Origin of the sequence: Streptomyces venetus (assembly GCF_039540295.1) — a bacterium.
GTDB lineage: Bacteria > Actinomycetota > Actinomycetes > Streptomycetales > Streptomycetaceae > Streptomyces > Streptomyces venetus.
Genome location: NZ_BAABET010000001.1, coordinates 171188 through 228709 on the forward strand (window position 1 = coordinate 171188; position 57522 = coordinate 228709).

Sequence of the window (57522 nt, forward strand, 5' to 3'; positions counted from 1 at the left end):
CCGCCAGGAGGAAGACCGCCGCGAGTGCCGCCCAGCCGGCTGTTCCGTTGCCGATGACGCCCACCGTCATCAGGACCGGCCCCACCGCCACCTGGACGCTGGATCCGAGGTGGAAGGTGGCGAGGTATTCGACTCGGGACCGGTTGGGCGCCAGCCCGAAGGACAGGCTCCACTGGCCCGCGGACTGGAGCAGTTCGCCGCCGGTGAGCAGGATCATGGCCACGAGCAGGATCGCGATCGCGAGCACCGTCGACTCCGCGTACGCGGCGGTGGCGAAGCAGGCGCAGCACAGGGCCAGGACGACACTGGCTCTGCGCAGGGCCGCGGCGCCCTCGGCGACCTTCTCCGTGCCGCGTGCCACGCGGACCTGGAAGAGGACGGCCAGCACGGTGTTGACGACCAGCAGGACGGCGACCAGGGAGTCCGGTGCCCGGGTGTGCAGGGTGATCCACAGGGGGACGCCCACGCTGAGCAGCGCCATGTGGAGCATCAGCAGGGCGTTGACCCCCGCGGCGGCCGTGTACCAGCGGTCCCGGACGGCCGGGAACAGCAGGCGCGGCCCGCTGCCCTTGCGCTGGGTGCGCACATGAGGCCGGAACTTCAGGAAGGCCAGGAGCGTGGCGGACAGGGCGAACGAGAGCGCGTCGCCGAGCATCATGGCCAGGAACGAGGTGCGCGTCCCGATCTGGAGGGCCACCGCGGCGAGCAGGGCCCCGACCGTGTACCCGACGTTGTAGACGACGCGCATTCTCGCGGCCATCTCGGCACGCCGTTCCGTGCCGACCGCCAGTTCCACGAGCGCCTGGCCCATGGGCCGTGCCGCCTGCTCGGCGACGCCCAGCAGGCCGACGACGCAGAGGAACGACACGAAGCCGTCGACGAAGAAGTAGGCGGCGAACCCCACCGCACAACACGCGTGCAGCAGCATCAGCACCAGCCGTGGACCCCACCGGTCGGCCAGTCTGCCGAACGGAATGGGCCCGAGGATTCCGAGAATGCCGGCCAGGGACAGTCCGAAACCCACCTGGGCGGGGCTGAGACCCACGATCTTGGTGAAGAACAATGCCGAACCGGCCAGATAAAGGCCCGTTCCGGTGGCGTCGATGAATCCGACGAGGAGCAGCCCGGCACCGCTTCGATTGACCGCGAACTTGTCTACGAACGACCCGATCACGTCGCTACCACCAGGCGCGGCCGGTCGCCTCCGGAATACTGGTGGGTCTTGGACTTGAACGCATGCTGACCATCGAGAACTTCCCCCGTTCCCCGTTCACGTTTCAACCAGCTCCTCGGGCCTCCGGAGCCCACCGAGGATTTCGGTCCGTGATCGGTCCGACTCTAGCCCTAAGTAGCTGACCTGCACAAGCCTGATTACATTCTGTGTCCGAATGTAATGCATGGCCGGGGGTTCGCGGCGGGAACATCGAAAAGGGAATCCGGATGCCGGACCTCGAATTTCCTCCCACAGGATCGAACACTTCTGCAATGATCGAGCATCCGGCCGATGGGGAGGAGTCCGGTGGCGGGGGTGGACCGGCGGTTCTGGGCCTTGGTGGCCGCGCACGGGGTGTCGGCGTACGGGACGTATCTGAACCTGATCGCGCTCAGCCTGTTCTCGTACGAACTCACCGGTACGGCCCTGGGTGTGGGCGCGGTGATGGCCGTACGGCTGCTGGCGGGTGTCACGGCGGGGCTCGCCGCCGGGGCGCTGACCGCGAGGGCCGGACGCCGGACCGTCATGGTGGCGACGGACGTCGCCCAGACCCTCGCCATGGTCGTGCTCGCGCTCGGGACGTCGGGCACCGCGCTGTGGGTGCTGCTCGGGGCGGGGGCCGTGCTGGGCGCGGGGAACACCTTGTTCAACGTCGCCCTGCGCAGCGCGATCCCGGTCATGGTCGGACAGCAGAACCGGGCCCGGGCGAACGGCGTGCTGGTCACGGCCCGTTCCGTCGCCACGGTGCTGGGCTTCGCGTCGGCCGCGCCGGTCATCGCTCTCGGCGGTTTCGGTGTCGCCTTCGGCGTCAACGCGGCGAGCTTCGCGGTGTCCGCGGCGGCGGTGCTGGTGCTCCGGCCGCGCACGGACTCCGACCAGGCGGACGACGCGGGCACCGGGGAGCAGGCCGAGCCCCCTCCGGTCCGTGGCGGGTGGCTGCGGCGCCGTGTGGCGGGCCTCGCCGGGCCGTTGCTCGGCATGATCGCGCTGCGGGGTCTGGACGCGCTGGCGTCCGCGTCGCACAACGTCGCCCTCCCGCTGGCGGCGCACGAGGCCCACCCGTCCTCCCCCGCGGTGTTCATGACCTGGTTCTGGTCGGCGTGGGCCGTCGGCACCATGCTGGCCCACCAGATCCTCAAACGCCGGTCGCACGCAGCGTCCTGGGGCGAGCGCGCCTTCGCGGTCGGCACCTGCGCGATGTCGTTCTGCTTCGTGGCCGCGTTCACCGGACCGCCCGCCCCGGCCTTGATGGCGGCCGCCGTGGCGGCGGGGTTCGCCGACGGCTGGACCGAGATCGTCTACACCTCACGCCTCCAGGCGGCCCCCGACCGGCAGCGCGGCCGTCTCTTCGGACTGTCCGCCACGGCCGAGCAGTCCGGCTTCGCCCTCGGCACGGTGACCGCGGCGGCGGCCCTGGAGGCCCTGCCCGCACTGGCCGTCGTGGGCGCCTTCCACGGGGCGGCGGTGTGCGGGGCGCTGGTCCTGCTGCTGCTCACCGTACGACGGCGCGACGCGCGTCATGGCACCGACCGTTCGTCCACCAGCGGAGAAAAGGGAGAGCGCACACATGGAACGTCTACGGGGGCAGGCCAGCTGCCGGGGTCCTGAACCGGAGCGCACCGAGGGCGATCCGGTCGACGCCGTGCGGGCGCTGCTGGGCGCCGCCCGGTCCGCTCCCGGAGCCGTCGTCACCGTCGCCGCCGACGGCACGACGAGCTCACGGTCGTATCCCGAGCTGCTGGACGCGGCACGCCGCATGCTCACCGGCCTGCGGGCCCACGGGCTGCGGCGCGGCGACGCGGTCGTGCTGTGCGGGCTGCCGCCGGCCGAGTTCTTCCCCGCTTTCTGGGCGTGTGTGCTCGGCGGTGCCTTACCGGTGGCCATCGCCGAGCACCCCGCGCCCGGTTCTCCCGCCGCGGAACGCCTCCGGCAGGCCTGCGCGTTGTGGGAGAACCCGCTGGTCCTGACCGACGAGCCCGGTGCGGGGGCCCTCGGCCGCGCGACGCCCGCCCCGCGGGTCGCCCTCGCCCGGGAGTGCCTGGAGGCCCCGCCCGCCGAGGACCACACCGAGCCGGACCCGTCCGACACGGCCTTGCTGATGCTGTCCTCCGGCAGTACCGGCGTCCCGAAGGCGGCGCGGCTCACCCACGCGGGGCTCGCGGACTTCGCGGCGAGCAGCCGGCGGATCCTCGACGTGCGCCCGGGCGACACGATGGTGAACTGGCTTCCCCTCGACCACAGCGGCGCGTTCCTGCTCTACCACCTGCTCGCGGTCTTCACCGGCTGCACCAACGTCCACGCCCCCACCGACCGGGTGCTCGCCGACCCGCTGCGCTGGCTCGACCTCCTCCACGACCACCGCGCGCAGCACGGCTGGGCACCGACCTTCGCCTACCGGCTGGTCGCGGACGCGCTCGCCGAGCGGCCCGTCGGCCGCTGGGACCTGGGCGGCCTCAAGTCGCTGCTGTGCGGGGGCGAGCGGGTCGTGCTGCCGGTGCTGCGCCGCTTCCTCGACGCGACGGCCCGGTACGGCGTGCGCGAGGACCACATCGCCCCGGTGTGGGGCATGGCCGAGACGGTCACGGCCGTCACCCACGGCCGACTCGACCGGCCGGGCACCGTGCACCGCCTGCTCAAGAGCAGTCTGGGCGGCGACCTGGTCCGGGCCGGCGAGGACACCCCGGACGCCGACTGCGTCACCTTCGTCGCCTCCGGATCGCCCGCGCACGGCGTCACGCTCCGCATCGTCGACGACCACGGCGACCTCGCCCCGCCGGGCCGCATCGGCCGCCTCCAGGTCCACTCGCCCGCGCGGCTCACCCCCGGCTACGTCGGCAACCCCGAGGCGGACGCCGCCGCCTACCCGGCCGGACGGGACTGGCTCGACACGGGCGATCTGGCCTTCCTCGACGGCGGCCAGGTCGTCATCACGGGCCGGCGCAAGGACCTGATCATCCTCAACGGCCACAACGTCTACTGCCACGAGGTGGAGGAGACCGCCACCGCCGTCGACGGGGTCCGGCAGGGCGAGGTGGCCGCGTGCGGGATCCCGTCCGCGGAGCGGGGCACGGAGGAAATCGCGGTGTTCTTCGTCAGCCGCGGCGCCGTCGAGGACACGCGGATCGCGGCCGAGGTGAAGGCGGCGCTGTACACCCGTCTCAGGCTCACCGCCGCGTACGTGCTGCCCGTGCCGCCGGACGAGTTCCCGCGCACACCGGCGGGCAAGGTACGCCGCGCGGAGCTCCAGAGCCGGCTGGTGGCCGGGGGCTTCCGCACGGACCTGGACCCGGGCTCGGATCCGGGCTCGGACTCGGACTCGGGCTCGGGCTCGGGCTCGGGCTCGGAGACGGGCTCGGAGACGGGCTCGGGCTCGGGCTCGGAGACGGGCTCGGGCTCGGGCTCGGAGACGGGCTCGGGCTCGGGCTCGGAGACAGGCTCGGAGACGGTGACGCGGGTGCTGCGGGAGGAACTGGGCGCCGTACTGGGCCGCCCGGCCGACCTGGGCACGGACGTGGACGTGGACGTGCCGTTCTACGAACTCGGCCTGACATCCGTCCTGTTGGTGCGGTTACGGAGCCGGGTGTCGGAACGCCTCGGGACGCCGGTAGCCCAGACGGCCTTCTTCGAGCACCCGACGGTCACCGCGCTCGCCGCACACCTCGCCGACCGACCCGCGACGACCGCCGCCGCCCCTGAGACACGGCGCGACGACGGCTCCCCCGACCGCCGCGTCGCCGTCATCGGACTGTCGTTGCGCTTCCCCGGCGCACAGTCGGTGGACGAGTTCTGGGCGAATCTGCGGGACGGCGTGGACAGCGTCCGGGTGTTCGACGAGGAGGAGCTCGCGGCGGCGGGCCTCACCCCGGAGCAGCGCCGCGCACCCGGCCGCGTGCCCGCGGCCGGAATCCTCGACGGTGTCGAGGAGTTCGACCCGGACTTCTTCCGGATGAGCCCCAAGGAGGCCGGACTCACGCATCCCGCGCACCGGCTGTTCCTGGAGTGCTGTCACCAGGCCCTGGAGGACGGCGGCCACGCGGCGACCGCGCCCGGGGTCCGGATCGGGGTCTTCGCGGGTTCGGGCATGAACCTCTACGACCACCAGCAGCCGTCCGGAGCCGGGACGGGGGCCGGAACCGAGCCCGGGGCAGGGTACGACGCGGCGGACCCGGCCGCCGCCATGCAGACGGCCATCGGTCAGGAGCCCGACTTCCTCGCCACGCGCGTCGCCTACCGGCTGGGGCTCACCGGCCCGGCGATCGGAGTGCAGACGGCCTGCTCCACGTCCCTGGTCGCCGTGCACCTCGCGGCCCAGGCGCTGCTCACCGGCGAGGCGGACCTGGCCCTGGCGGGTGCCGCCGCCGTACACCTGCCTCAGCGGACCGGCTACCTCACCCACCCCGGATCGATCCTCTCCCCCACCGGGCGCTGTCGCGCCTTCGACGCGGAGGCCGACGGCACCGTCGGCGGCAACGGGGTGGCCGCCGTGCTGCTCAAACGCCTGGACCGGGCCCTCGCCGACGGCGACACCGTGCACGCGGTGATCCTGGGCTCGGCCGTCAACAACGACGGCGCCGCCAAGGTCGGCTTCAGCGCGCCCGGCGTCGAAGGGCAGGTGGACGTCGTACGCCAGGCACTGCGCCGGGCGGAGGTGCCCGCGGAGACGATCTCGTACGTGGAGGCGCACGGTACCGGGACCCGGCTCGGGGATCCGGTGGAGCTCACGGCGCTGGCACGGGCGCTGGGCGAGGGCGGCGGCGGTTCGTGTGCGGTGGGCTCGGTGAAGCCGAACATCGGGCATCTCGACAGCTGCGCGGGAATGGCCGGGCTCATCAAGACGATCCTCATGCTGCGCAATCGCACGCTGGTGCCGACGCCGCATCTGACCAGCCCGAATCCCGAACTTCCGCTGTCGGGTGGCCGGTTGACGCTCGCCACGGAGCTGCGACCGTGGCAGGTGCCGGCCGGCGTGCCGCGCCGGGCCGGGGTCAGCGCGCTCGGTGTCGGCGGCACCAACGCCCATGTCGTCCTGGAGGAGGCCCCGCCCGCACCCGTGCGCCCGGCGCCGCGACTGCCCGTCCTGGCCCCGGTGTCGGCCCACGACACCGAGGCCCTCGACGAGCTCACGGCCGCGCTCCGCGACCGGCTGCTGTCCCGGCCGGACCTCCCGGCCGGGGACGTGGCGGCCACCCTGGCCCTCGGCAGGCCGCACCGTGCGGTACGCCTCGCGGCGGTCGGCCGTACGGCGGGCGAACTCGCCCGCGCGCTCAAGGAGTCGGCGGAGGGCCAGCGCCCGGAACCCGTCCCTCTCGGCCCCGTCGCCTTCGCGTTCGCGGGGCAGGGCAGCGCCCGGCGCGGCATGGCGAACGGCCTGTACGCCGCGCATCCGGCCGCCCGGGCCACGCTGGACCGGTGCGAGGAGCTCTACGCCCGGGAGTTCGGGGGGAGTCTGCTCGGACGACTGCTCACCACGCCTGACCTCACCGTGCCTGATCTCACCGTGCCTGACCTCACCGCGGAGGAGGGCATCTGGCCCACCGAGACGGCACAGGCCGCCCTCTTCGCCCATCAGGCGGCACTGTCCGACGTCTGGCGGTCGGCCGGGATACGACCGGGCCTGCTGCTCGGCCACAGCGTCGGCGAGTACGCGGCCCTGTACGCGGCCGGTGCCCTGTCACTGGAGGACGGACTGCGGCTCACCGCCTGGCGGGGGCGGCTGATGCAGGACCACTGCCCGGCCGGAGGCATGCTCGCCCTCCGGACCGACCGGACCACGGCGAACCGCGTGGCGCTGGCCGCCGGTGCGGAACTCGCCGCGCTCAACGGCCCCCGCGCCCAGGTGCTCTCGGGCCCGCCGCAGGCCTTGAAGGAGGCCGCACGGCTGCTCGACCAGGAGGGCGTGCGCTGGCGTGCGCTGCCCGTCGACCGGGCGTTCCACTCCGCGGAGATCGACAGCGCGCTGGACGGGTTCCGTGCCCGCGCGGATGAGGTGACGTACCGCCCGCTGCACACCCCCGTGGTGACCGCGGCCGACGGTGAACTGCGGCGGCCGGGCTGGACGGTCGACGCCGATCACCTCTGCCGTCAGGCCCGGCAGCCGGTCCGCTTCGGCCTCGCCATGGACGCCGCCGTGGGCCAGGGCTGCCGGGACTTCGTGGAGATCGGTGCCGGGCGGACCCTCACCGGCCTCGGGCGGCACTGCGTACCCGACAGCCGCTGGCTGAGCGGCCAGGGCGAAGGGGACGGGGCGGCCGAGCAGGCGCACGGGATCCTGACGGGGCTCGGCTCGCTGTACCGCAGGGGCGCGGAGCTGGACTGGGACGCGCTCTCGGGTGGCGGGGGCCGGGTGCCGCTTCCCGGGCATCCGCTCCGGCGGCGTACGGTGCCGTACCGGACCGCAGCCATGGCCGCCGCCGCTCCCAAGATGCCGGAGCCGTCCGGTGACGTCGTGGAGGCCATCAGCCGGTTGACGGCGGAGAAGCTGGACCGCCCGGTCACGGATGTCACTCCGGACAGCTCGTTCTTCGCACTGGGCGCCGACTCGCTCTCCCTGATGAGCATGACGACGGAGCTGGAACAGCGGTATGGCGTCCGGGTCCCGGTCCGGGAGGTGTTCGACTCGGCCGACACGCCTCGGAAGCTGGCGGAACGGGTGGCGCGGCTGCGGGGGGACGCCCCGGAGGCCCGGGAAGAACCAGCGGCACCCGCGCCCGAACCCGCGCCCGCAGCCCCTCAGCCGTCGGAAGGGCTCCACGACCTCTTCGGTCAGCAGCTGCGACTGGCCGAGCAACTCGTCGACCAGGTCGGCGAGATGATCTCCCGCCAGTTGGACGTACTGGCGGGCACCGGCACCACGGCGGCCGCGCCCTCCGCGCCCGTCCCCGTGAAGCCGACCCCTGTGAAGCCGACGCCCGTGAAGCCGACGCCCGTAAGACCCGCCCCCGTCGCCCCTGCTCCCATCCCGGCGGAGCCCACCGGAAGCAGCGACTTCAGCCTCTACTTCTTCGGCGACTACCCCGAGGACACCGACCACGACGAACACGACAAGTACGGCCTGATCATGGCCGCCGCCGACTTCGCGGACCAGCACGGCTTCCACGCCCTGTGGTTCCCCGAACGCCACTTCAACTCCTTCGGCGCGCTCTTCCCCAACCCCTCCGTGCTGGCCGCGGCCCTGGCGGCCCGGACCAGCCGGATCCGGCTGAACGCCGGTTCCGTGGTGCTGCCGTTGCACCATCCGGCGCGGGTCGCCGAGGAGTGGTCGGTCGTCGACAACATCTCCGGCGGCCGCGCGGGCCTGTGCTTCGCGAGCGGCTGGCACGCCACCGACTTCGCGCTCGCCCCACAGAACTTCGGCCGGCACCGAGAGGTCATGTACGAGCACCTGGCGACCGTACGGGACCTCTGGTCGGGGCAGCCGGTGAAGACGACGGCGGGCGACGGCACCCCCGTCGAGATCAGCCTGCACCCGCGCCCCGTGCAGGAGCGTCCGCCGATGTACGTGGCCGTCGTGGGGAACCCGGACAGCTACCGCCGGGCGGCGGCCGAGGACCTCGGCGTGGTCACCAACCTGATGACCCAGACGGTGGAGCAACTGGCCGAGAACATCGCGCTGTACCGGCGCTGCCGGGCCGAGCACGGTCTCGACCCGGCGGCCGGGCGGGTGGTGGTGCTCGTGCACACGTACCTGGAGGACGACGCGGAGCGGGCGCGCGCGGAGGCGTACCGGCCGTTCCTGTCGTATCTGCGCTCCTCGCTCTCCCTCTTCGACCAGGTCACCAACAGCCTCGGCTTCCAGGTGGACCTGGAGAACACGCCGGAGGAGGACGTGGAGTTCCTCCTCGGGCGCGCCTACGAGCGCTACTGCGACTCCCGTGCCCTGATCGGCGACGAGCGGACGGCCGCGGAGACCGTACGGCGTCTGCTGGCCGCGGGTGCGGACGAGATCGCGTGCTTCGTGGACTTCGGCGTGCCGAGGGAGAAGGTGCTGGCCGCGCTGCCGGTCCTGGACCGGGTCCGCAGGGCGGCCCCGGAGGCCGGGCCGCAGACGCTTCCCGAGCCCCGCCGCCTGCCCCTCACCCCCGCTCAACGCCGTATCTGGTTCCTGGAGCAACTGCACCCGGGCACCGCCATGTACCACGAGCCCAAGGCGATCCGCCTGGACGGCCCCCTGGACGTCGAGGCGCTGCGCTGGGCCCTGCACCGGGTCGCGGACCGGCACCCGGCCCTGCGCACGGTCTTCGGAGACACGGACGGCGTCCCCTACCAGGAGATCCGCGACCGCATGCCGCTCGACTGCCCGCTTCAGGACCACACGGGTGCCACGCAGGAGGAGGCCCTGCGGTCGGCGCTCGCGGCCGACCACGGACTCGACCTGTCGACGGGTCCTCTGGTCGCGGCCCGTCTGCTCCGCCTGTCCCCCGGCCACCACCTGCTCTTCCTCCTGGCCCACCACATCGTCTTCGACTCGTCCTCCACGGCCGTACTGGCCCGAGACGTGGCGGCGTACTACCGCGCGCGGCGGGGCGGAGGCCCCGAACCGCGCCCGCTGCCCGAACTGCCGACGGCCGGTCGCCGCCCGGACCCCGCGTCCCTGGGCTTCTGGCGTCAGCGCCTCGGCGACGCACCGGAACTGACCCTGCCCACCGACCGCCCCCGCCCGCCGGTCAGGTCGGGAGCGGGCGCGAGTCTGACGCACGAACTCGACTCCCGGCTGACGGCGGAGCTGCGGACGTTCGCCGCCGGTCACCGCGCCACCCTCTTCATGACACTCACCGGCGCGATCGGCGCGGTCCTCGGCCGGTTCGGCGGGCAGCGGGACGTCGTGATCGGCACGGCGGTGGCGGCCCGCCCCACGGGCGCCGAGGACCATGTGGGCCTGTTCCTCGACACGGTGCCGCTGCGCCTGGACCTCACCGGCGACCCGGACTTCCCGACCCTGCTGGGCCGGGTCCGGGAGACCAGCACATCGGCGTACGAACACAGCGGCGTCCCCTTCGACGAGCTGGTCGGCGCGCTCAACCCGCGTCGCGACCCGGGCCGCAACCCGCTGTTCCAGGTCATGGTGGAGTACGAGAACGAGGGCGAGGCGGCGTTCGACCCGCCCCACCTGACGGCGACCCTGCTGGACGTCCCGAGCGCCCGCGCCCCGTTCGACCTCAGCGTCTACCTCACCCACCACCCGGCCGGCGTCCGCTTCATGGTCGAGTACGACACGGCCCTGTTCGACGAGGCGACGGTGCGCCGCTTCGTGGACTACGTCGAACAGGTGCTGCGCCGCGCACTGGCCACCCCCGACGCGCCGCTCACGCACCTGACCGCCCTCACGGCGGCCGACCGCACGGCGCTGGCCCGCCTGGAGCACACCGAGCAGGGGGCTCCCCCGAGCACCCTGCACGGCCTCTTCGAACAGCAGGCGCGCAGCACACCGGACGCCGTGGCGCTGCTCGGCGGGGAAGCCCCGGTGTCCTACGGGGACTTGGACGCGGCGGCCAACCGCCTCGCCCATCTGCTGCGCACCCGGGGCGCGGAACGAGGACAGCGCGTGGCGGTCCTGCTGCCACGCGGCCCGCAGCTGATCACGGCCCTGCTGGCGGTCCTCAAGACGGGAGCGGCATACGTCCCGCTGGACCCGTCCCTGCCCGCCCCGCGCCTGGCACTGCTCCTGGCCGACACGACACCGGTGCTCCTCCTCACCTCCGAGGCCACCGCCCACCATCCGGACCTCGAACTCCCCGTACAGCTGGTGGAATCGGCGGACGGCACGTACCCGTCGACCCCCCTCGCGGACGGCGCGACCCCGGAGGACCCGGCCTACTGCATCCACACCTCGGGCTCGACCGGCCGCCCGAAGGGCGTCGTCGTCCCTCACCGGGGCCCCGCGAACCTGGTCCAGGACCACCTCGGCCGCCACCCCGCGCTGCGCACCCTCCAGTGGACGTCACCGGCGTTCGACGTCAGCGTGCAGGAGATCTTCACGACCCTCGCCTCGGGGGCGGCACTCGTCCTCGTCGACGACGCCGTCCGGCACGACCCGGCGGCGGTGGCGGAAACGGTGCGCCGCCACCGGGTCCAACGCCTGTTCATGCCCTGCACTCCCCTGAAGTACCTGATGGAGACGGCCCCCGAACTCCCTTCCCTGCGCGAGCTGTTCTCGGCGGGCGAGGCACTCCATCTCACACCGCCCTTCCGCCGCTTCCTCTCCCAGCACCCCCACTGCGCCCTCTACAACCAGTACGGCCCCACGGAGACCTCGATCATCGTCACGTCGCACCGCGTGGATCCGTCCGGCGAGGAGTGGCCGGCCATCGGCACCCCGGTGCCGGGAGCCGGTGTCACGCTGCGGGACGGGACGGGCGAGCGGGTCCCCGTCGGAGCGGTCGGCGAGATCCACGTGAGCGGACTCCCGGTCGCGCACGGCTACCACGAGCGCCCCACGGAGACGGCCGCCGCTTTCCTCGACGACGGTGAGGGCAGGCTGCGCTACCGCACCGGCGACCTGGCCCGCCTCCGCACCGACGGTGCCCTGGAGTACCGGGGCAGGGTGGATGACCAGGTCAAGATCCGCGGCTTCCGGGTGGAACCGGGCGAGGTCCGGACGGCGTTGGCCGCGCTCCCGGAGGTCCGGGACGCTGCCGTGCTCCCCCGCCGCGACCGCCACGGCGACACGGAGCTGGTGGCGTACGTGGTGCCGGCGGAGCCGACGCCCTGGCCCGCCCTGCGTACCGCACTGGCCGCCACACTCCCCGACCACCTGGTGCCCCGCCGCTGGGTGTCGATGGACCGCCTCCCGGTGAACGCCTCCGGCAAGCTCGACCGGACGGCGCTGCCGGAGCCCGGCGAGAACGCGCCCGAGGACCCTCCGGCGACACCCGCCACGCCCCTGGAACAGACCCTGCACGACCTGTGGTGCGAGGAACTGGACACCCGCCCGGTCCCGGTGACGGTGTCCTTCTTCGAACTGGGCGGCCACTCGCTGAGCGCGATCCGCCTGCTGAACCGGATCCGGGAGGCGGCGGACCTCGACCTGACGATGTCGGACTTCTTCCTGAACCCGACGATCCGGGGCGTCGCCGAACAGGGTGGCCGTGGCCGGGTCGTGGACACCGCCCCGATGCCCTCGACCCTGCGCCGCCTGTGGCGCCGCCACCACGCGCTCACGGACCCCGGCGTCTACAACATCGCCCACCGCATGGACCTGCGTGGCGACTTGGACCCCGACGCCCTGCGCGGGGCGCTCCGGGACCTGGTGTCCCGCCACCACGCCCTGCGCATCCGGCCCGACGGGCGGCACTTCGACGTCCTGGCGGAGGTCCCGGTCTCACTGCCGATCACCGACCACACCGGGAAGCCCGAGGACGTGGTGAACCGCTGGTGCCACGAACAGGCCTCCACCCCGTTCGCGATGGACCGGCCCCCTCTCTTCCGCTTCCGCCTGGCCCGTCTCGCGCCGGACCACTGGGTCCTGCTGACGGTCTTCCACCACGCGGTCTGCGACGGCTGGTCACTGGGTCTGATCAGGCGCGATCTGGAGGAGCTGTACAACACACGGCGAGTGGGCAGGACACCTCGACTTCCCGCCGTCGCAGGGCAATTCACGGACTTCGCCCGATCGGAGCACGACCTGCCGGACGAACGCCGTAAGACCCTGGAACGCTTCTGGCGCACCGAACTGGAAGGCGCTGCGCTACGCCCGCGCCTCCCCCACGACCACCCACACCCCGGCACACTGTCCGGCCGCGGCGCCCTGCACACCTGGGTCATAGACGACGACACCCCCTCCCGCCTGGCCGACACGGCGACCCGCCTCGGCACCACCGCCTACACGGTCCTGGCGGCCACGTTCGCCACCTGGCTGGCCGACCTGTGCGGCGAACGGCACGACGTCGTCCTGGCGGCCTCCAGCGCGAACCGCGTCCAGCGGGACCGCTCGGAGATCGTGGGCATCCTGGGCGACGCGGTACTCCTACGGGCCCGTCTCTCCGAAGCCGAGGCGTTCCCCGACGTGGTGAGCCAACTGAGCGCCACCCTCTTCACGGCCCTCGACCACCAGGAGCTGCCCCTGACGGACGTGGTGTCCCTGGTCTCCCCGGAGACGGCGGATGCCCTGTTCCCCACGGTCCTGTTCACGGTGATCACGACAGACCCACCGGCCCTGAACCTCCAGGACGTCTCGACCACGATCCGCGCCCTCCCCATCCAGGGAGTGGCCCGCAACGAGCTCTATGTGGTGATCGCTCCGGAGGCCGACACGATCACGGTCACCTTCGAGTACTCGACGGACTTGTTCACCGGGGAGACGGTCGAGGCGTGGGCCAGGTCCTTCACCGAGGCGCTGAAGTCCACGGTGAGATCCGGGCCTTGAGCCGTGGCGGAGCAGGCCTCACAGCGCGTCCACCGCGCTCACCTTCCACCCCTCGCCGGTGCGGTCCATCGTCATCCGCACCCGGTTCAGGTCCAGGCGGGACCCTGAAACCTGGGTGCTCTCGGTGACCTGGTTGACGAAGAGCAGGACCACGACCTTGTCGGGGGAGGCCGAGACGACGGAGGCGGCCGGGGTGCCGCCGGAGCCAGGGGTGGCGACGGTCGCCTTCACCACGGCGTGGTACTTCCCGGCCGTCGGGGCGACCACGGTCTTCGTGGTCTTGCCGTACTCGTCGCGGAAGTCGCCAGTCAGGTGGGCGCGGGCCCTCGAGAAGTCCTTGTCCAGGTGCCGGTAGTCGTAGGACAGGACGACCGGCGCCGCTTTTCGCGCCGCCGCGAGCCCCTCGGTCCGGGCCGTCTCCGTCAGGCGGCCGTCGCGGTACTGCCATCCCAGGACGGCGAGCGCGACCAGGGCGGCGACGAGCAGGACGGCCAGGACCACGGTGAGCAACCTTCGACGGCCGCCGGTACCGGGCTCGCTCCGCTCCGCTGGCCCGTCCTCCTCGCACGACTCCGGCGACGGCTCCGGCGGGTCCTCCCATCCGCCCTTCGGAGCCTTGATGGGGACGGTGCGTCCGGCGAGCGGTCGCTCGGTCCGGCGCGGGGCCTCCTCGTCGCCGGACGTCGCCGCGACCGGTTCGCGGTGGCCGCGCTCCGCGCGCTTCGCCGCCGCGCGGGCGGCCGCCGTCATGGTGCGGCGGGTGCCGGGACCGGGGCCGCGGCCGGTGGTCGTCTTCGGCATGGTGGTACTCCTCGTCGGTGCGTGTCTGGCGGCGGATCGGCCCGTGGATCAGCCGACGAACTCGACGTCGGACGTCAGCCAGCGGCCGTCCCTGTGCACGAGGTCGAGCTGGAGCCGGTACGTGCGCGCCTCCCCCTCGGGCGCGGCGGTGTTGGTCACCTTGCTGTCGGCGACCACCAGCACACGGGCCGAGTTCTCGTCGGAGCGGACGATGCCCGCCTCCAGGACCTGGCCTTGCGATACGGACCTGTTCTGGGCCACCAGCTTCGTCAACTGGTCGGTCTGCGCGGTGAACTGCTTCTTGAAGTCACCGGTCGCGCCCGCCAGTACGTTCGCGCTGTCGCGGCCGTAGTGCCGGTAGTCGAGCGAGGTGAAGTTCAGTGCCGACTGGCGGGCCGCGGTCAGGATGCCCTGGCGCCGCTGGTCCGCCTCGCGCCGTTCCCAGAGGCCGAAGGTCAGCCAGAGGGTCACCGCTGTGGTGATGACGGTCGCCGCGACGAGTCCTGCCGTCATCGCTCCGGGTCGCACCCGCCTCATGCCACGGGGCCAACGAGCAGCCATTGCCACGACTCCTTTCCGAACACGGCCTGCTGGCCGCCCGTCGAGCCGATCTCGACGTTCCTTCCGTCCGGGCCGGTGGTGGTGCCGGTCTCCGGGTCGTACGGGGTGGCGTACGCCGCCCGGTTCGCGCCGCCGTCGGCGGTCGACGCGCCCGGGGCGTTCTGCGCGCCCCTGACCGACGACTCGCTGCCGCGCGGGAGCGTGCAGCGGGCGCCGGTGTTCGCCTCGCGTGTGCTGGTGTCCGCGGGGTCGCGGCGTGCCGTGCCGTACCCCTGGGTGCACGCTGGCGGGTCGTCGGCGTTCAGCACCAGGCCGAAGTGGGTGGTGCCGTCGCCTGGGATGACGGTGTAGCTGCCCTCGACCATCAGCGGGAAGGTGACGAGGGCCTGCTCCACACCGGGGAGGCGGGCCAGTGTGACCTGGCCGCCGCTGATCAGGTTCGCCAGCAGCACCGACAGTTCCGGCCCGGTCGACTTCAGCAGCGAGTTCAGCTCCTGCGCCGCCGGCCTCGCGTTGCCGATCAGCTTGCGCAGGTCCCCGTCGCTCGTCTTCAACCGGTCCGAGAGGGCCGCCAGATCGCGCGCGAACGACTTGATCGACGAGCCCTGGTCGGCCTGTGTCTTCAGGACCTTCCGTGAGTCCTCGATCAGGCCGACCGTCTCCGGCAGCGTCCCGGACGCCGACTCGACGAGGGTGTCGCCGGAGTCGACGAGGCGTCCCAGGTCGGGGCCGGTGCCGGCGAAGGCCTCGCCCAACTCGTCGACCGTGACCCGTAGGTCGTGCTTGCCGACCGAGTTCACCAGGCGGTCCAGGCTGAGGACCATGTCCGTCGTCGGCAGCGGCACCCGTGTGCTCCCGCGCGGGATCGTGTGGCCGTCCAGCAGGTACGGGCCGTGGGAGGTGCGGGGCTGGAGGTCGACGTACTGCTCGCCCACCGCCGAACGGTTCGCCACCACCGCCAGTGTGTCCGCCGGGATGCGCGGCGCCCCGTCGTCGATGTCGAGGGCGACCGAGACGCCGTCCGAGCCGGTCAGGCGCAGTGCGCCGACCTTGCCCACCGGCACCCCGCGATACGTGACCTCGGCACCGGGGAAGACGCCCCCGGAGTCGGCGAAGTCGGCCCGCACGGTGTAGCCGCGGTCCAGGACCCCGTCCACCAGGCCCGTGTACTCGGCGCCGACGTACGACACTCCTACGGCGGTGATGGTGGCGAAGGCCATCAGTTGCGCCTTGACGGCACGGGTGATCACGGCTGGACCCCCTTCAGCATCAGCTCGGCGAGTTCGAGGTCGATCCCCTCGGGCCAGTCGCCCCCGGTGCGGTGGCCGCCGGGGCCGTAGCCGGCGGTGCACACCGGCGGGCACAGCGGGTCACCGCCGCCTGAGGGGGCCGACGGGGACGACGGAGACGACGGCACGCGCGGACCGCTCGGCAGCGGGGTGGGCGTCGGCACGTCCGGCACGTCCGGGAGCCGGGGTGCGTCCGGGAGATCCGGTACGTCCGGCAGGTCCGGAGTCCCGGGTAGCTCGGGCCCCTGCTTGTCCCCGCCGTTCCCGCCACCCGGCTTGTCCGTCAGGTTGCCGTAGATCCCGGCCAGGTCGAGGTCCGCGGTGATGTGGAGGTTGACGTAGTCGCCCTTGATGGCGTCCACCACATTGCGCGGGAACGGGTAGGTCGTCAGCAGTTCGAGGGAGTTGGGCAGGTCGCTGCCCGCCTTGTTGAGCTGTCGCAGGATCGGCCGCAGCTGCTCGAGGTTGGCGACCGTGTCGTCGTGCGAGGCGTCGACCACCTCGGTGCCGGTCCTGCCCAGCTCGGACAGGGCGGTGAGCATCCTGGTCAGGTCGCGGCGCTGGTCGGCCAGGACCTTCAGGGCGGGCGGAATCGTGTCGACGGCCTCGGCGATCGTCGTCCTCTCCTTGCCCAGCCGCTTGGCCAGCCGGTCCACGGCCTTCAGCGCGCGGACGATGTCCTGGCGCTGGTCGTCCAGGCCGCCGATGAAGGTGTCGAGCTCCTTCAGCAGGGACCTGACCCGGTTCTCCCGGCCCTGGAGGGCCTTGTTCAGCTCTGTGGTGATCGTCTTGAGCTGGGCCACGCCGCCGCCGTTGAGCAGGGCGGACAGCGCGGACAGCACCTCCTCGACCTCCGGGTTGCGGCCGCTGCGGGACAGGGGGATCACATCACCGTCGCGGAGCCGGCCGGCCGGTGTGCTCTCCAGGGGCCTGGACAGTGCCACGTACTTCTCGCCGAGCATGCTGGTCTGCCGCAGCTCGGCGATGGCGTTGGCGGGCAGCTTCACCGAGTCGGCGACCCGGAGGCGGGCCCTGGCGTGCCAGCCCTCCAGCTCCACCTTCTCCACCGCGCCCACCGTGACGTCGTTGACCTTGACCGCCGACTGCGGGACCAGGTCGAGGACGTCACGGAACTCGACGGTGACGTGGTAGGCGTGACCGTCGGCGGCGGCTCCGCCGGGCAGCTGGACGTCGTACCAGCCGTTGAACTCGCAGCCGGTCAGCAGCAGCGAGCCGATCGCCGCCCAGACGGCCGCCCGGCCCTTGCGCGGTACGCTCATGCGCTCGCCCCCAGGATTCCGCCGAGGGTGCGGTCGACCGTGCCGGTGACCGCCGGGCCCCGTGGCACCTTGGGCAGGGAGTCGAACAGCTCCCTCAGCTCCTTGCAGTCGGGGTTCTTGCCGCCGTCGTCGCCGGTCGTCCGCAGCACCGAGCAGAGCAGCGCCGCCGGATCCTGCGGGCCGTCGGGGTTGTTGCGGGTGTCGAGGGTGCCCGCGGAAGGGTTGTAGGCGTTGTTCAGGTTCGACATGCCCGTCGGCGCGACCTCCAGCAGCTCCTCCAGCGCGGCACGTTGGGTGACGAGCACCTTGGTCACCTTGCTCAGGCCGGACACGTTCGAGGTCAGCGACTTCTTGTTCTTCTTCACGAAGTCGGACACGTCACCGAGCGCCGTGCCCAGGTTCTTCAGCGCCGCCGCCAGGTCCTCGCGCTCGCCCGCGAGTTGCCGGGCGACCTTGGCGAGGCTGCTGTTGAACGACCGCACGCTCTTGTCGTCCGCCGCCAGCGCCGCCGTGAACACCTGAAGGTTCCGGACCGTGCCGAACAGGTCGGTGCGGCCGTCGGAGAGGGTCGTGACCGCCTCCGAGAGGTCCTCGACCATCCGGTGGACGTTCTTGCCCTGGCCGTCGAGGTTGTCGGCGCTGACACCGAGCAGCCGGGACAGGGCGCCGTCCTTGTTGGCGCCCTCGGGGCCGAGCGCCTCGGCCGTGGTGTGCAGACTGTCGAAGACGCGGTCCAGTTCGACCGGCACGGCCGTGCGCGACTCCGGGATCTCGTCCCCGTCCCGCAGTACCGGACCGCTCCGGTACACCGGCAGCAGCTGCACGTAACGGTCGCTGACCACCGAGGAGTTGATGATCGCGGCCTGTGCGTCCGCCGGGACCTTTCGGTCCGCGTCGTACTCCAGCTCCACCCGCACCCGGTGCCCCTCCGGCGTGATCTTCCTGACCTCGCCGATCCGCACGCCCAGCACGCGGACGTCCGAGCCGGGGTAGATGCCGACGGTGCGCGGGAAGTACGCGGTGACGCGGGCCGGCTCGGTCCGCGGCCACAGGGCGTAGGTGAGCGCGGCGACCACGGCCAGGGCGGTCAGCAGGGCCAGGCCCTTCCTCCAGCGGTTGCTCACTGCGCGCCTCCCGTCCGCGGTACCACCGGAGCGGCGACCATGTTCTGGATGTAGGAGTCGAACCAGCGGCCGTTGCCGAGGGTGTTGGTGAAGACCCGTACGTAGGGCGCCAGGAGCGCGATGCTCCGGTCCAGGCCGGCCTGATTCCGTTCGAGCATCTTCACCACGGTCTCGAGACCCTTGAGCGCGGGCCCGATCTCCTTTTCGTTGTCCTGGACGAGGCCGGAGAGCTGGATGCCGAGCGCGGCGGAGCTCTTCAGCAGCCTGTGGATCGCCGCACGCCGCCTGCTGATCTCCTTGAACAGCTTGTCGCCGTCCTCGACCAGGGCGGTGAAGTCGCCGGAGCGTTCGGCGAGTACGCCCGTGACGCCCTTCGCGTGTCCGAGGAGTTCACGCAGGGCCTTGTCGCGTGAGGCCACGGTCCGGGAGATCCGGGACAGGCCCTTGATGGAGGCCCGTACTTCGGAGGGGGAGTCCTCGAAGGTCGTCGAGATGGTGTTGAGCGCCTTCGCCAGCCGGTCGGTGTCGACCTTCTCCGTGGTGGTGGTGAGATCGCTGAACGCCTGCACGACGTCGTACGCGGGGACGGTCCGCTTCAGGGGGATCTCGCTGCCGGGCTCCAGCCGGCCCCGGCCCTTGGGGCGCAGGGCGAGGTACTTCGCGCCGAGGATCGTCTTGACCCGGATCGACGCGCCGGTCTCGGTGCCGAACTCCGGGTCGTCCTTGATCTTGAAGGTGACCTTGACGTGGTCGCCGTCCAGGTCGACCTCCTCGACCTTGCCGACCTTGACCCCGGCGATCCGCACCTCGTCGCCCGGCTTGAGACCGCCCGCCTCCGCGAAGGCGGCGCTGTACGTCTCGCCGTCGCCGATCACCGGCAGGCGGTCGGCGTTGAACGCGGCCACGGCCAGCAGGGCGAGGACGGTGAGACCCACCGCGCCGATGACGACGGGGTTGCGCTCACGGAAAGGGCGCGGACGCGGGCGTCGGACACGGGGAAGCCGTATGCGGGGCGGCTCGATGCGTACCTTGAACAGCGGCTGCGGGCGGGGCTTGCGGTGCGGCAGCAGCCGTACTTTCGGCAGCCGTGGCCTCGGCAGTCTCGGCGGGTCCACGCGCACCTTGAACAGCGGCTCCGGGCGGCGCTTGCGGCTCATGCCCCACACCTCGCCCTCGCCACGTGCAGATCGGGCGTGAGTACCTGCTTCGTCTTCGGCAGCACGATCCGGCCGTCGAAGTCGCACAGGTAGAAGTTGAACCACGAGCCGTAGGACGCCGTCCCGGTCAGCGCGTTGAGCTTGTTCGGCAGCCTCTTCAGCACGCCCTCCACGGTCTTCTCGTTGTCGTTCAGCGTCCCGGTGAGTTCGGTCAGTTCCGCGATGTCGTCCTTCAGCGGCGGACGCGCGTCCTTCAGCAGGCCCGAGGTGGCCTGGGTCAGACCGCCGATGTTCACCAGCGACTCCCCGATGGGCTTCCGGTCGGCGGACAGGCCCGAGATGACCCGGCGCAGTTGCGTGAGCAGTCCGGAGAAGCGGGCTCCGCGCTTGTCGAGCGTCGCCAGCACGGTGTTGAGGTTGTCGATCACCGAGCCGATCAGCTTGTCGCGGCCGGCCAGCGTCGTGGTGAGCGAGGCCGTGTGCGTCAGCAGGCTGTTGACGGTGCCGCCCTCGCCCTGGAGGGTCTTGATGATCTCGGTGGCGAGCTGGTTGACGTCCTTCGGGCTGAGCGCGGCGAACAGCGGCTTGAAGCCGTTCAGCAGCGCGTTCAGGTCGAGGGCGGGCTGGGTGCGGGCCAGCGGGATCGTGCCGCCGGGGCGCAGCCGGGTGCCGTCGCCGGCGCCCTCGGTCAGCGCGATGTACCGCTGCCCGACCAGGTTGCGGTAGCGGATGGCGGCACCCGTGCTGGTGAACAGCGGCCGGTCCTGGCCGGCCGTGAAGGTGACCTCGGCCAGCGTCCGGTCCTTGATCCTGATGCCCTCGACCTCGCCGACCCGCACTCCGGCCACCCGGATGTCGTCGCCCTCCTCCAGCCCGGTGACGTCGCTGAAGACCGCGCGGTACTCGCGCTCGGGGGTGAAGGAGATGTTCACGATGGTGGCGGCGAGCAGGGCCGTCACCACCACCGTCACCAGCGCGAAGAGACTGAACTTGATCAGCGGGGCGGCGGTCTGCCGGGCTCCTGTGGTGCTCATGCGACGCTCACCGCCGTCCCGCGCGCCATCGGCCCGAACAGCAGCGTCGCGACCGGCGGCACCTCGTCCGCGGGCACGCCCAGCACCGGCGCCACGAGCGAGCCGACGGCCCGCTGTTCGGCCCGGGTGGCGGAGGCGCCGTGCGGCGCCGCGGAGGGACTCCCCGGCTTCGAACCGTCGTCGAGGTGGGCCCCGGGTGCCGGCACCGCGGGGTGCGGCAGGTCACGGCACTGGGGACCGGACCGCTCGCCGTACCGGGGTTCCTCGCCCGGTTCGTACGCACCGCGCGGCCGTACGACCTCCAGCGTGATGTGCATCGTGCCGCCCCGGAACGCCTCCTCGGACGCCTTCTCCTGCCGCACGAGGCCGGCCAGCAGGCAGGGGTACTGGGGGGAGTAGCGGGCGAACAGCTCCAGCGTGGGGCGGGAGACCTGGCCGAGGGTGATCAGCCGGTCCCCGTTCGCGTCGAGGAAGTCCTCGGCGGTGCCCGCGACGGTGGCGGTGCTCTTCAGCGCCGCGGCCAGCTGGTCCTGCCGCTCGGTGATCGTGCGGCTGGTGGTGACGGTGTTGCGCAGGATCTCCATCAGGTCGGGCGCCGCGTCGCCGTAGACCTCGGCGACGTCGGCGAAGCGTGCGATGTCCTCTTTCAGGGACGGCAGGTGCGGGTTGAGGCGGCTCAGGTAGGCCTCCAGTCGCGTGAGGTTGTCGCCGATCCGGTCGCCGCGGCCGTCGAGGGCGGTGGCGAACGCGGAGAGCGTGGCGTTGAGCTTGCCGGGCTGCACGGTCCGCAGCAGCGGCAGCAGGTCGTTCATCAACTGCTGGAGCTCGATGCCGACGCGGGTGCGGTCCTGGGTGAGGACGTCCCCGTCGCGGATCGGGCGGGCCGGGGAGGGCGCGGTGCCCGCGGGCGCGACCAGATCGACGTACTTCTCGCCGAACAGCGTCTTGGGCAGCAGGCGCGCGTGCACGTCGGAAGGGATGTGGGAGACGTACTCGGGCTTGAGCGCGATGTCGAGCCGCGCCCTCGTCCCGTCGGCGGCCACCTCGCGCACCTCCCCGACCAGCAACCCGCGCAGCTTGACGTCGGCGCGCGGGTCGAGCTGGTTGCCGAGGCTGTCGGCCTCCAGTGTGATCCGCACGGCCGGCGTGAACACCTGCTGGTAGACGGCGACGGACAGGGACAGCAGCGACGCGAGCACGGCGATGAACACGACGCCGTACAACCGCAGTCTCAGCACCCTCATACGGCGGCTCACCCCGCGATCCGTACGGTCGTGTCGGCGCCCCAGATGGCCAGCGACAGGAAGAGGTCCAGCACGTTGATCGCCACGATCGAGGTCCGCACCGCACGGCCCACCGCGACGCCGACGCCCGCCGGTCCGCCGCTCGCGTGATAGCCGTAGTAGCAGTGCACCAGGATGATCAGGACGGCGAAGGCCAGCACCTTCCCGAAGGACCACAGGACGTCCACCGGTGGCAGGTACTGCTGGAAGTAGTGGTCGTAGGTGCCCGTGGACTGCCCGTAGTAGCCGGTGGTGATGGTGCGGGCGGCCAGGTACGAGGACAGCAGGCCGATCACGTACAGCGGGATCACCGCGACGAACCCGGCGATCATCCGGGTCGTCACCAGGAACGGCAGCGAGGGCACGCCCATCACTTCGAGGGCGTCGGTCTCCTCGCTGATCCGCATCGCGCCCAGCTGGGCGGTGAACCCGGCGCCCACGGTCGCGGAGAGCGCGAGCCCGGCCACCAGCGGGGCGATCTCACGGGTGTTGAAGTACGCCGAGAGGAACGCCACGAAGTTGGAGGTGCCGAGCTGGTTGAGAGCGGCGTACCCCTGCAACCCCACTTCCGTGCCGGTGAAGAACGACAGGAAGGCGATCACGCCGACCGTGCCGCCCACGACGGCGAGCGCGCCCCGGCCGAAGCTCACCTCGGCGAGCAGCCGCAGGACCTCCTTCTTGTAGCGGCGCAGGGTGCGCCCCGTCCACGCCAACGAGCGGCCGTAGAAGGAGAGCTGGGTGCCCAGCGCCTCGAGGACTTTCAGCGGGCGGTCGACGACTCTCATCGGCTAACCCCTCTGGGGGACGACCTGGAAGTACACCGCGGTCATCACGAAGTTGGTCACGAACAGCAACATGAAGGTGATCACCACCGATTGGTTCACCGCGTCGCCCACGCCCTTGGGCCCGCCCTTCGCGGTCAGCCCCTTGTAGGACGCGACGATCCCGGCGATCGCGCCGAACACCAGCGCCTTGACCTCGGCTGCCCACAGGTCGGACAGCTGGGCGAGCGTGGTGAAGGAGGCCAGGTAGGCGCCCGGGGTGCCGTTCTGCAGGACGACGTTGAAGAAGTAGCCGCCCGCCACACCGACCACCGACACCAGCCCGTTGAGCAGCACGGCCACGAGCATCGACGCCAGTACGCGCGGTACGACCAGCCGGTGCACGGGGTCGATGCCCAGCACCTGCATGGCGTCGATCTCGTCGCGGATCTTCCGCGCCCCGAGGTCGGCGCAGATCGCCGTGCCGCCGGCGCCCGCGATCAGCAGCGCGGTGACGATCGGCGAGGCCTCGCGCAGCACGGCGAGCACGGAGGCGGCTCCGGAGAAGGACTGGGCGCCCAGCTGCCGGGTCAGGCTGCCGATCTGGAGCGCGATGACCGCCCCGAAGGGGATGGACACCAGGGCCGTCGGCATGATGGTCACGCTCGCGACGAACCACGCCTGCTGGATGAACTCCCTGGCCTGGAAAGGCCGTCGGGGAATCGTCCGGACGATGTCCAGCGCCATCGCGAAGAGGCTGCCCGTATGCCGCAGCGCTCCGGCCGGTGACAGGCTCACGCCCCGGCCACCTCCTCCCGGCGCAGCTGGGTCTCGCGCCGTGCGATCGCCTCCCAGCGGGGTGGCCGTGCGACGCCCGGCCCCGGCAGCAGGCGGGGAGTCAGCTCCTGAACGCGCCCGCTGTCGTCGATCTGGGCGAGTTCCTGCTCGACCTGCGCCGCGTCCTTCTCCTCCGCCATGCCGATCGGGCCCTGCATCCGGCCGTGCAGGAACTGTCGTACGACGGGCTCGTCGCTGGTCAGCAGCTCTTCACGCGGCCCGAACATCACCAGCTCGCGGCGGAACAGCAGCCCGATGTTGTCGGGGACCTGGCGGGCCGAGGCGATGTCGTGCGTGACGATCAGGAAGGTCGCGTCGATCTGGGCGTTGAGGTCGACGATGAGCTGGTTGAGATAGGCGACGCGGACCGGGTCGAGGCCGGAGTCCGGCTCGTCGAACAGGATGATCTCAGGATCCAGCACCAGGGCCCGGGCCAGCCCTGCCCGCTTCCGCATCCCGCCGGAGATCTCGCCGGGCAGCTTCCGCTCCGCGCCGATCAGCCCGACCATGTCCATCTTCTCCAGCACGACGCGCCGGATCTCGCTCTCGGACTTGCGGGTGTGCTCGCGCAGCGGGAAGGCGATGTTGTCGTACAGGTTCATGGATCCGAACAGCGCCCCGTCCTGGAACAGCACGCCGAACAGCTTGCGCACCTCGTACAGGTCGTGCTCGCGGAGCTTGGTGAGGTCCCGGCCCTGGATGGTGATGGAGCCGCGCTCGGGCTTGAGCAGGCCGACGAGTGTCTTGAGGAACACCGACTTGCCCGTGCCCGAGGGGCCGAGCAGGACGGACACCTCTCCGGCGGGCAGCGTCAGCGAGACGTCCTGCCAGATGACCTGGTGACCGAAGGACTTGGTCAGCCCTTCCACACAGATCTCGACACCCATCCGGTCCCGCCCTTCAGCCCATGTCCGTGGAGCAGCTCTGACATCTGCTCTACGGGGAGGGGCGGGGGGTCCGTCGCTCGAGTGTCGGATTTTTTTCGGGCGGGTTTCCGGGCGGGTCCCGGTCGGGTTTCCGGTCGGATCCCGGTCGGATCCCGGTCGGATCCCGGTCGGGTTTCCGGGCGGGTCCCGGGCGGGTCCCGGTCGGGTTTCCGGGCGGGTCCCGGTCGGGTTTCCGGGAGCTACGGAAGCGGGGGCACCGTGGGCTCGGGGGCCGTGGTGGGCGGTGTGAGGGGAGCCGTCGGAGCTTCCGGGGCCGCTGGGACCGCTGGGGTCGCCGTGTCCGTCGGTACGGCGGATGGCTTCACCGGCAGGTCGGGCACCTCGGGCTTCGGCAGGTCGGGGACCCTGGGCTTCGGCAGCTCGGGCACCTGCGGGACCTCGGGCGCGGACACCGAGGGCAGCGGCGACACCGGAACGTCCGGGACCTGCGGCAGCGACGGCACGGACAGCGGGAGGAGCGATCGGCCGGCCGGGGACTCGGCGGCCCCGCGCTCGACGGCCGCGAGCGTGGGCTCATTCCCCCGAGGCCTACGGCCCCCGCCATCACCGTCCGGCCCCAGCGTCTCCGCATCCGGTGAGGCGGCCGCGGGCCGGGGCGCCGTACGGCCCCCTCCTCCTCCGCCGCCGTCGAGGGCGTACGGCAGCACGAGCCCCGCCACCGCCAGGGACGCCGCCGTCGACGCCACCGCCACGGCCTGCACCTTGCTACCACCGCGCAGGCGTCCCCACCCGATCAGGAACAGCGCGAACCCGAGCGTGGCGGCCAGGGACTGCCGCAGCGTCCGCCGGGCCCGCGCCAGCAGCGACTCCACGGTCCGGTAGCTCAGCCCCATCTCGACGGCGACCTGGCCGACGTCCAGGTCCTCCGACTTCAGCCGCAGCGCCTCCGCCTGCCGCGCGGGCAGCTCACCACTGCGCACCGCCAGCCACTTCGCCTCGGCACGGTCGCACACCGCCTCCTCTACGGGCACCGGACCGGGGGCGACGAGCGTCGGACTGGTACGTACCTCGGCCTCGCGGTTCACCTGCCGGTAGCGGTCGACACACAGCCGCATCGTCACCGTCGTGAGCCAGGCCGCGAGCCGCTCCTCGTCCAGGTCGGGCCGCTCGGCGGCGCGCAGCATCGCCTCGTGCACCGCGTCCTCGGCGTCCTCCGCGCTCATGGACCTGCGTCGGGCCACCTTGAGCAGATGCTCGCGGTGGCTCCACATACGCCGCCACCGCTCGTCGGCCGCGTACGTCTGTGCACGTGTCTGTGCAGGTGTCTCCGCGGGCATGTCCGCGGGCATGTCCGTCGCCATGAGGGCCCCTTCGCGCTCACCCACCGGTTGGGTGCTGTCCGGCGGGTGGGGCGACATTACCGCCGAGTATCGGCGGTTGTGGAGGGGGCGGCGGGCATCGAGTCCGCGCTGTTACTGGTGAGTGGGGCGCGACTGGGCAGCAGGTCGGGGGCGGGGAGCTCCAAGTCCGGTTCGGGAGCGGGGAGTCGTGGCTCGTCCGGCCTCCCGGGTTCGGTGGCCGGGCGGGTTCCGGCCGGGGCCGGGGAGCCAGGGGGTGACGGGGTCCGAGACGGCGGGGCACTCGGCCGGGTGGAGGGGGTCGGCGAGGGCTCCTTCGGCTCCGCGGAGGACCGCGACGGCTCGGGGCGCGCGGAGGAGGACCGGGCGAAGGACCCGGCGGGGGCGTCCGGCACCACCCGGTGCCCTTCCAGGAAGTACGCGTACCAGGCCCTGACCGTGCGCAGGTAGGCAGCCGAGTGGTTGTAGCCGAGGATCGCCCGGTCCAACTGAACCGGGTCCGACAGGTCCCGGCCGCCGGCACACAGATACCGTCCGGCGGCGAGTGCCGCGTCGAAGACGTTGCTCGGATCCGTACGCCCGTCGCCGTTGCCGTCCGCGCCCCAGCGGGCCCAGGTCGACGGGATGAACTGCATCGGCCCGACCGCGCGGTCGTACGCCGTGTCCCCGTCGTGGGCACCGCCGTCGGTGTCCCGGACCAGCGCGAAGGCCACGCCGTCCAGCCGCGGCCCCAGGATCGGCGCCACGGTCGTACCGTCCGACGTCACCCTGCCGCCCCGCGCCTGTCCCGACTCCACCTGCCCGATCGCCGCCAGCAACTGCCAGCGCAGCCGGCAGCCGGGCGCCTCACGCGCGAGCCGGTCCTCGGCCCGCCGATAGGCGGCGAACACACTCGCCGGCAGCGCGCCACCCACGTCCTCCGCCGCCCCGCCGCCTGCGCGCCTCCCGGTCCGCAGTGGCGGCAGCTCGATGTGGTACGGCGCGTCGCCGGAGATGCTGGGTCCGTCCTCGGCGGGTACCCGACCGGGAGCCGGTGCGGAAGCCCGCGCCGGGCCCGCCCCCGGCGCCTGTGACGCCGTGAGCGCCGCCATCGCCACCACCGCGGCCAACGTCCCCGTGACGCGTCTGACCCTGTGCCCTGCCACGTCCTGCTCCCCATCCCTGTGGACTGCCTGTCCACTGCTCTACGGGGCGGGGCGGCGGGTCCGTCGCGCTCTGTCCGTCTACGTTTCGGACGGCGTGGACCGCGCGGGCATGGAGAGCGGCAGACGAGTCGGGCTGTACGCCGGGTTCTGTTCCCGGGGTTCCTCGCGGAGCCCCGGGCGACGGCCATCCATCTAGGGCCGGCGTTGCCACCGGCCTCGTGCGGTCTACCCGCGGACTCGGGCGGGCAGCCCTCGAACGTCCGCGCAGGGACACCGAGGTGTCCCCTCTTGACCTTGCTCCGGGTGGGGTTTACCTAGCTGCCCAGGTCACCCTGGGCACTGGTGGTCTCTTACACCACCGTTTCACCCTTACCGAGGGCCGGAGCTCTCGGCGGTTTGCTTTCTGTGGCACTGTCCCGCGGGTCACCCCGGGTGGCCGTTAGCCACCACCCTGCCCTGTGGAGCCCGGACGTTCCTCGGGGAGCTCCCCGTCAGGGGGACTCCACGCGGCCGTCCGCCCGGCTCGTCTGCCGTGTCGACCATGGTACCCGGCGGATCTCCCGCTTCGGCGCCGCGGCCGTGGCCAGCACCGAGCCCGCCAGGATCAGGGTGAAGGCGACGCCGATGGCGAGGGTCAGTTCCTCGTCCAGGAACAGCGCGCCCGCGGCGACCGCTACCGCCGGGTTGACGTAGGTGATCACGCCGGCCCGGGTCGGGCCCACCTCCTTGATCAGCTCCAGGAAGGCCACGAACGCGATCGCGGTGCAGAGGACGCCCAGGCCGGCGAGGGCGGCCAGGACCTCGCCCGAGGGCATGGTGGCGGGCCGGGTCAGGAAGGCCGCGGGGGCGTAGACGGCGGCCGCCAGCGTGAGGCAGGGGGTGATCAGCTGGAGGGTCGGGACGTCCTTGAGGTACCGGGCGGCTATCAGGGGGGCGGTGGCGTAGCCGACGACCGTCACCAGCACCTCGGCCAGGGAGCGGGCGTCGCCGCCGGTGAGGTGCGGCAGGGTCAGGACGGTGACGCCCGCGAGGCCGAGGGCCAGGCCCGCGATGCGGCGGGCACCCACCCGCTCCCCCGCGCCGAAGAAGCGGGCCAGGAGGAGGGCGACGATCGGCACGCCCGCGATGAGGAGTCCGGCGGTGGAGCTGGACAGGTGGCGTTCGGCGTCGGTCAGGGTCCACCAGGGGCCGACGATCTCGATGACGGCGAAGGCCAGCATCGGTTTCCAGTGCGCCCGCACGGTACGGCCGAAGCCGCCCTGGCGCAGGGCGAAGGGGAGCAGGAGCGCGGCGCCGAGGGCGCAGCGGGCGAACACCACCATGGACGGGGACACGGCGTCCACCGCCACCTTGATCATCAGGTAGGGGACGCCCCAGACCACTCCCATCAGGGAGAACAGGAACCAGCCGCGTGCAGTCATGCGCTGAGTGTCGGCGGTTTCAGCCCGTCGTGTCTTGAACGCTGTTGCGGTATGCGGCCGGGGTGACGCCCAGGACCCGGCGGAACCAGCGGGTGAGGTGCGCCTGGTCGGCGAAGCCGACGAGTCCGGCGACCTCGGCGGGGCGCAGGCCGGACTCCAGGAGGCCGCGGGCCCGCGCCACCCGGTGCTGGGCGAGCCAGGCGTACGGCGGTACGCCCGTCGCCGTGCGGAAGGCTCGGAGCAGTTGGTAGCGGGAAAGGCCCAGGTCGGTGGCGAGGGCGGCCAGGGACGGGGGGTTCAGGAGTTCGCCGGCGAGGCGGTCTCGTACGGTCCTGGCGATGTGGGTGGCGCCGGGCACCGTGTCGTCGGTCGCGCGGGCCGTGGAGTGGCGGCGGGCCAGGGCCGTGAGCAGCCAGGGGAGGCGGGACTCGGCTTCCAGGGGGTCGGGGCAGGCGCTGAGGTCGGTGTGGGCGGCGCGGAGGGCGGTGGCCAGTTCCGGGTCGTGCAGGACGGGGTCGCGGAAGTGCGGGAGGCCGCCGAGGGTGCCGTCGGTGAGGAGGGACGGTGCGGCGTAGAGGGCCTGGTAGGCGTAGCCGTCGGCGGCGGCCGGGCCGCCGGTGTGCATCTCGCCCGGGTCCAGGACGACGATCGAACCGGGGTAGGAGTGGATGCGTCCGCCTCGATAGGCGATGACCTCAGAGCCGCCGACCGTGACGCCGATGGTGAACTCGTCGTGGGCGTGGGGCGCGTAGACGTGCTGGTCGAAGTGGGCGGTGAGGAGGTCGAGGGGCGGGCCGGAGTGGCCCAGTCGTGCCCGGGTCCAGCTGGTCTGTTCTCGTATCCGCCCTTGTACGCCCACTTCTTACCCCCGGATCACAGGGATCAGACGAGGTCGGTCGTGTCCAGTGAGAAAGCGAACGGCTCGGGTAGGGCGATCGGCTTGCCGAAGGGGCGGGCGCAGTGCTCGCGGTAGTCGTCCTGCTTCGGTTCGCTGAACAGCGTGATCTGAGCGGTGTCCCTGTCGACGAGCAGATAGAGCGGGATGCCGGCGCGGGCGTAGCAACGGCGCTTGACCTCGCGGTCGGCCTTCGGCTTGGTCGACGTCACCTCCAGCACCATGGCGACGCCTTCGCAGGGCATCCAGGATTCGGCCCCCCGATACAGGCGCCGTTCAAGCGGAGCGAAAGTGCCGTCCGGGACCACATGGTCCTTCGGGCACGCTCCGCCGCTGCGCAACTTCAGGCCCTTGTTTCCCGAGAACTGCATATCGGTCTCGGAGCACCTGATCACCTGGTTCACGATGAGTCCGATGTAGTCCTCGTGATCCCCGTCCGGTGGCGGCGTCACAACGATCTCCCCCTCGATCAGCTCGGCCCGGAAACCCTCCGGGGTGTCCAGGGCGAGAAAGCCCTCCAGCAGGACCTCTTCCTGCGTGAGCGGCTCGTGGGCCATGGCAGTCATGTCACGCCCCTCCTTCTGTCGCCCGCCAGACTGGGACATCGCCGAACCACCCGTCCGTGAGATCGGGAACCGTTCCCTCGATCGTGGCACACGATCACGGCCCTCGTCAGAAGGCTGAGCGGCTCGCTTGACCCTGCCGCAGCGTCAACGTCTTCACTGGTCCCATGCGGATCGGAGAACTCGCCGCGGCCGTCGGTGTCACCACGCGGGCCGTGCGGCACTACCACCATCTGGGGCTGTTGCCCGAGCCGGAGCGGCTGACCAACGGGTATCGGGAGTACGGGCTGCGGCACGCTGTCGTGCTGGCGCGGATCCGGCGGCTGACGGAGCTGGGGCTGGGGCTCGCCGAGGTGCGGGACGTGCTGGCGGAGGAGGCCGGGAAGGACCTCGTGGAGGTGCTGACCGAGCTGGACGAGGATCTGGCGCGGCAGGAGGAGGCGATCCGGGAGCGGCGGGCGCGGTTGCGGGTGCTGCTGGAGGCGGAGGGCGGGGTGCCGGCGGAAGGGCCGGTGTCGCCAGAACTGGCCGCCTTGTTCGCCGGGACCGCGCATCTGTCGGACTCGCCGATGGCGGTCAAGGACCGCGAGATCATCGCCTTCCTGGAGACGGCCATGCCTGCCGGGGCACGGGAGCAGCTCGTGTCGTCCCTGGGTGAGGCGTTCGGCACGCCCGGAGCCGTGGCGCGGGCCAACGAGGCGTACGCGCTGCTCGACGCGCTCGCCGGCGCCGAGCCGGATGATCCGCGCGTCGCGGAGGCCGCACGGGCCCTTGCCGGCTGCGTCCCGCCGGGGCTGTTCCCGGATCTGGGGGACGTCGACCAGGAGCACGGCTTCCTGCGGGCCTTCTACGACGACCTCGCCCCGGCGCAGGCGGAAGCCATCCGCCGCACGCTGCGGATCCTCACCGAGGAGCGGCGATGAGGATCGCACGGCGGCTCGTCATGCACGAGGTGCGGTTGCTCGTCAGTCTCGTGCTGTGGGTGGCCCGGCGTACGCAGGGGGCGGACGGTGGGCGGGCCTTCGGGTACGCGCGCGGGCAGGGCGCGATGATGGCCGGGTTCGGGTTCGTGTGTGTCGTGGAGACCGTGGCGATGTCCGTGCTGTTGCGGGACTGGCCGACCGTGCACGCTGTCTTCCTTCTGCTGGACCTGTACGGGGTGGTGATCGTCGTCGGGCTGCACGCCTCGTCCGTCGTACGGCCGCATGTGCTGGACGTGGAGGGCGGTTCGCTGCGGATCCGGCGGTACGTCCATGTCGATCTGCGGGTTCCGCTGGAGCGGATCGGCTCGGCGCGGCGGGAGCTGCGGATGACGCACGAGCGGGCCGACGGCGAGCTCGACGTGGAGGTGGGGTCGCAGACGACCGTCACGATCGAACTGACGGAACCCGTCACCCATCTCACCTTCCTCGGGCGTCGGCGCGCGGTGCGTGTGGTCCGCTTCCATGCCGACGACGCCGACGGGCTCGTCCGCGCCCTCGGCCGGGCGCGGGTCTGAGCTCCCCGTGTGCCCCCGTACGCTGTCGGCGGAGTTCGATCGAAGGAGTACGCGTGCTTGTCCTGCTGCCGCCGTCCGAAGGCAAGGCGTCGTCCGGTCGCGGTGCGCCGCTGAAGCCGGAGTCGCTGTCCCTGCCGGGGCTCGCCGACGCCCGGGAGGCCGTCCTCACCGAGTTGGTCGAGCTGTGCGCCGGTGACGAGGACAAGGCGCGCGAGGTGCTCGGGCTGAGCGAGGGTCTGAGGGGCGAGGTCGCGAAGAACGCGGAGCTGCGGACGGCGGGTGCCCGCCCGGCGGGTGAGATCTACACCGGGGTGCTGTACGACGCCCTCGGGCTCGCCTCCCTCGACACGGCGGCCAAGAAGCGTGCCGCGCGGTCGCTGCTCGTGTTCTCGGGGTTGTGGGGGGCGGTCCGGGTGACGGACCGGATTCCGTCGTACCGGTGCTCGATGGGGGTGAAGTTGCCGGGTCTCGGGGCGCTGGGCGCGCATTGGCGTACGCCGATGGCGTCGGTGCTTCCCGAGGCCGCCGGGGACGGGCTGGTGCTGGATCTGCGGTCGGCCGCGTACGCCGCCGCGTGGAAGCCGAAGGGCGAGGTCGCCGGGCGGACGGCCTCTGTGCGGGTGCTGTACGCGCCGACCCGGAAGGTCGTCAGCCACTTCAACAAGGCGACGAAGGGGCGGATCGTGCGCAGCCTGCTGAGCGCAGGTGCCGATCCGAAGGGTCCGGCTGAGCTGGTCACGGCGTTGCGGGATCTCGGGTACGTGGTGGAGGCCGAGGCGCCGGACAAGGCGGGGCGGGCGTGGGCGCTGGACGTGCTGGTGGACGAGGTGCACTGACCGACACCGACAGCGAAAGCACCTGTTGCAGCATGTGCAATGAGCTTTGCGCATGTTGCTGAGCGGGCGGCAGGATACGGCCATGACCTCTGCCCTGCCCGCCTCCGTGCTGGACCTCGCGCCCGTCGTGCCTGTCGTCGTCATCGAGGACGCCGCCGATGCCGTACCGCTGGCGCGGGCGCTGGTCGCCGGTGGGCTGCCCGCGATCGAGGTGACGCTGCGGACGCCGGCGGCTCTGGAGGCGATCCGGGAGATCGCCGGGCGGGTCCCGGAGGCGCTGGTCGGTGCCGGGACGGTGATCAGTCCGGATCAGGTCACGGACGTGGTGGCCGCGGGCGCCCGTTTTCTGGTCAGCCCGGGCTGGACGGACGCACTGCTGGAAGCCATGCGGGGGTCCGGCGTGCCGTTCCTGCCGGGGGTGTCGACCACCTCGGAGGTCGTGGCGCTGCTGGAGCACGGGGTGCGGGAGATGAAGTTCTTCCCGGCGGAGGCGGCGGGCGGTACGGCGTATCTGAAGTCACTGGCCGGACCGCTCCCCCAGGCCCGGTTCTGCCCCACGGGCGGGATCGGCCCGGCCTCCGCGCCGGAGTATCTGGCCCTGCCCAACGTCGCCTGTGTGGGCGGGAGCTGGATGCTGCCGCGGGACGCGGTGGCGGCGCGGGACTGGGGCCGCGTCGAGGCGCTGGCCCGCGAGGCGGCGGGGCTCAGCGCAGGTGGGACGTGTCGTTGAGGAGCCGGACGCTGGCGTTGCCGTCCGCGTAGTACGCGACGGCCGACAGGGAGGCGGCCGACAGTTCCATACGGAACAGGGACTCCGGCGGGGCGCCGAGGGCGAGCCGGACCAGCGTCTTGATCGGGGTCACGTGCGTGACGAGCAGGACCGTGCGGCCCGCGTAGGCCGCGATCAGCTTGTCGCGGGTCGCGGCGAGCCGCGTGGCGGTGGCCGCGAAGCTCTCGCCGCCACCGGTGGGTTCGGCGTCCGGGGAGGCCAGCCAGGCGTTGAGGTCGTCCGGGTGACGCTCACGCACCTCGGCGAAGGTGAGGCCCTCCCAGGCGCCGAAGTCGGTCTCGCGCAGGCCGTCGTCGATGCTCACGTCGAGGCCGAGCCGGGCGGCGACGATGCCGGCGGTCTCCCGGGTGCGAGCGAGGGGCGACGAAACGATCGCCTGGATCGTGCCGCGCCGGGCCAGGAAGGCGGCGGCCCGCTCGGCCTGTTCCCGTCCGGCGGCGGAGAGGGAAGGGTCGGTGCCGCCACTCCCCGAGAACCGCTTCTGAGGTGTCAGCGGGGTCTCGCCGTGGCGCAGGAGTACGAAGGTGGCGGGGGCGCCCATGTCGGCGGGGGCCCAGCCGGGGGTGGCGACGGCTTGCGCGGCACGGGCGTCGGCCACGGCTTTGGACCCGCCGGCGTCGGCGACGCCCTCCGCAGTACCGGAGCGGGCGAGGCCCTCGGCAGCACCGGAGCCGGCGATGCCCTCCGCAGCACGACCATCGGCCGCAGCCCCGGCTGCACGGACACCCGCACCGGCCTCGGCAGTACCGGAGCCGACGACGCCCTCCGCAGCACGAGCGTCCGCCACGGCCCCGGCGGCACGGACATCGGCGGAGTCCTTCGCGGGTTCGCCGCCCGGCCCGGACACGTTCGTCGCGTCGCGGACGGACGGAGCCCCGGCCTCCGTACCCGAAGGTGCCGACGCGGGCGTAGGAGCTGACGCGGGCGAAGGGGCTGACGGGGCCGAAGGGGCCGACTCTGCCGACGCCGCCGAGGCGTCCCGCTCCGCCAGTGCGCGACGCACCCGCGCCGCCCCCGCCACCGCATCACCGGGCGGCTCCGGCGGGACGGCGGCGGCAGCCGTGTCGAGCTCAGCCGTGGAGGCCGACTCCGACCACTGCTCCCCCCTGGCCCCCGCGTCCATCGCCTCGTTGGCCAGCCGGTCCGCGTGCTTGTTCTGCTCCCTCGGGATCCACTCGTACGTGACCCGTCCGGGCGGGAAGACCCGGGCCGCCTCCGCCGCCAGTGGCTTCATGTCGGGGTGCTTGATCTTCCAGCGGCCCGACATCTGCTCGATGACGAGCTTGGAGTCCATCCGGACGTGGACCGTCGCGGCCGGGTCCAGTTCGTGGGCGGCGCGCAGGCCCGCGACGAGGCCCCGGTACTCGGCGACGTTGTTCGTGGCGACGCCGATGTACTCGGCGACCTCCCGCAGGGTCTCCCCCGTCGCCGCGTCACTCACCACGGCCCCGTACCCCGCGGGCCCCGGGTTGCCCCGCGACCCGCCGTCCGCCTCGACGATGAACTCCCGCACCGGAAGGGCTCCCAGCGATCTAGAGACCGGACTCGGCCGTACGCACCAGGATGCGGCGGCAGTTCTCGCAGCGGACCACCGTGTCGGGCGCCGCCTTGCGGATCTCGGCCAGCTCGGTGATGGCCAGCTCCTGGCGGCAGCCCTGGCAGCTGCGCGCGTACAGCTTCGCCGCGCCGATGCCGCCCTGCTGCTCGCGCAGCTTGTCGTAGAGCTTGAGCAGATCGGCGGGCACCGCCCCGGCGATGACCTCGCGCTCCTTGGAGACGGAGGCGGCCTCGCCGTCGATCTCCTCGAAGGCGGCGTCGCGGCGCGCGGTCGCGTCGTCGATCTTCGCCTGCACGGAGGCGACCCGGTCGGTCAGCTCGGCCACCCGCTCCTGCGCGGACTCCCGGCGCTCCATGACCTCCAGCACCACGTCCTCCAGATCGCCCTGCCGCTTGGCGAGCGAGGCGATCTCGCGCTGGAGGTTCTCCAGGTCCTTGGGGGAGGTGACGGCGCCGGAGTCCAGGCGCTGCTGGTCGCGGGCGGCGCGCTGGCGCACCTGGTCCACGTCCTGCTCGGCCTTGGTCTGCTCGCGGGAGCAGTCGCTCTCCTCGGTCTGCGCGGCCACGAGCAGGTCGCGCAGCTGGGTGAGGTCCTTGGTCAGCGACTCGATCTCGGCGTGCTCGGGCAGCGACTTCCTCTTGTGGGCGAGTTGCTGGAGGCGGACGTCGAGGTCCTGGACGTCGAGGAGTCGGATCTGGTCGGCGGGCGCGGCGTTCAGTTGGGGGCTCCAGGTGACGAGGAGTGGCTGGTCCAGGGGTCGGTGACCGTCTTGGAGACGTGGACGCGCAGGTCCCATCCGTGCCGGTCGGAGATCTCGTCGAGCTGGCCGGCGGCCAGCTCGCACCAGGGCCACTCGGTGGCCCAGTGCGCCGCGTCGAGCAGCGCGAGGGGGCTGTGGGCGACGGCTTCGGACGCCGGGTGGTGGCGCAGGTCCGCGGTGAGGAAGGCGTCGACACCGGCCGCGCGCACATGGTCGAAGAGGCTGTCGCCGGAGCCGCCGCTGACGGCGACGGTGCGCACCGGCGCCTCCAGGTCACCGGCGACCCGGATGCCCTGCGCGGTGGCGGGCAGCCGCTCGGCGGCGCGGGCGGCGAGCTCGCGGACGGTCAGCGGCTGGTCGAGGGCGCAGACGCGGCCCAGGCCCCGGCGGCCCTGGGGGTCGGCGGGGTCGGGGACGAGCGGCCCGGTGACCCGCAGGTCCAGGGCGCCCGCGAGGGCGTCGGAGACGCCCGGGTCGGCGGTGTCGGCGTTGGTGTGGGCGACGTGCAGCGCGATGTCGTTCTTGATGAGGGTGTGGACCACGCGGCCCTTGAAGTGCGTCGCCGCGACCGTGGTCGTACCGCGCAGGTAGAGCGGGTGGTGGGTGACGAGCAGGTCGGCACCCAGCTTCACGGCCTCGTCGACGATCTCCTGGACCGGGTCGACGGCGAACAGGACCCGGGTGACCTCCTGGTCGGGGTCGCCCACGACGGTGCCGACCGCGTCCCAGGACTCGGCCCGCTCGGCGGGCCACAGGTTCTCCAGCGCGGCGATGACTTCAGACAGACGGGGCACGGGTGCAAGGCTACCCGTCTGATCTGTGGCGTTGAACCGCCACCGCCACCTCCGCCTCCACTCCCCCTCACCCGTCGGTGCCGGCGCCACCACCCCCGTCGGCCGACTGTCGCCCCGCGCAGCACAAACGCCCCCTTCCCCTCAGGCGAATCGTTCCTGGAACACCCTTATGTGTGAAGACGGGACCCGGTGGATTCCTCGCCCGCGCGTACGGTAACTACGTTCGTCACTGGAGGTGACCGAACGATGACAGCGTGTGCGATCGAGCCTTCGGCGGGTCACGAGGACGGAGCCGCGCCGGCGGGATGCACGCTCAGCGCGGACGGCGCCTACGCGGCGCGCCTCGCGTCGGCCGGCGATTCCTGGTTCCCGGAGCGCTGGACCCTGGACGGCCCCGAGCCGTACGCGGTGCCGCTGCCCCGCAACCAGCCGGAGGAACCGGGCACCGAGGTGCAGCCGATAGGGGACGGGCGGGTCCTCATCCACCGTGTCGTGGCCGGGCGGCACGCCTTCTCGCTGCTGTACCCGACGGGTCCCGGCACCGGCGAACTGCCCCTGGGCGTGGTCGAGTGCCCGCGGGACACCGCCCGGCTGCGGCTGCTGCCGCCCGCCCCCGGTGGCGAGACGGCGTACGCCCTGGCGGTCGGGCCGCGTGCCACGACGGTGTGGCTGGTGGTGGGCGGCGCGTGCGGTCCCGAGCGGCTGGCCGAGGTGCCCGGCCGCTGCTCGGGCGGGGTCTGGCTGGACCGTGCGGGACGGCTGCTGGCCCTGGACCGGGAGGCCGGCGGGCGCACCAAGACCGTCGTGGTGGACCTGGGGCGCGGCGGCGAGGTGTCGCCGCTGCTGCAGATCGCCGCCGACAGCGACGACCGGCTGCTGCTCGCCGACCACGACAGCGGACTGCTGATCGTCCGCTCGGACGCGCCTTCGCCGGGGCAGGACCGGCTCGGCTGGGGCGTCCTGGGCAGCACACTGCCGGTGCGCTTCCCGGAGTGCCTGCGGCTGCGGGACTGCACCGTCACACCGTTCGCGATCCAGCCGGGGCAGGTGCTGACGCCGGAGAGCTGCGCGGTGGCGCTGCGCATCGACGGGCCGGTGGGCAGCTGGGTCGGCGTGTGGCGGCCGGCGGAGCGGCGGGTGCACCATCTCCCGGCCCCCGAGGGGTGGCTGGCGGGCACCGGCCTGTGGACGCCGGACGGGGTGCTGCGCCTGCCGTACACGACGCCCGCGGTGTCGTGCGGGGTGGCACAGGTGAGCCCGCCCGGGGCTGTGCCGCCGGGGCCTGAAGTCACGCCGCCGGGGCCCGGGGTCATGCCGCCGGAGCCCGGTGTCACGCCCGCGGAGCCCGGCGCCGTGCCGCCCGGTTCGGAGCAGGGGACGGACGGGCGGGCCGCCGTCGGCACGCCCTCCGCACCGGGGCACCCTCCGGAACCGGCGCCCCCGGCTCCGGGCCCCTCCGCCCCCCGCCCGGTCCCGTTGCAACAGGCCCCGTTGGGAGGGCTTGTAACGAACTAGTGGCGGTTGGCGTGGCCTCCTGGATCCCGGGGGCTGGGTGCCGGTTACACTCGCCCGGCTGTAAGAAAGATCATGTTGACGGGGTGAATTCCATCCGATGAGCGACGCCAGCACGCACCAGCCGCGCAACTCCGACCTCCAGGAGCCCGCCACCGGCCACGGCCGGCACCGTGGCGAGGTCTCCAAGCAGAACAGCGAGACGGCGCCGCGCGGCCGCCACCGCAAGCCGGTGGCGGAGAACGAGCAGGCCGGGACTGCCGCCTGAGGGCAGGTCGGTCACGCGACTGAGAACGGCCCTTCCCGTCGTACGCCTTGTACGACGGGAAGGGCCGTTCCGTGTCTCTCACCCGCGCCTGAGCCCCAGCACCTCCGCCGCCGCGAACGTCTCCCCCGCCGGGCGGTCCGCGTAGTACGGCCCGAGGACGGCCTCCAGTTCGTCGTACGTGAAGGTGTCCTGCTTGCTGTCGAACCGGGCGGCGACCCTGGGCCGTTCGACGACGGCCACCATCCCGCCGTGCACCACGAGGAGCTGTCCGTTGACGTGGGCGGCGGCGGGTGAGGCGAGATAGCCGACGAGGGGGGCGACGTGCTCGGGGGCGAGCGGGTCGAGGGCGCTTCCGGTGGGCTGTTCGACGCCCGCGAAGACGTCCTCGGTCATCCGGGTGCGGGCGCGGGGGCAGATGGCGTTGGCCGTCACGCCGTACTTGGCGAGGGCGAGGGCCGTGGAGGTGGTGAGGCCGACGATCCCGCCCTTGGCCGCCGCGTAGTTGGGCTGTCCGGCGGATCCGGCGAGGAAGGCCTCCGAGGAGGTGTTCACGATCCGCCCGTACACCGCCTCCCCGGCCCGCTTGGACCGCTCCCGCCAGTGCGCGGCGGCGAACCGGGTGGTGTTGAAGTGGCCCTTGAGATGCACGCGGAGCACGGCGTCCCACTCGTCCTCGGTCATCGAGAAGACCATGCGGTCGCGCAGGATGCCCGCGTTGTTGACGAGGACGTCGAGCTTGCCGAACTCGGCGACGGCCAGCTCGACCAGGGCGCGCGCCTGCGCGAAGTCGGAGACGTCGCCGGTGTGCGCGAGGGCGGACCCGCCCGCCGCCCGGATCTCGGCGGCGACCTCCTCGGCGGGCCCGGCGGACGCCTCGCCGCTGCCGTCGCGCCCGGGCTGCCCGTAGTCGTTGACGACGACGGCGGCGCCGAGCCGGGCGAGTTCCAGCGCCTCGGCCCGGCCGAGCCCGCGGCCCGCGCCCGTGACGATCGCGGACAGTCCCTGGAGCGGCAGCGGCAGCGACATGGCGGGGGTCCTCACATCTCTATGCACGTGCGCAGGGCGGTCCCGGAGCGCATCTGGTCCAGGGCCTCGTTGATGTCGGTGAACGGGACCCGGTGGGTGATGAGGCCGGCCAGGTCGACGCGGCCCGCGCGCCACAGGGCGATGGTGCGTTCGTAGGAGCGCAGGACGTCGCCGCCGCCGTACATGGACGGCAGGATCCGCTTCTCATCGAAGAACAGCTCGAACATGTTGAGCTGGAGGAAGTCGTCCATGGCGCCGGCGCCGACCACGACGAGGGTGCCGCCGCGCCGGGTGGTGTCGTACGCGGTGCGGGCGGTGGCGGACCTGCCGACGACCTCGAAGACGTAGTCGAAGCCCTCACCGGCGGTGATCCGCTGTGTGGCGTCGGGGAGTTCGTCGGGCGAGACGGCCGTCGTGGCGCCGAACCGCAGGGCCGCCTCGCGTCGGGAGACGACCGGATCGACCGCGACGATCTCGGCGGCGCCCCGCAGCCGGGCGCCCTGGATCACGGAGATGCCCACGCCCCCGCACCCGATGACCGCCACCGAGGAACCGGCCTCCACGTCGGCCGTGTTGAGCGCGGCGCCCAGGCCGGTCGTCACCCCGCAGCCGATGAGGGCGGCGATGTCGAAGGGCACGTCGTCGGGTATCGGCACCGCGCAGCCGGCGTCGACGACGACCTCCTCGGTGAAGGTGCCGGTGCCGGCGAAGCCGAAGACGTCCCCGCCGGGCCGCTTGAAGTTGGGGGTGCCCGCGTTCATGAACCCGGCGAGGCACAGCTGGGTCTGCCCGCGCTTGCAGGAGGGGCAGGCGCCACAGGCGGGCAGCCAGCACACCACGACCCGGTCACCGGCCTTCAGGTGGCTCACGCCCTCGCCCGCTTCGAGGATCTCCCCCGCCCCTTCGTGGCCGGGCACGAACGGCGCGGGCTGCGGCAGCACCCCGCTCATCGCGGACAGGTCCGAGTGGCACAGGCCCGTGGCGCGCACCCGGATCCGCACCTTGCCGGGTCCGAACCCCACCGCCTCGACGTCGTCGAGGACCTCCAGTTTGTCCTGGCCGATCTCGTGCAGTACGGCTGCGCGCATGGTGCGGCTCCCCTCGTACGGCGGTGTGGACTCAGGTGTGTTCGACGATGGTGTCGGCGAGGACCGGTGTGTCGTCCCGGTCTGCGGCGCCGACGGCGACCCGTGTGGACTCCGGTGTGTGCCACATACGGATCCGCAGGGTCTCGCCCGGGAAGACGACCCCGGCGAAACGCGTGGCGTACGACCGGACCCGGGTCACGTCCCCGCCGAGCAGCGTGTCGACGACCGCCTTGAGGGTCATGCCGTAGGTGCACAGCCCGTGCAGGATGGGGCGGTCGAAGCCGGCGCGTTCGGCGAACTCGGGGTCGGCGTGCAGCGGGTTGAGGTCGCCGGACAGCCGGTAGAGCAGGGCCTGGTCCTCGCGGACGTGCCGTTCGACGACCCGGTCCGGCGCACCGTCGGGCGGGTCGAGCCGGGCGGACGGCCCTCGGTCGCCGCCCCAGCCGCCCTCTCCGCGTACGTAGATCTGCGCGTCGTTCGTCCACAACGGCCCGTCGCCGTCGGCCACTTCTGTGCGCATCACGAGGACGGCCGCCTTGCCCTTGTCGTACACGGCGGCGATCCGGCCGGTGGCGGTCGCGCGGCCCTCGGCGGGCAGGGGGCGGTGGATCCGGAGGCTCTGCCCGCCGTGCAGGACGCGGGCGAGGTCGACGTCGACGCCGGGCATGGACAGGCCGCTGATCACGCCGGGGGATCCGGCGCCCGCGACGGTGGCGAAGCTCGGCAGGACGTGCAGCCGGGACTCCAGGGTGTAGCGCAGTTCGTCGGGGTCGGTGGCGGGGCGGCCCGCGCCGATGCCGAGGTGGTAGAGCTGCACGTCCTTGGTGCCCCAGGAGATCTCGCCGGTCCGGGGTTCGGCGGCGAGCGCCTTGGCTGCGTCGATGGGCATGGGGCTCCTGATCGCCGTGGGAAGACCTCGGCACGGCCGTCCGCACCGTCGGCCGCACCGAGGCCGTCTGGGACCGAACTGGAACGCGTTCCAGTCCTGCGCCCTCTGTATAGCCCAGGCCACCGCACTTGTGAAGCCTCCTGACGCCGTGTCAGATGAGGTGATCGGGCGGACGCGTCATGCCAATCAGGGCACCCCGGGTGGGCAGGGGCCGGGCCCCCTTTCGGGGTGGGGCGCGTGTACGTTGGCCGGTGGTCCGCGTCGCAGTCGTCGGCGGCGTCGGCAAGGGGCTAGGGAAAAGGAACACATGGCACGCGTCGCCGTCATCACCGCGCCGAACATCGGGTACCGCAACACCGGCATGCTGACCGTCGACCTGGCTTTCGAGTCCCTGCGGCGGCGTATGGACGCCGGGATCGACGCCACCTGGTTCACCCTGCACACGCCGGACACCGTGCCGCTGCGCGAGTGCGCGCTCGGCACCGACCTCCCGTTCCGCTTCCACCCCCTGGCCGAGCACCTCGACACCGTCCGCGACCACGACGCGGTCGTCTTCTGGGGCGACTTCCTCCACACCCGGCACTATCTGGAGCAGGACGCGACGAACCGCCTGCTCGACTTCGGCTTCGCCGAGGACCGCGACGCCGCCCGGGGCCTGCTGAACCGGACCCTGCTCTTCGCCGACCAGCCCGACGAGCTCCTCGCACGGACCCTCAGCTACGGCGGGACGATCCTGCACAACACGCAGTCCGACTACGAGGACAAGGACTACGGCCCGTTGTTCTCCCGCATGGTGCGCCGCAGTCACCGCGTGTGGGTGCGGGACCCGCTCTCGGCGGCGAAGATCGCACACCTGCGCGAGGACCGTACGACCGACTACTTCGGTTCGGACGCGGCGCTGCTGTCCCGCCCGGGCGACCTCGACCACCTCCCGACCACGGACTGGTCCCGGTCGGTACCGGACGGCGGTGCGATCGGCGTGTTCCTCGGCGCCCGCACCCCGATCCCCGAGTGGCTGCCCGGCTTCTGCCAGGACCTCTCCGACCGTCTGGGCGCCCCGCTGGAATGGCTGCCCTGGTTCGACCGTGACATCCCGGCCCCGGTCGGCCACATCGCACCCCGCCCGGGTGCCCACACCATCGGCGACCTGCCTGCGGTCCTCCCCCGGTACCGGCTGGTCATCACGGACACCTACCACTTGGCGGTCAACGCCTGGGGCGCCGGCACCCCGGCGGTGTGCGTCGGCGCGCCCGAGCCGACCCCCAAGACCCACGACGACTACCTGACGCTGAGCGATGTGAAGAAGCACGTCTTCCACATGGCCTACGACGCGACGGACTTCTACCTGTCCACCCTCGCCGACAGCCGGGAGGGCCACGAGCGCCGCGTCGACCGGCTCGTCGAGCTCGTGGAGGACGGCGGAGCGGACGCCGTGGCCCGGCGCATCCGTGCTCACGCCGACCATTCGGCGACGGCGTTCACCGACACGCTGACCTCCCTGCTCGACGGCCCGCGCCCTGCCCTGGGCCCGTGAGACGGACCCCGCCCTGCCCTGGGCCCGTGAGAGGGACCCCGCCCTGCCCTGGGCCCGTGACCGAGGAGGCGCTACGGGAGGCCCGCCGCCAGGGCCGGCTGTGAGCCCCGCTCCCACCCGGACAACGCGGTCCCACCGCCAAAAGCCCCCGGCGGCCCTACCGTTCCCGTGCCGTCCGCGGCAGCCACGCCCACATGAGCAGCACCCCCACCGCCAGCACCCCGGTCCCGACCCGGAACGCCAGTGCGTACCCCTCCGTCAGTGCCGCCGGGGTCGTGCTGCCCGCCGTGCGGGCCGCCGCCAGGGTCGAGAGGACCGCCAGGCCCAGTGAACCGCCCATCGTGCGCGAGGTGTTGACGAGGCCGGAGACCAGGCCCGCCTCGCCGGGGGCCGCGCCGGAGATGGCCAGGGCGGCGAGCGGGGTCGCCGCCAGACCCGCGCCGAGCATCATCAGGATGCCGGGGACCATGATCACGGTGACGTACGCGCCGTCGGGGGTCATCGTGGACTGCCAGCCGAAGCCGGCCAGGGCGACCAGCGTCCCCAGCACCGCCACACGTCGGGGGCTGAGCTTCCGCATCAGGCGGGGCGCGAGCTTGGAGCCGAGGATGACGGCGAGGGAGCTCGGGACCAGGGCGAGTCCGGCCTCCAGCGGCGTGTAGCCGAGGGCGTTCTGGGCGTACAGGGTCATGAAGAACCACATGCAGAACATCGCGGAACCGCACAGGAACATCGCCACATTCGCCGAGGACACCGAGCGCAGCCGGAGCAGTGCGAGCGGCATCAGCGCATGGGCGGTGCGGGCCTCGACGGCGAGGAACAGGGCGAGCAGTGCCAGCCCGGCGAGCAGCGGCAGCAGCGTGGCCGGTGCCGTCCAGCCCGCCGCCTCCGTCTGCGAGATGCCGTAGGCCAGCGTGCCCAGCCCGGCCGTGACGCACAGGGCGCCGGGCAGGTCGAGTCGCCGCCCGTCACCGGCCCGGCCCTCGACGAGGAACCAGACGGCCGCGCACAGCACCACCGCGCCGACGGGCACGTTGATCAGCAGCACCCATCGCCACGACAACGCTTCCACCAGCAGCCCGCCGACCAGACCGCCCGCCGCGCCGCCACCGGCACCGACCGCCGTCCAGGTGCCTATGGCCCGGGCCCTCGCCGCCCCCTCCGGCACCGAGGAGGTGAGGATCGTCAGCGTCGAGGGGGCCAGGACCGCCGCGCCCAGCCCCTGCACGGCCCGCGCCACCAGCAGCTGCCAGTCGTCCTGCGCCAGCCCTCCGGCCAGCGAGGCCAGGGTGAACAGCCCGAGTCCGACGAGGAACATCCGCTTGCGGCCGTAGAGGTCCCCGGCCCGCCCGCCGAGCAGCATGAACCCGGCGAAGGCGATGGAGTAGGCGTTCACCACCCATTGCAGACCCTGCTCGCTCAGCCCGAGCCCGGTCCGCATCGACGGCAGCGCCACGTTGACCACGGAGACGTCCAGCACGACGAGGAACTGCCCGGCGCACGTGAGGGCCACGACGAGCCACGTCGGCGGCGCTCCGCGCGGAGGCAGCAGGGAGGTGCGGGCAACGGCGGTGTCGGCGGATTCGGGCATGCCTGTCATGCTCTCAACCCCCTTGCGCCCGTTGCATCGGGATTTCGCCGGGCACCGGCCTCCGCCCCAGGCCCTAGGCCTCCCGTAATCCCAAGGAAAGGTCAAGTTTTCGTTAGGGTGCCGAAGCAACGGAATAGTTGCCTGGACATACAAGGTTCATGGTCCATGTAACGACGCAACTCCGAACACCGGCCTGGAGGCCTCCCTCAATGACGCAGTCGACGACAGACCGTCCCGCCGGCAGAGCGGCGAGCGGAGCCGTGGTCCCGGTACTCGCCTTCGCGGGCATCGTTGTCGCGGTGATGCAGACCCTCCTCGTCCCGGTCATCAAGGATCTGCCGCAGCTGCTGGACACCGCCCCCAGCGACGCCACCTGGGTCCTGACCTCGACCCTGCTCTCAGGCGCGGTGGCCACCCCGATCATGGGCCGGCTCGGCGACCTCTACGGCAAGCGCCGCATGCTGATCACCAGCCTGGCGGTCATGGTCGTCGGCGCCCTGGTCAGCGCCTTCACCAGCGACCTGCTGACGATGATCGTGGGGCGTACGCTCCAGGGCTTCGCGATGGGCGCGATCCCCCTCGGCATCGGCCTGATGCGCGACATGCTGCCCCGGGAGCGGCTCGGCTCGGCGATGGCCCTGATGAGCTCCTCCATAGGCGTGGGCGGTGGCCTCGCCCTGCCCGCCGCCGCCCTGGTCGCCCAGCACTCCGACTGGCACGTCCTGTTCTACGGCGCCGCCGGCCTCGGTGTCCTCGCCATCGCCCTCACCCTGCTCGTCGTGCCCGAGTCGCCGATGCGCGCCGAGGGCTCCTTCGACCTGCCGGGCGCCCTCGGACTGTCCACGGGCCTCGTGCTCTTCCTGCTGCCGATCACCAAGGGCAGCGACTGGGGCTGGACCTCCGGCACCACGCTCGGCCTGTTCGCCGCCGCCGCGGTCGTGCTGGTCCTGTGGGGCGTGCTGGAACTGCGCGTCAAGGCCCCGCTGGTCGACCTGCGCACCACCGCCCGCCCGGCCGTCCTCTTCACCAACCTCGCGTCGATCATGGTCGGCGTCTCCTTCTACGTCGTCTCCCTGGTCCTGCCGCAGTTGCTCCAGCTGCCGAAGTCCACCGGCTACGGCCTCGGCCAGTCGATGGTCGTCGCGGGTCTGCTCGTCGCGCCGCTCGGCCTGACGATGATGTTCACCGCGCCCGTCTACGCCCGCCTCTCCGCGAAGTACGGCCCCAAGGTCACCCTCATCCTCGGCCTGCTGATCATCGCGATCGGCTACGGCGCCGGCCTCGGCCTGATGAGCGCCCCCTGGCAGAGCCTGGTCATCTCGGTGCTGCTGGGCGCGGGCATCGGCCTCGCCTACTCCTCGCTGCCCGCGCTGATCGTGGGTGCGGTCCCGGCCTCGGAGACGGGTGCGGCGAACGGCCTCAACACCCTGATGCGCTCCATCGGCACGTCGGTGTCGAGCGCCGTGATCGGCATGGTGCTGGCCAACACCGCCAACCATGTCGGCGGCGTCGCGATCCCGACCATGCACGGCTTCCGGGTCTCCTTCCTGATCGCGACCGCGGCGGTGGCGATCGGTCTGCTGCTGGCCCTGTTCCTGCCGAAGCCGAATCGCGCCCCGCAGCTGCGGGCGAGCAGCGAGGAGGACGCCAATCTGGCGCGCGCCGAGGCGGCGCTGCGCGGTTTCCGCGGCCGGGTGCTGGCCGCGGACGGCAGCCCGGTCGCCCGCGCCAAGGTCACGCTCATCGACCGCCACGGCCGCCAGGCGGGCGCGACCCTCTCGGGCGAGGACGGCAACTACACCCTCACCGTCCCGGCCGGCGGCGCGTTCGTCCTGGCCGCCCGCGCCACGGGCCACGGCCCGCTCGCCTCGTCCGCGACCCACGCGGGCGACGAGCGCCCGGTCGACCTGGACCTGTCCCTGCCGGGCGAGACGGTCTCCGCCTGACGCCACCACTCCCACTCCGCTACTGACCAGTACCCCCTGTCGGCGACCGGCAGGGGGTACGGCACGATGGGCGCCCGGACCGTCCTACGACCGACCGGACCGTCTAACGACCGACCGGACCGTCCTACGACCGCCCGAACCGCCCTACGACCGAGAGGAACCCCATGCCCGCGGCCCCGAAACCCGAGATCCTGGCCGCGTTCGAGGCGGCGAAGGGGTTCATGCCCGTCGAGGAGGGCCTCGCCCTGTACGCGGCGGCCGTGGAGGCCGGGCGGCTCGGGCTGCCGCTGCTGGAGGTCGGCACGTACTGCGGCCGGTCCACGATCCTGCTCGCCGACGCGGCCCGGCAGGCCGGGGTCGGCGCGCTCACCGTCGACCACCACCGCGGCAGCGAGGAGCAGCAGCCGGGCTGGGAGTACCACGACCCGGAGACGGTCGACCCCGAGCTCGGTGTGATGGACACACTGCCCACGTTCCGCCGCACGCTCCACAGGGCGGGCCTCGAGGAGCACGTGGTGGCGCTGGTCGGGCGTTCCCCGCAGATCGCCGCGTTCTGGCGGACGCCCCTGGGGTTCGTCTTCATCGACGGCGGCCACACCGACGAGCACGCCACCGCCGACTACGAGGGCTGGGCCCCGCACGTCACCGAGGGCGGCCTGCTCCTCATCCACGACGTCTTCCCGGACCCCCAGGACGAGTTCACCGGCCAGGCCCCGTACCGCGTCTACCTCAGGGCCCTGGCCTCCGGCGCCTTCACGGAGGTCTCGGCAACGGACTCGCTGCGAGTGCTGCGCCGCACGGGTCCGGGCATCTGAGAGCCCGGACCCGCTCCCGGGCGGTCTGACGGCTGGGCGGGTGAACTGCGCCCCCTGCGCGCCCTCCGGTCGGCCCACGGGCGGCGTGGCGAGTCGGTGGGCGGCCGGAGCTGCCCAAAGATCCGGGCGCGTGGCACACACCTTCGCAGAGCTCGTGGAGAAGCAGCGCGCGGCGGACGCGGCGTACGCCCGCGTGCAGCGTCTACAGGACGATTACGGGCCGCCCACCCAGACCAAGTGGAGCGGCCAGCAGACCACCACGTGGGAGACCGCCTGGCGCGCCTGGCGCGACCTCGCCCGGGACGTCCAGGCGGCGCTGACCGCGTACGCGAAGCAGGAGGACACCCCGCGCCAGGACGTCGAGGAGCGGGTGAGGGAGGCGGTACGGCACGGGGGGACCGAGGCGAACGGGGAGGACCGGGAGAAAGGGGAGATGGAGGAGAACGAGGAGAACGACGGGTAGCCGCCACCCGTCGGGCCGTCCTCGGCCCGCCGCCGGCGGGGACGGCCGCTAGGGTGGCAGGCGTGTCGTACGTAGGCCCGGACTTCGAACCGCCCCAGCCCCGCCGCTCCCGCCGCGGGCCCCTGACCGTCGCACTCGCCGCGCTGGTGCCGGGGGCGCTGCTCGGCTGGCTGGTGTTCGAGACGGTGGGCGGCTCGGGGGACGGCGACGGCTCGGGCCGGGCGACCGTACGGTCCTCACCGCCCGCGAAGTCCGACGCGCCCACCGGCACCGACGACGGCAAACAGCAGGGCGCCGCCCCCACGTCCTCCGCGTCGGCGTCCTCCGCACCCGCCGCCTCCGGCCCGCTCAAGGGGAAGGTCGTCGTCATCGACCCCGGCCACAACCCGGACAACTTCCAGCACACGTCCGAGATCAACCGCAAGGTGGACATCGGGACGAACTGGAAGGAGTGCGACACCACCGGCACGTCCACCAACGACGGTTACGCCGAGGCGAAGTTCACGCTGGACGTGGCACACCGCATGCGCACGCTCCTCGAAGAGCAGGGCGCCACGGTGAAGCTGACCCAGGACGGCGACCGGCCGTACGGCCCGTGCGTGGACGAGCGGGCCCGGATCGGCAACGAGGCGAAGGCCGACGCGGTGGTCTCGATCCACGCGGACGGCGCCGGCGCCGGCAACCGGGGTTTCCACGTCATCACGCCCGGCCCGGTCCACTCGGGCGCCGCGGACACCCGCGCGATCGTCGCCCCCTCCCGCGACCTCGGCGAGCGCGTCGCCGGCCGCTTCGTCGCAGTCACCGGCAGCGCGCCGTCCGACTACGTCGGCGACGGCACCGGCCTCGTCACGCGGAAGGACCTGGGCGGTCTCAATCTGTCAACGGTTCCGAAGGTGTTCATCGAGTGCGGGAACATGCGCGATAGCAAGGACGCGGCGTTGCTCACCAGTGGCGCGTGGCGACAGAAGGCGGCGCAAGGGATCTCTGAGGGAATCGTGAGTTTCCTGCGCGGGTAGCTCTCGCCGGGCTGGTCCGGGCGGACACCCTGATCGGGCGGGCGATAGTGTCTCCCTACGATGAGGGGCCACCCCCGCGCTTCACACAGGGGCCTGACGGCGACATGGTGACAGCGACGCCTCTACCGACGATGAGACGACCTACGAAGGACCTGAAGTGAATATCCGCTCCCTCACTCGAGGCGACGGCGTGGTGATCGGAGCAGCGGTGTTGCTGTTCATCGCGTCATTCCTCGCCCTGTACTCGTTCGACAATGTCCCCGACAGCGTCGACCTCCCCAGCCTGTGGGGAAGCGGTCCGGTCGTGTTCAGCGTCGTGCTGGCGGGGATCATCGGCGCCGCGCTCGTCGTCGTCTCCCACGGTCTGCCGCAGGTCCCGAAGATCGCGGGGATCGAGCTCGGCCAGTTCGGCGCCGCCTTCACCGTGTTCGCCGCGTGGAGCGCGCTGGGCAACATCGTCGACGTGCCCGGCGGCTTCGACAACATCGGCGCGAACGCGAGCGACGGGGCCCCGACTCCCGGCATCGGCCTGATCCTCGCCCTCGTCGCCACGCTCCTCATGGCCGCCGCCGCCATCGCCACGCCCCTGGTCCCCGCGCTCAAGGGCGCCCTCGTCCCGGCCCCCCGTCCCGCCACTCCGCAGCCCTTCGGCGGTCAGCCGCAGGGTGGTTACGGCTACCCGGGCGCGCAGCAGCCCGGCGGCTACGGCCAGCCGCAGCCGGGGCAGCCGTACGGCGGTCAGCCCCAGCCGCAGCAGGCCCAGGCGCCGCAGCCGCCGGCCGGGGACTTCTCGCCGTTCTGGTTCGCGGTGCCGGTGCCGCGGCCGCTGTTCCCGGAGGACGGCTCGCCGACGCCGATCGCCGAACTCGCCCCGGGCACCTGGTACCTGGCGGTCGAGCAGCGCGGCGCGGCCCTGGTCGCCCAGACGCAGGACGGCCGCCGCGGTGTCCTCCAGGACACGTCGGGCATCCAGCGCGGCTGAGCCCGCCCCGGCCCTCACGGCCCCTCGCCCTTCCGGGCGGGGGGCCGTTGCCGTACAGTCGTCGCTCCCCGTCGGCTGACGCTCCGTCAGGAGGCAGGCATGCGGCTCGGTCTGGCACTCGGCTACTGGGGTCGCGGCCCCTCCCCCGACCATGTGCCGCTCGCGCGGGAGGCCGAGCGGCTGGGCTACGACTCCGTCTGGACGGCGGAGTCCTGGGGCTCGGACGTGTTCACGCCGCTCGCCTGGATCGCGGCGCACACCTCGCGCATCCGGCTGGGCACGGCGGTCGCGCAGATGGCCGCCCGCCCGCCGACCACCACCGCGATGCACGCCCTGACCTTGGACCACCTCTCCGGCGGGCGCATGATGCTGGGCCTCGGGCTCTCCGGACCGCAGGTGGTCGAGGGCTGGTACGGCCGCCCGTTCCCCTCCTCCCCCCTCACCGCCACCCGCGAATACGTCGACGTCGTACGGCAGGTGCTGCGCCGTGCGGCGCCGGTGGAGTCGGCGGGCCGCTTCCACACCCACCCCTACCAGGGGCCCGGCGCCACGGGCCTGGGCAGACCGCTCAGGTCGATCACCCATCCCCTCCGCCCTGACCTGCCGATCCTGCTCGGTGCGGAGGGCCCGAAGAACGTCGCCCAGACGATCCGGATCGCCGACGGCTGGCTGCCGCTGTACTGGCCGCCGACCCGGCCGGAGGTGTACGGCCCGGCCCTGGCAGACCTGCCGGCAGGGTTCCTGGTCGCGCCGCTGGCCCAGGTCCGGGTCTGCGACGACGTCGCCGAGGGCCTGCTGCCCGTCAAGGCCATGCTCGGCTTCTACATCGGCGGCATGGGTCACGCGGCCCGCAACTTCCACGCCGACCTCATGGCGCGCATGGGCTACGAGGAGGAGGCCCGCCGGATCCAGCGGCTGTTCCTCGACGGCCGCCGGGAGGAGGCCGTGCTCGCCGTCCCCGACGCCTTCGCCGACGAGATCTCCCTGGTCGGACCGCGCGAACGGATCGCGGAGCGGCTGGAGTCGTGGCGCCGGGGACCGGTGACGGACCTGCTGGTGATCAGCACCGACCGCCACACGCTGCGCGTACTGGCCGAGTTGAACTCCTGAGCGAATCTCCGGGTTTCATCCAGAGTTCAAGGGCAATCCGGAGAACATGTCCCCTCGATATCGCAACGGTGCGAATCAGGCCGGCACGATCGTCGCGGTCGTGGCCGACATCATGGCGCTCATCCTGGGTCTCTGGATCCTGATGTACCTGCTGGACGCGAACCGGGCGAACAGCTTCGTCCAGTTCATCCACGACGCGGCCCGCTGGCTCGCGGGCTGGTCCCACGACCTGTTCACCTTCGACGAGGCCTGGGCCCGAGTGGTCTGCGGCTACGGCCTGGCAGCGGTGGTCTACCTGTTCGTGGGCCACGCGATCGCCAACAGGGCCCACCGCCACTGAGAACGCCCTCAGGGGCTCGTCCCTCAGGGGCGCGGGGAACTGCGCGACAAGCCACGCACAACCCGCACCCGCGAACCCGGCGAGCCCCCCGAGCTCTCAGGCGCAACAGTCCGAGTCCAACCCCACGGGCAAGTCCCCGCCGAACACCTGGCACGTGGCCTCATGCCCACCCAACGCGGCCACGGCCAGCAACAACGACCCCGCGGTCCACGTAGTCAGCTCCTGCGGCCAGATGGCGTCGTCGTCGAAGACATACCCCGTCCAGTACAGCCCGCTGTCCTCGTCCCGCAGATGCTGGATCGACTGCAACACGTCCAACGCCCGGTCGGACTCCCCCATCGCCCAGAGCGCCAGCGCGAGTTCCGCGGACTCGCCCCCCGTCACCCACGGATTGGGCACCACGCACCGCACGCCCAGCCCCGGGACGACGAACCGGTCCCAGTCCTCCTCGATACGGGCCTTGGCCTCGGCCCCGGTCAGCGCACCCCCGAGCACCGGGTAGTACCAGTCCATCGAGTACCGGTTCTTGTCGAGGAACCGCTCCGGATGGTGCCGTATCGCATGCCGCAGGGCGCCCGCCGCCAACTCCCAGTCGGGCTGGGGCTCTTCACGCTCCTCGGCGATGGCCAGCGCGCAGCGCAGCGCGTGGTGGATCGAGGAGGATCCGGTCAGCAGGGCGTCGGCCGTGTCGGTGCCGTCGTCGTCGCGGCGCCAGCCGATCTGCCCGCCCGGCTGCTGGAGGCGCAGCACGAACTCCACCGCCGCGTAGACGGCCGGCCACATCCGCTCCAGGAACGTGTCGTCGCCGGTGGAGAGGTAGTGGTGCCAGACGCCCACGGCTATGTAGGCGACGAAGTTGGTCTCCCGGCCCCGGTCGGTGACGTCGTCGAACTGCCCGTCCGCGTACGCGGCGTACCAGGAGCCGTCCGTGTTCTGGTGCCGGGCGAGCCACAGGTAGGCCCGTTCGGCGGCCTCGTGCTCACCGGCCGTGTCGAGTGCCATCGCGGCCTCGACGTGGTCCCACGGGTCGAGGTGGTGCCCCCGGAACCACGGGATCGCGCCGTCCTCGCGCTGTACGGCGAGGATGCCGGCGACGGTGGCGGCGGCCTGCCTCGCGGTGAGGACCCCGGGCAGGACCAGGTGTTCCGTCCGGGGAGTCGTCACTTGGTGTCCGCCCCGGTGCCGGAGGGGCTGTCGGACAGGCGCGGCAGGTGCGGCTTGGTCGCGTAGGCCACGAAGCTCTTGCCGATCAGCGGGTTCAGCGCCTGTTCGGCGACCCGGGTGGCCAGCGGCTTCTTCATGATGTCCCAGACGAGCAGCTTGTGGTACGCCCGCACCGGCAGGGCCTTGTCGTTGTCCACGCCGAACGCGCACTTCAGCCACCAGTAGGGGGAGTGCAGGGCGTGGGCGTGGTGCGTGCCGTAGGGCTGGAGGCCGGCCTCGCGGATCTTCGTGAGCAGTTCGTCCGCCTTGTAGATGCGGATGTGGCCGCCCTCGACCTCGTGGTAGGCGTCGGACAGGGTCCAGCAGACCTTCTCGGGGCCGTAGCGCGGGACGGTGACGGCGATGCGCCCGCCGGGCTTCAGCACCCGCACCATCTCCGCGAGGACGCCCTTGTCGTCCGGGATGTGTTCCATCACCTCGGAGATGATGACGACGTCGAAGGACTCGTCGGGGAAGGGCAGCGCGAGGGCGTCGCCCTCCATCGCCGTGGCGGTGGCGCCCTCGGGGGCCTCGCCGGCCTCCTTCATCGCCGCGAACCACTTCGCGACCTCGCGGATCTCCTCGGCGTTCTGATCCAGCGCCACGACCTGTGCGCCGCGCCGGTAGCACTCGAACGCGTGCCGCCCGGCACCGCAGCCCAGGTCCAGGACGCGGTCGCCCGGGGCGAGCGGGAACCGGGAGAAGTCGACGGTCAGCACGTGGCCCTGCTTTCGGAGTTGACGCCTTCTACATCTGTGGGGACAGCGGTGACAGCACCTGTCGTGACCGCCGGGGGTGTCGGCTCGGCTCCTGTCGAGGGGGCCGAACGGCCGGAGGCCCGGGGCGCGGAGCGGTCCCCGGCCCTGTCGATCGCCTCCCGGTACCGGGTCACCGTTCCTTCCGCGGCCCTGGCCCAGGTGAAGTGCCGCAGGACCCGTTCCCGCCCGGCCGCTCCGAGCCGTGCGCGCAGTTCCGGGTCGCCCAGCAGCCGGTTCAGCCCGGCGGCCAGCGCCCCCGCGTCCCCCGGCGGCACCGCCAGGCACGTCTCGCCGTCCTGCCCGGCGACCTCGGGGATCGCGCCGCCGGTCGTGGCCAGCAGCGGTGTCCCCGTCGCCATGGCCTCGGCGGCCGGGAGGGAGAAGCCCTCGTACAGCGACGGCACGCAGGCGACTTCGGCCGAGCGCACCAGGTCGACGAGTTCCGCGTCGGAGATGCCCTTGACGAACTCGACGGCGCCGTCGAGGCCGTAACGTTCCATCGCCTGGGCGACGGGTCCCTCGGTGGGCCGCTTGCCGACGACCACGAGGTGGGCGCCGGGCTGCTCGGTGCGCACCTTCGCCAGCGCCTCGACCAGGTGGACCAGGCCCTTCAGCGGGACGTCCGCGCTGGACGTCGTCACGATCCGGCCCGGCACGACCGGCACCGAGGGGTCCGGTGCGAACAGGTCGGTGTCGGCGCCGATGTGGACGACGTGGATACGGTCCTGCCGCACACCCAGGTGGTCGACGATCTCCTGCCGGGAGGTGCCGGAGACCGTGAGCACGGACGGCAGCCGGCGCGCGACGCGCTTCTGCATGCGTGTGAAGGCGTACCAGCGCCGCACCGACAGCCGCCGCTTGCGGCCCTCGGCGGCGTCCAGCTCCAACTGCCGGTCGACGGTGATGGGGTGGTGGATGGTGGTCACCAGGGGCGCGCCCACGTCGCCGAGCAGCCCGTACCCGAGTGTCTGGTTGTCGTGCACGACGTCGAACTCGCCCCGGCGGGCCCGTAGATGGCGGCGGGCGCGCAGTGAGAACGTCAGGGGTTCGGGGAAGCCGCCGGTCCACATCGTCGCGACCTCGAGCGCGTCGATCCAGTCGCGGTACTCGTCACGCTTCGGGGTGCGGAAAGGATCCGGCTGGCGGTAGAGGTCGAGGCTGGGCAGCTCGGTGAGGCTCACCCGGCCGTCGCCCTCGTCGAGCACGGGATACGGCTGTGCGCCGATGACCTCGACCCGGTGGCCGAGGCGGGCCAGTTCGCGCGAGAGGTGCCGGACGTAGACACCCTGACCGCCGCAGAACGGGTTCCCTTTATAGGTGAGGAGCGCGATGTGGAGCGGTCGCAAGCCGTCGGCGGCGGGGTCCTCCGAGAGCCCGGCCTCCCTGGCCTCAGCGGTCACTCTGGGCCCCCTTCTCCCTGCTCGGTCCCGCGAGATTACGCCGGGACGCTAATCTAGAACAAGTTCCAGACTTGATCGTTCGGAGGCTCTGAATCTACCGGCAGGTAGGGGCGCTGTGACCAGTGGATCAGGTGATTCACGCCACGGCCGGTGCCGTGCCATGCTGTGTGATCACTCGTCCTCACGGACGGTCACGGAACGGGACGGACACATGCCCGCAGAAGCCAAGGTGAGCACCAAGGTGAACAAGCAGGCCAAGGTGGAAGCCAGAGCGGCGATCCCCGCCTCCCCTCCCCTCACGGAGCGACAGGAGGCCCGCCGCCGCCGCATCCTGCACGCGAGCGCGCAGCTGGCCAGCCGGGGCGGCTTCGACGCCGTGCAGATGCGCGAGGTCGCGGAGTCCTCGCAGGTGGCGCTCGGCACCCTGTACCGCTACTTCCCCTCCAAGATCCACCTTCTGGTCGCCACCATGCAGGACCAGTTGGAGCACATGCACGGCACGCTGCGGAAGAAGCCCCCGCAGGGCGAGACGGCGGCCGAGCGGGTCGCCGAGACGCTGATGCGGGCCTTCCGGGCCCTCCAGCGGGAACCTCATCTGGCCGACGCGATGGTCCGCGCCCTCACCTTCGCCGACCGCAGTGTGAGCCCCGAGGTCGACCAGGTCTCGCGGCAGACGACGGCGATCATCCTGGACGCGATGGGGTTGGAGAACCCGACTCCGGAGCAGCTCTCGGCGGTCCGGGTCATCGAGCACACCTGGCACTCGGCGCTGATCACCTGGCTCTCGGGCCGCGCCTCCATCGCCCAGGTGAAGATCGACATCGAGACGGTGTGCCGTCTGATCGACCTGACCGCGGCCCCCTCCGACCGCCCCTGAAAAACGCGGGGACCTACGAGACGGGTTCCCTTCGCCGGCATGGTCCGGATCAGGTGATGGGGGTCGCCTTCCGGTCGCCTGGCCTTTCGGCCCTGCGTCCTTCCGGCCTCTCAGCCCTACCGTCGCAGTCGGCACCGGCGGAAGCCGAAGCTTCCTGCCGCCGTCGGCTACTCCGGTCGGACTCCCTCACTCGCCTCGTAGGCCACTTCCAGGCTAGAACTTCTGCCAGCAGATGAAACCCCCCTATGCCATATTTTTTGGGAATTCTTCCGTTGATCTCACCCTTGATCCCGCCCATCCTGCCGACGCGCGGCTCGCCGCGACGTGGGCATGAAACAGAAGGAACATAGGAGGGTAAGAGCGGCTGTTGAGACAAAGGGGAAGGTGGCCCTCATGTCGAAGTACCTCTTCAAGTCCAGGCTCACCCCGGACGGGATGAAAGGTCTGCTCAGCGAAGGCGCCAAGGCACGGCGTGAGGCCGTCGGACGCATGGTCGAGGACCTCGGGGGCCGGGTGGAGGCGATGTACTGGGCGTTCGGCGACGAAGACGTCTACGTCACGGCGGAGCTGCCCGGCAACACCTCCGCCGCCGCGATGGGCATGGTCGTGTCGTCCGTCGGCGGGGTGCGCACCACTACGGTCGTACTGCTGTCGGCCGACGAGATCGACGAGGCGGTCCGCCAGGAGGTCCATTACCGGCCACCCGGCGGCTGACCGGCACCGCCCGCCGACCGCCAGGGTCGGTCGTCCGGATCACACCGCGGACGCGGTACCTGGGACGCGCGTCACCTCCGCAGCAGCCACCTCCGCCGCCTGAGGCGCCCGCGCGGGGTGCCGGGGCGGGGCGGAGGCAGAGCCGCCGACCACGACCGACGCGAGCGCGCCGAGCGCGCCGTTGCCGCCGGTGGCCGCCCCCCTCCGCCGGGTGAGGCCCCGGCTCACCGGCGCGGAGGGGCTGCCGCTGCCCTGCGGCGGCGCGGGGTGCCCCCTGCTCGGGCGGAGCCGGGACCTCGTGGAGCGTGCTCTCGGCGTGCAGCGGGGGGAGCGTGCCGGGCGTCGGGGGCAGGCGGGGGTCGCGGACTCGGCCTAGTCCTCCGGCGGGAACACCGCCTCCCCGCTGCCCCCCAGGGTGATCACGATCGCCTCCACCGGGCAGCTCTCCGCGGCCTCCAGGACCCGCTCGTTCGCGTCCGTGTCCGGGGCGAGCGGGCGGGACTGGCGGGCGGAGTCCAGGCGGAAGCCGTCCGGCGCGTGGTGGAGGCACTGGGCGGAGCCGATGCACAGGGAGCGGTCGACCTCGATGTGCCAGCGGTCGCCCATCGCTATGCCTGCGCCGGGAGGTGGATCATCTTGTGCTCCAGGTACTCGCCGTATCCCTCGGGGCCGAACTCCCGCCCGAGGCCCGAGTTCTTGTAGCCGCCGAAGGGGCCCAGCATGTCCAGGCTGAAGGTGTTGACGGAGTACGTGCCGGTACGGACCTGCCGTGCGATGTCGATGCCGTGCTCGACGTCCGCGGTCCAGACGCTGCCGCTCAGCCCGTAGTCGGAGTCGTTGGCGATCTTCACGGCGTCGGACTCGTCGTCGTAGGGCAGCAGGCAGATGACCGGGCCGAAGATCTCCTCGCGGGCTATGCGCATGGAGTTGTCGACGTCGCCGAAGAGGGTCGGTTCGACGTACCAGCCGCGGTCCAGGCCGGCCGGGCGCCCGCCGCCCGTGAGGATCTTCGCGCCCTCCTCCTGCCCGATCCGTATGTAGTCGAGGTTGCGCTGCTGCTGCCGCCGCGCCACCAGCGGGCCCACCTGGGTGGCCGGGTCCAGCGGGTCGCCGACGGTCAGCGCGCTCGCCGCCGCGGCGAGGGCGTCGGCGAACTCGTCGTAGCGGGAGCGCGGGAGGAGGATGCGGGTCTGGGCGACACAGGCCTGCCCGTTGTTCATCCAGGCGGCGGGGGCGATGCCGGCCACGGCCGTCTCGACGTCCGCATCGGGCAGCACGACGGCCGCCGACTTGCCGCCCAGTTCCAGCGTCACTCGGGTGAGGTTGCGGGCCGCGACCTCCATCACGCGCCGGCCGGCCGCGACCGACCCGGTGAAGGACACCTTGTCGACACCGGGGTGCCCGACCAGATACTCGCTGACCTCCCGGTCGGCGGGCAGGATCGACAGCACGCCCTCCGGCAGCCCGGCCTCGCGGGCGATCTCGCCGAGCAGGTAGGCGTCGAGCGGTGACTCGGGCGAGGGCTTGAGCACGGCCGTGCAGCCGGCGAGCAGCGCGGGGGCGAGTTTGGCGGCGGCGGTGAACTGCGGGACGTTCCAGGGGATCACCGCGGCCACGACCCCGACCGGCTCCCGCCGCACCAGGATCCTGCCCAGGACGCCGTCGCGCCGCTCCTCGTAGGTGAAGTTCCGGGCGACCGTGATCGCCGAGTCCCACACCATCACCGCGCCGAGGGCCTGGGCGAGGACGCTCCAGGAGTACGGCGAGCCGTTCTGGCCGGAGAT

The 57522-nt window shown here is 72.3% G+C and carries 46 protein-coding genes, 1 other RNA gene and 1 pseudogene (2 of these 48 only partly in view); 18 read left to right on the forward strand and 30 right to left on the reverse strand.

The features are described from left to right. On the reverse strand, window positions 1-1174 hold the 5' portion of the coding sequence (locus ABEA82_RS00755) for an MFS transporter (RefSeq protein WP_345659346.1). Its footprint begins 98 nt before the window's first position; 1174 of the gene's 1272 nt are visible here — the first part of the coding sequence; the start codon lies at window positions 1172-1174; its stop codon lies off the left edge, out of view. Between the two features lie 330 nt (window positions 1175-1504). Between ABEA82_RS00755 and ABEA82_RS00760 the strand changes: the two genes are divergently transcribed. Together ABEA82_RS00760 and ABEA82_RS00765 are read left to right on the forward strand one after the other, a co-directional pair. Then, window positions 1505-2821, forward strand: a complete 1317-nt coding sequence (locus tag ABEA82_RS00760; protein ID WP_345659347.1) for an MFS transporter — start codon at window positions 1505-1507, stop codon at window positions 2819-2821. Beyond that, window positions 2781-13574, forward strand: coding sequence for a non-ribosomal peptide synthetase/type I polyketide synthase (locus ABEA82_RS00765; RefSeq protein ID WP_345659348.1), 10794 nt, complete (start codon window positions 2781-2783; stop codon window positions 13572-13574). Before ABEA82_RS00760 ends, ABEA82_RS00765 begins: the two co-directional genes overlap by 41 nt. 18 nt (window positions 13575-13592) lie before the next feature. On the opposite strand, the gene ABEA82_RS00770 is transcribed toward ABEA82_RS00765, so the two are convergent. The 17 genes and pseudogenes from ABEA82_RS00770 to ABEA82_RS00850 form a co-directional block, all read right to left on the reverse strand. After that, the gene (locus ABEA82_RS00770) at window positions 13593-14375 is read right to left on the reverse strand and encodes a hypothetical protein (RefSeq protein WP_345659349.1); all 783 of its coding nucleotides are present in this window, start codon (window positions 14373-14375) and stop codon (window positions 13593-13595) included. Window positions 14376-14423: 48 nt separating this feature from the next. Beyond that, window positions 14424-14888, reverse strand: coding sequence for a hypothetical protein (locus ABEA82_RS00775; protein WP_345659350.1), 465 nt, complete (start codon window positions 14886-14888; stop codon window positions 14424-14426). Between the two features lie 20 nt (window positions 14889-14908). Beyond that, window positions 14909-16186: an MCE family protein gene (locus ABEA82_RS00780; protein WP_345659351.1), complete on the reverse strand. Its 1278-nt coding sequence runs from the start codon at window positions 16184-16186 to the stop codon at window positions 14909-14911. After that, entirely contained in the window at window positions 16183-17505 is a 1323-nt protein-coding gene (locus ABEA82_RS00785) for an MCE family protein (RefSeq protein ID WP_345659352.1), read from the reverse strand. Before ABEA82_RS00785 ends, ABEA82_RS00780 begins: the two co-directional genes overlap by 4 nt. Next, window positions 17502-18629, reverse strand: coding sequence for an MCE family protein (locus ABEA82_RS00790; RefSeq protein ID WP_345659353.1), 1128 nt, complete (start codon window positions 18627-18629; stop codon window positions 17502-17504). Before ABEA82_RS00790 ends, ABEA82_RS00785 begins: the two co-directional genes overlap by 4 nt. Beyond that, window positions 18626-19786 (reverse strand): MCE family protein, encoded by a 1161-nt coding sequence (locus ABEA82_RS00795; RefSeq protein ID WP_345659354.1) that lies wholly within the window; start codon window positions 19784-19786, stop codon window positions 18626-18628. The genes ABEA82_RS00790 and ABEA82_RS00795 overlap by 4 nt, the downstream gene beginning before the upstream one ends. Beyond that, window positions 19783-20820, reverse strand: a complete 1038-nt coding sequence (locus ABEA82_RS00800) for an MCE family protein (RefSeq protein WP_345659355.1) — start codon at window positions 20818-20820, stop codon at window positions 19783-19785. The genes ABEA82_RS00795 and ABEA82_RS00800 overlap by 4 nt, the downstream gene beginning before the upstream one ends. Beyond that, a complete protein-coding gene (locus ABEA82_RS00805) occupies window positions 20817-22064 on the reverse strand; it encodes an MCE family protein (protein ID WP_345659356.1) in 1248 nt (415 codons plus the stop codon). Before ABEA82_RS00805 ends, ABEA82_RS00800 begins: the two co-directional genes overlap by 4 nt. 8 nt (window positions 22065-22072) lie before the next feature. After that, window positions 22073-22888: an MlaE family ABC transporter permease gene (locus ABEA82_RS00810; protein WP_345659357.1), complete on the reverse strand. Its 816-nt coding sequence runs from the start codon at window positions 22886-22888 to the stop codon at window positions 22073-22075. A gap of 3 nt (window positions 22889-22891) precedes the next feature. After that, a complete protein-coding gene (locus ABEA82_RS00815) occupies window positions 22892-23662 on the reverse strand; it encodes an MlaE family ABC transporter permease (RefSeq protein WP_345659358.1) in 771 nt (256 codons plus the stop codon). After that, entirely contained in the window at window positions 23659-24588 is a 930-nt protein-coding gene (locus ABEA82_RS00820) for an ABC transporter ATP-binding protein (RefSeq protein WP_345659359.1), read from the reverse strand. The genes ABEA82_RS00815 and ABEA82_RS00820 overlap by 4 nt, the downstream gene beginning before the upstream one ends. Window positions 24589-24827: 239 nt before the next feature. Then, complete coding sequence (locus tag ABEA82_RS00825) at window positions 24828-25949, reverse strand: RNA polymerase sigma factor (RefSeq protein ID WP_345659360.1); 1122 nt, start codon at window positions 25947-25949, stop codon at window positions 24828-24830. 56 nt (window positions 25950-26005) lie between these two features. Beyond that, complete coding sequence (locus tag ABEA82_RS00830; protein ID WP_345659361.1) at window positions 26006-27091, reverse strand: lytic transglycosylase domain-containing protein; 1086 nt, start codon at window positions 27089-27091, stop codon at window positions 26006-26008. Window positions 27092-27211: 120 nt separating this feature from the next. Beyond that, window positions 27212-27617: RNase P RNA component class A (rnpB, locus tag ABEA82_RS00835), an RNA gene on the reverse strand. 115 nt (window positions 27618-27732) lie between these two features. After that, window positions 27733-28512: pseudogene (locus tag ABEA82_RS38610) on the reverse strand (DMT family transporter); the annotation flags it as partial. Window positions 28513-28531: 19 nt separating this feature from the next. Continuing rightward, complete coding sequence (locus ABEA82_RS00845) at window positions 28532-29371, reverse strand: AraC family transcriptional regulator (RefSeq protein WP_345659363.1); 840 nt, start codon at window positions 29369-29371, stop codon at window positions 28532-28534. Between the two features lie 23 nt (window positions 29372-29394). Next, complete coding sequence (locus ABEA82_RS00850) at window positions 29395-29964, reverse strand: Uma2 family endonuclease (protein WP_345659364.1); 570 nt, start codon at window positions 29962-29964, stop codon at window positions 29395-29397. 173 nt (window positions 29965-30137) lie between these two features. Here ABEA82_RS00850 and ABEA82_RS00855 point away from each other — a divergent pair, with 173 nt between their 5' ends. The 4 genes from ABEA82_RS00855 (at window position 30138) to ABEA82_RS00870 (ending at window position 33034) form a co-directional block, all read left to right on the forward strand. After that, window positions 30138-30893: a MerR family transcriptional regulator gene (locus ABEA82_RS00855; protein ID WP_345659365.1), complete on the forward strand. Its 756-nt coding sequence runs from the start codon at window positions 30138-30140 to the stop codon at window positions 30891-30893. Then, window positions 30890-31468: a hypothetical protein gene (locus ABEA82_RS00860; protein WP_345659366.1), complete on the forward strand. Its 579-nt coding sequence runs from the start codon at window positions 30890-30892 to the stop codon at window positions 31466-31468. The genes ABEA82_RS00855 and ABEA82_RS00860 overlap by 4 nt, the downstream gene beginning before the upstream one ends. 53 nt (window positions 31469-31521) lie before the next feature. Beyond that, window positions 31522-32304, forward strand: a complete 783-nt coding sequence (gene yaaA, locus ABEA82_RS00865) for a peroxide stress protein YaaA (RefSeq protein WP_345659367.1) — start codon at window positions 31522-31524, stop codon at window positions 32302-32304. 82 nt (window positions 32305-32386) lie between these two features. Next, complete coding sequence (locus ABEA82_RS00870; protein WP_345659368.1) at window positions 32387-33034, forward strand: bifunctional 4-hydroxy-2-oxoglutarate aldolase/2-dehydro-3-deoxy-phosphogluconate aldolase; 648 nt, start codon at window positions 32387-32389, stop codon at window positions 33032-33034. Here the strand turns inward: ABEA82_RS00870 and ABEA82_RS00875 are convergent. Genes ABEA82_RS00875 through ABEA82_RS00885 form a run of 3 tightly spaced genes read right to left on the reverse strand, consistent with a single transcriptional unit; the run spans window position 33009 to window position 36206 of the window. Continuing rightward, complete coding sequence (locus ABEA82_RS00875; RefSeq protein WP_345659369.1) at window positions 33009-34607, reverse strand: bifunctional RNase H/acid phosphatase; 1599 nt, start codon at window positions 34605-34607, stop codon at window positions 33009-33011. The two genes, ABEA82_RS00870 and ABEA82_RS00875, sit on opposite strands and share 26 nt — an antisense overlap. A 19-nt stretch (window positions 34608-34626) precedes the next feature. Further along, window positions 34627-35370 (reverse strand): zinc ribbon domain-containing protein, encoded by a 744-nt coding sequence (locus ABEA82_RS00880; RefSeq protein ID WP_345660092.1) that lies wholly within the window; start codon window positions 35368-35370, stop codon window positions 34627-34629. Further along, window positions 35367-36206 carry a Nif3-like dinuclear metal center hexameric protein gene (locus ABEA82_RS00885; protein ID WP_345659370.1) on the reverse strand — a complete coding sequence of 280 codons (840 nt, stop codon included), beginning with the start codon at window positions 36204-36206 and terminating at the stop codon, window positions 35367-35369. Before ABEA82_RS00885 ends, ABEA82_RS00880 begins: the two co-directional genes overlap by 4 nt. Before the next feature lie 246 nt (window positions 36207-36452). Between ABEA82_RS00885 and ABEA82_RS00890 the strand changes: the two genes are divergently transcribed. Together ABEA82_RS00890 and ABEA82_RS00895 are read left to right on the forward strand one after the other, a co-directional pair. Then, window positions 36453-37721 (forward strand): hypothetical protein, encoded by a 1269-nt coding sequence (locus tag ABEA82_RS00890; protein ID WP_345659371.1) that lies wholly within the window; start codon window positions 36453-36455, stop codon window positions 37719-37721. Window positions 37722-37818: 97 nt separating this feature from the next. Further along, on the forward strand, window positions 37819-37986 hold the full coding sequence (locus tag ABEA82_RS00895; RefSeq protein WP_345659372.1) for a hypothetical protein: 168 nt from the start codon (window positions 37819-37821) through the stop codon (window positions 37984-37986). 78 nt (window positions 37987-38064) lie between these two features. Here the strand turns inward: ABEA82_RS00895 and ABEA82_RS00900 are convergent, their stop codons facing one another. The 3 genes from ABEA82_RS00900 to ABEA82_RS00910 are packed head-to-tail and all read right to left on the reverse strand — an operon-like array spanning window position 38065 to window position 40989. Then, the gene (locus tag ABEA82_RS00900) at window positions 38065-39012 is read right to left on the reverse strand and encodes a 3-oxoacyl-ACP reductase (RefSeq protein WP_345659373.1); all 948 of its coding nucleotides are present in this window, start codon (window positions 39010-39012) and stop codon (window positions 38065-38067) included. Between the two features lie 11 nt (window positions 39013-39023). Further along, window positions 39024-40100, reverse strand: coding sequence for a Zn-dependent alcohol dehydrogenase (locus ABEA82_RS00905; protein ID WP_345659374.1), 1077 nt, complete (start codon window positions 40098-40100; stop codon window positions 39024-39026). A 31-nt stretch (window positions 40101-40131) separates the two neighbouring features. Further along, window positions 40132-40989, reverse strand: coding sequence for a MaoC/PaaZ C-terminal domain-containing protein (locus ABEA82_RS00910; protein WP_345659375.1), 858 nt, complete (start codon window positions 40987-40989; stop codon window positions 40132-40134). A 307-nt stretch (window positions 40990-41296) separates the two neighbouring features. Here ABEA82_RS00910 and ABEA82_RS00915 point away from each other — a divergent pair, with 307 nt between their 5' ends. After that, on the forward strand, window positions 41297-42523 hold the full coding sequence (locus ABEA82_RS00915) for a hypothetical protein (protein WP_345659376.1): 1227 nt from the start codon (window positions 41297-41299) through the stop codon (window positions 42521-42523). Between the two features lie 157 nt (window positions 42524-42680). Here ABEA82_RS00915 and ABEA82_RS00920 read toward each other — a convergent pair whose 3' ends face one another. Beyond that, window positions 42681-44123 (reverse strand): MFS transporter, encoded by a 1443-nt coding sequence (locus ABEA82_RS00920; RefSeq protein ID WP_345659377.1) that lies wholly within the window; start codon window positions 44121-44123, stop codon window positions 42681-42683. Window positions 44124-44323: 200 nt separating this feature from the next. On the opposite strand from ABEA82_RS00920, the gene ABEA82_RS00925 reads away from it, so the two are divergent. The 7 genes from ABEA82_RS00925 (at window position 44324) to ABEA82_RS00955 (ending at window position 50786) form a co-directional block, all read left to right on the forward strand. Continuing rightward, entirely contained in the window at window positions 44324-46060 is a 1737-nt protein-coding gene (locus tag ABEA82_RS00925) for an MFS transporter (RefSeq protein WP_345659378.1), read from the forward strand. A gap of 164 nt (window positions 46061-46224) precedes the next feature. Next, window positions 46225-46875, forward strand: a complete 651-nt coding sequence (locus ABEA82_RS00930; RefSeq protein WP_345659379.1) for a class I SAM-dependent methyltransferase — start codon at window positions 46225-46227, stop codon at window positions 46873-46875. A 130-nt stretch (window positions 46876-47005) separates the two neighbouring features. Continuing rightward, window positions 47006-47338 carry a hypothetical protein gene (locus ABEA82_RS00935; protein ID WP_345659380.1) on the forward strand — a complete coding sequence of 111 codons (333 nt, stop codon included), beginning with the start codon at window positions 47006-47008 and terminating at the stop codon, window positions 47336-47338. A gap of 62 nt (window positions 47339-47400) precedes the next feature. Then, the gene (locus ABEA82_RS00940) at window positions 47401-48354 is read left to right on the forward strand and encodes an N-acetylmuramoyl-L-alanine amidase (RefSeq protein ID WP_345659381.1); all 954 of its coding nucleotides are present in this window, start codon (window positions 47401-47403) and stop codon (window positions 48352-48354) included. Window positions 48355-48511: 157 nt separating this feature from the next. Further along, a complete protein-coding gene (locus ABEA82_RS00945) occupies window positions 48512-49336 on the forward strand; it encodes a hypothetical protein (protein WP_345659382.1) in 825 nt (274 codons plus the stop codon). A gap of 99 nt (window positions 49337-49435) precedes the next feature. Then, window positions 49436-50446: an LLM class F420-dependent oxidoreductase gene (locus ABEA82_RS00950; protein ID WP_345659383.1), complete on the forward strand. Its 1011-nt coding sequence runs from the start codon at window positions 49436-49438 to the stop codon at window positions 50444-50446. A gap of 46 nt (window positions 50447-50492) precedes the next feature. Further along, window positions 50493-50786 (forward strand): hypothetical protein, encoded by a 294-nt coding sequence (locus ABEA82_RS00955; protein WP_193477689.1) that lies wholly within the window; start codon window positions 50493-50495, stop codon window positions 50784-50786. A gap of 96 nt (window positions 50787-50882) precedes the next feature. Here the strand turns inward: ABEA82_RS00955 and ABEA82_RS00960 are convergent, their stop codons facing one another. From ABEA82_RS00960 to ABEA82_RS00970, 3 genes are read right to left on the reverse strand one after another with little or no spacing between them, the layout of a single operon-like run. Further along, window positions 50883-51950, reverse strand: coding sequence for a prenyltransferase/squalene oxidase repeat-containing protein (locus tag ABEA82_RS00960; protein ID WP_345659384.1), 1068 nt, complete (start codon window positions 51948-51950; stop codon window positions 50883-50885). Then, the gene (locus tag ABEA82_RS00965; protein ID WP_345659385.1) at window positions 51947-52708 is read right to left on the reverse strand and encodes a class I SAM-dependent methyltransferase; all 762 of its coding nucleotides are present in this window, start codon (window positions 52706-52708) and stop codon (window positions 51947-51949) included. Before ABEA82_RS00965 ends, ABEA82_RS00960 begins: the two co-directional genes overlap by 4 nt. After that, window positions 52702-54147, reverse strand: a complete 1446-nt coding sequence (locus tag ABEA82_RS00970; RefSeq protein WP_345659386.1) for a glycosyltransferase family 4 protein — start codon at window positions 54145-54147, stop codon at window positions 52702-52704. The genes ABEA82_RS00965 and ABEA82_RS00970 overlap by 7 nt, the downstream gene beginning before the upstream one ends. Before the next feature lie 211 nt (window positions 54148-54358). Here ABEA82_RS00970 and ABEA82_RS00975 point away from each other — a divergent pair, with 211 nt between their 5' ends. Further along, the gene (locus ABEA82_RS00975; RefSeq protein WP_345659387.1) at window positions 54359-55024 is read left to right on the forward strand and encodes a TetR family transcriptional regulator; all 666 of its coding nucleotides are present in this window, start codon (window positions 54359-54361) and stop codon (window positions 55022-55024) included. A 393-nt stretch (window positions 55025-55417) separates the two neighbouring features. Continuing rightward, window positions 55418-55738, forward strand: coding sequence for a GYD domain-containing protein (locus tag ABEA82_RS00980; protein ID WP_345659388.1), 321 nt, complete (start codon window positions 55418-55420; stop codon window positions 55736-55738). Window positions 55739-56110: 372 nt separating this feature from the next. Here the strand turns inward: ABEA82_RS00980 and ABEA82_RS00985 are convergent, their stop codons facing one another. Both ABEA82_RS00985 and ABEA82_RS00990 read right to left on the reverse strand, forming a co-directional pair. Further along, complete coding sequence (locus tag ABEA82_RS00985) at window positions 56111-56344, reverse strand: ferredoxin (RefSeq protein ID WP_345659389.1); 234 nt, start codon at window positions 56342-56344, stop codon at window positions 56111-56113. Window positions 56345-56346: 2 nt separating this feature from the next. Beyond that, window positions 56347-57522, reverse strand: the 3' portion of a protein-coding gene (locus tag ABEA82_RS00990) for an aldehyde dehydrogenase (protein ID WP_345659390.1). The gene runs 276 nt beyond the window's last position; only the last 1176 of its 1452 coding nucleotides appear in the window; its start codon lies beyond the right edge, outside the window; it ends in the stop codon at window positions 56347-56349.

Coding starts and splice junctions, on each gene's coding strand:
- ABEA82_RS00760 (WP_345659347.1), top strand. CDS start 1,505: ATGGGGAGGAGTCCGGTGGCGGGGGTGGACCGGCGGTTCTGGGCCTTG.
- ABEA82_RS00765 (WP_345659348.1), top strand. CDS start 2,781: ATGGAACGTCTACGGGGGCAGGCCAGCTGCCGGGGTCCTGAACCGGAG.
- ABEA82_RS00770 (WP_345659349.1), bottom strand. CDS start 14,375: ATGCCGAAGACGACCACCGGCCGCGGCCCCGGTCCCGGCACCCGCCGC.
- ABEA82_RS00775 (WP_345659350.1), bottom strand. CDS start 14,888: ATGACGGCAGGACTCGTCGCGGCGACCGTCATCACCACAGCGGTGACC.
- ABEA82_RS00785 (WP_345659352.1), bottom strand. CDS start 17,505: ATGAGCGTACCGCGCAAGGGCCGGGCGGCCGTCTGGGCGGCGATCGGC.
- ABEA82_RS00795 (WP_345659354.1), bottom strand. CDS start 19,786: ATGAGCCGCAAGCGCCGCCCGGAGCCGCTGTTCAAGGTGCGCGTGGAC.
- ABEA82_RS00800 (WP_345659355.1), bottom strand. CDS start 20,820: ATGAGCACCACAGGAGCCCGGCAGACCGCCGCCCCGCTGATCAAGTTC.
- ABEA82_RS00805 (WP_345659356.1), bottom strand. CDS start 22,064: ATGAGGGTGCTGAGACTGCGGTTGTACGGCGTCGTGTTCATCGCCGTG.
- ABEA82_RS00810 (WP_345659357.1), bottom strand. CDS start 22,888: ATGAGAGTCGTCGACCGCCCGCTGAAAGTCCTCGAGGCGCTGGGCACC.
- ABEA82_RS00820 (WP_345659359.1), bottom strand. CDS start 24,588: ATGGGTGTCGAGATCTGTGTGGAAGGGCTGACCAAGTCCTTCGGTCAC.
- ABEA82_RS00825 (WP_345659360.1), bottom strand. CDS start 25,949: ATGGCGACGGACATGCCCGCGGACATGCCCGCGGAGACACCTGCACAG.
- ABEA82_RS00850 (WP_345659364.1), bottom strand. CDS start 29,964: ATGGCCCACGAGCCGCTCACGCAGGAAGAGGTCCTGCTGGAGGGCTTT.
- ABEA82_RS00855 (WP_345659365.1), top strand. CDS start 30,138: ATGCGGATCGGAGAACTCGCCGCGGCCGTCGGTGTCACCACGCGGGCC.
- ABEA82_RS00860 (WP_345659366.1), top strand. CDS start 30,890: ATGAGGATCGCACGGCGGCTCGTCATGCACGAGGTGCGGTTGCTCGTC.
- ABEA82_RS00870 (WP_345659368.1), top strand. CDS start 32,387: ATGACCTCTGCCCTGCCCGCCTCCGTGCTGGACCTCGCGCCCGTCGTG.
- ABEA82_RS00890 (WP_345659371.1), top strand. CDS start 36,453: ATGACAGCGTGTGCGATCGAGCCTTCGGCGGGTCACGAGGACGGAGCC.
- ABEA82_RS00895 (WP_345659372.1), top strand. CDS start 37,819: ATGAGCGACGCCAGCACGCACCAGCCGCGCAACTCCGACCTCCAGGAG.
- ABEA82_RS00900 (WP_345659373.1), bottom strand. CDS start 39,012: ATGTCGCTGCCGCTGCCGCTCCAGGGACTGTCCGCGATCGTCACGGGC.
- ABEA82_RS00905 (WP_345659374.1), bottom strand. CDS start 40,100: ATGCGCGCAGCCGTACTGCACGAGATCGGCCAGGACAAACTGGAGGTC.
- ABEA82_RS00910 (WP_345659375.1), bottom strand. CDS start 40,989: ATGCCCATCGACGCAGCCAAGGCGCTCGCCGCCGAACCCCGGACCGGC.
- ABEA82_RS00915 (WP_345659376.1), top strand. CDS start 41,297: ATGGCACGCGTCGCCGTCATCACCGCGCCGAACATCGGGTACCGCAAC.
- ABEA82_RS00920 (WP_345659377.1), bottom strand. CDS start 44,123: ATGACAGGCATGCCCGAATCCGCCGACACCGCCGTTGCCCGCACCTCC.
- ABEA82_RS00925 (WP_345659378.1), top strand. CDS start 44,324: ATGACGCAGTCGACGACAGACCGTCCCGCCGGCAGAGCGGCGAGCGGA.
- ABEA82_RS00930 (WP_345659379.1), top strand. CDS start 46,225: ATGCCCGCGGCCCCGAAACCCGAGATCCTGGCCGCGTTCGAGGCGGCG.
- ABEA82_RS00950 (WP_345659383.1), top strand. CDS start 49,436: ATGCGGCTCGGTCTGGCACTCGGCTACTGGGGTCGCGGCCCCTCCCCC.
- ABEA82_RS00955 (WP_193477689.1), top strand. CDS start 50,493: ATGTCCCCTCGATATCGCAACGGTGCGAATCAGGCCGGCACGATCGTC.
- ABEA82_RS00975 (WP_345659387.1), top strand. CDS start 54,359: ATGCCCGCAGAAGCCAAGGTGAGCACCAAGGTGAACAAGCAGGCCAAG.
- ABEA82_RS00980 (WP_345659388.1), top strand. CDS start 55,418: ATGTCGAAGTACCTCTTCAAGTCCAGGCTCACCCCGGACGGGATGAAA.
- ABEA82_RS00985 (WP_345659389.1), bottom strand. CDS start 56,344: ATGGGCGACCGCTGGCACATCGAGGTCGACCGCTCCCTGTGCATCGGC.